General features: G+C 61.5%; 52 protein-coding genes. 30 read left to right on the top strand and 22 right to left on the bottom strand.

What is annotated here, in order from left to right; genetic code table 11:
• Positions 1–374 precede the first annotated feature (374 nt).
• From A11A3_RS13410 to A11A3_RS13400, 3 genes are all read left to right on the top strand, one after another.
• The gene (locus tag A11A3_RS13410; protein ID WP_008929854.1) at positions 375–1,523 is read left to right on the top strand and encodes a zinc-binding dehydrogenase; all 1,149 of its coding nucleotides are present in this window, start codon (positions 375–377) and stop codon (positions 1,521–1,523) included.
• Positions 1,524–1,659: 136 nt separating this feature from the next.
• The gene (locus A11A3_RS13405) at positions 1,660–2,694 is read left to right on the top strand and encodes an inorganic phosphate transporter (RefSeq protein WP_008929853.1); all 1,035 of its coding nucleotides are present in this window, start codon (positions 1,660–1,662) and stop codon (positions 2,692–2,694) included.
• Entirely contained in the window at positions 2,691–3,308 is a 618-nt protein-coding gene (locus A11A3_RS13400) for a DUF47 domain-containing protein (RefSeq protein ID WP_008929852.1), read from the top strand. The genes A11A3_RS13405 and A11A3_RS13400 overlap by 4 nt, the downstream gene beginning before the upstream one ends.
• Before the next feature lie 8 nt (positions 3,309–3,316).
• Here the strand turns inward: A11A3_RS13400 and A11A3_RS13395 are convergent, their stop codons facing one another.
• Positions 3,317–4,678: a dicarboxylate/amino acid:cation symporter gene (locus A11A3_RS13395; protein ID WP_008929851.1), complete on the bottom strand. Its 1,362-nt coding sequence runs from the start codon at positions 4,676–4,678 to the stop codon at positions 3,317–3,319.
• 289 nt (positions 4,679–4,967) lie between these two features.
• Complete coding sequence (locus A11A3_RS13390; RefSeq protein ID WP_008929850.1) at positions 4,968–6,053, bottom strand: aldo/keto reductase; 1,086 nt, start codon at positions 6,051–6,053, stop codon at positions 4,968–4,970.
• A gap of 478 nt (positions 6,054–6,531) precedes the next feature.
• On the opposite strand from A11A3_RS13390, the gene A11A3_RS13385 reads away from it, so the two are divergent.
• Complete coding sequence (locus A11A3_RS13385; RefSeq protein ID WP_008929849.1) at positions 6,532–7,584, top strand: NAD(P)-dependent alcohol dehydrogenase; 1,053 nt, start codon at positions 6,532–6,534, stop codon at positions 7,582–7,584.
• Positions 7,585–7,644: 60 nt separating this feature from the next.
• Here the strand turns inward: A11A3_RS13385 and A11A3_RS13380 are convergent, their stop codons facing one another.
• The 3 genes from A11A3_RS13380 to A11A3_RS13370 form a co-directional block, all read right to left on the bottom strand.
• The gene (locus A11A3_RS13380) at positions 7,645–8,016 is read right to left on the bottom strand and encodes a DUF6164 family protein (protein ID WP_008929848.1); all 372 of its coding nucleotides are present in this window, start codon (positions 8,014–8,016) and stop codon (positions 7,645–7,647) included.
• Positions 8,017–8,303: 287 nt separating this feature from the next.
• Positions 8,304–8,477: a hypothetical protein gene (locus A11A3_RS17955; protein ID WP_193353580.1), complete on the bottom strand. Its 174-nt coding sequence runs from the start codon at positions 8,475–8,477 to the stop codon at positions 8,304–8,306.
• Between the two features lie 135 nt (positions 8,478–8,612).
• Positions 8,613–9,593: an SDR family NAD(P)-dependent oxidoreductase gene (locus A11A3_RS13370; RefSeq protein ID WP_008929846.1), complete on the bottom strand. Its 981-nt coding sequence runs from the start codon at positions 9,591–9,593 to the stop codon at positions 8,613–8,615.
• 108 nt (positions 9,594–9,701) lie between these two features.
• Here A11A3_RS13370 and A11A3_RS13365 point away from each other — a divergent pair, with 108 nt between their 5' ends.
• The 4 genes from A11A3_RS13365 (at position 9,702) to A11A3_RS13350 (ending at position 13,316) form a co-directional block, all read left to right on the top strand.
• Entirely contained in the window at positions 9,702–10,340 is a 639-nt protein-coding gene (locus A11A3_RS13365) for a TetR/AcrR family transcriptional regulator (protein WP_040297208.1), read from the top strand.
• 104 nt (positions 10,341–10,444) lie between these two features.
• Positions 10,445–12,490, top strand: a complete 2,046-nt coding sequence (locus A11A3_RS13360) for a TonB-dependent copper receptor (protein WP_157375707.1) — start codon at positions 10,445–10,447, stop codon at positions 12,488–12,490.
• A 326-nt stretch (positions 12,491–12,816) separates the two neighbouring features.
• A complete protein-coding gene (locus A11A3_RS13355; protein WP_008929843.1) occupies positions 12,817–13,065 on the top strand; it encodes a hypothetical protein in 249 nt (82 codons plus the stop codon).
• Entirely contained in the window at positions 13,062–13,316 is a 255-nt protein-coding gene (locus tag A11A3_RS13350) for a hypothetical protein (RefSeq protein ID WP_008929842.1), read from the top strand. Before A11A3_RS13355 ends, A11A3_RS13350 begins: the two co-directional genes overlap by 4 nt.
• Positions 13,317–13,325: 9 nt before the next feature.
• Here the strand turns inward: A11A3_RS13350 and A11A3_RS13345 are convergent, their stop codons facing one another.
• Together A11A3_RS13345 and A11A3_RS13340 are read right to left on the bottom strand one after the other, a co-directional pair.
• On the bottom strand, positions 13,326–14,081 hold the full coding sequence (locus tag A11A3_RS13345) for an SDR family NAD(P)-dependent oxidoreductase (protein WP_008929841.1): 756 nt from the start codon (positions 14,079–14,081) through the stop codon (positions 13,326–13,328).
• Positions 14,082–14,131: 50 nt separating this feature from the next.
• Entirely contained in the window at positions 14,132–14,977 is an 846-nt protein-coding gene (locus tag A11A3_RS13340; protein ID WP_008929840.1) for a GIY-YIG nuclease family protein, read from the bottom strand.
• A 99-nt stretch (positions 14,978–15,076) separates the two neighbouring features.
• Here A11A3_RS13340 and A11A3_RS13335 point away from each other — a divergent pair, with 99 nt between their 5' ends.
• Entirely contained in the window at positions 15,077–15,439 is a 363-nt protein-coding gene (locus tag A11A3_RS13335; protein WP_008929839.1) for a SpoIIAA family protein, read from the top strand.
• Positions 15,440–15,472: 33 nt separating this feature from the next.
• On the opposite strand, the gene A11A3_RS13330 is transcribed toward A11A3_RS13335, so the two are convergent.
• The gene (locus tag A11A3_RS13330) at positions 15,473–16,375 is read right to left on the bottom strand and encodes a metal-dependent hydrolase (protein ID WP_008929838.1); all 903 of its coding nucleotides are present in this window, start codon (positions 16,373–16,375) and stop codon (positions 15,473–15,475) included.
• Positions 16,376–16,497: 122 nt separating this feature from the next.
• Between A11A3_RS13330 and A11A3_RS13325 the strand changes: the two genes are divergently transcribed.
• Both A11A3_RS13325 and yghU read left to right on the top strand, forming a co-directional pair.
• A complete protein-coding gene (locus tag A11A3_RS13325) occupies positions 16,498–17,574 on the top strand; it encodes an AraC family transcriptional regulator (protein ID WP_157375705.1) in 1,077 nt (358 codons plus the stop codon).
• Positions 17,575–18,198: 624 nt separating this feature from the next.
• On the top strand, positions 18,199–19,071 hold the full coding sequence (yghU, locus tag A11A3_RS13320; RefSeq protein WP_008929836.1) for a glutathione-dependent disulfide-bond oxidoreductase: 873 nt from the start codon (positions 18,199–18,201) through the stop codon (positions 19,069–19,071).
• On the opposite strand, the gene A11A3_RS13315 is transcribed toward yghU, so the two are convergent.
• The 4 genes from A11A3_RS13315 to A11A3_RS13300 form a co-directional block, all read right to left on the bottom strand.
• Positions 19,072–19,677 (bottom strand): hypothetical protein, encoded by a 606-nt coding sequence (locus A11A3_RS13315; RefSeq protein ID WP_008929835.1) that lies wholly within the window; start codon positions 19,675–19,677, stop codon positions 19,072–19,074.
• A 67-nt stretch (positions 19,678–19,744) separates the two neighbouring features.
• Positions 19,745–20,350, bottom strand: coding sequence for a 1-acyl-sn-glycerol-3-phosphate acyltransferase (locus A11A3_RS13310; RefSeq protein WP_008929834.1), 606 nt, complete (start codon positions 20,348–20,350; stop codon positions 19,745–19,747).
• Positions 20,351–20,410: 60 nt separating this feature from the next.
• Complete coding sequence (locus A11A3_RS13305) at positions 20,411–21,871, bottom strand: protein adenylyltransferase SelO (protein ID WP_008929833.1); 1,461 nt, start codon at positions 21,869–21,871, stop codon at positions 20,411–20,413.
• A gap of 177 nt (positions 21,872–22,048) precedes the next feature.
• On the bottom strand, positions 22,049–23,062 hold the full coding sequence (locus A11A3_RS13300) for a putative solute-binding protein (protein WP_008929832.1): 1,014 nt from the start codon (positions 23,060–23,062) through the stop codon (positions 22,049–22,051).
• 202 nt (positions 23,063–23,264) lie between these two features.
• Here A11A3_RS13300 and A11A3_RS13295 point away from each other — a divergent pair, with 202 nt between their 5' ends.
• Positions 23,265–24,290 (top strand): AraC family transcriptional regulator, encoded by a 1,026-nt coding sequence (locus tag A11A3_RS13295; protein WP_008929831.1) that lies wholly within the window; start codon positions 23,265–23,267, stop codon positions 24,288–24,290.
• On the opposite strand, the gene A11A3_RS13290 is transcribed toward A11A3_RS13295, so the two are convergent.
• The gene (locus tag A11A3_RS13290) at positions 24,291–25,487 is read right to left on the bottom strand and encodes a tyrosine-type recombinase/integrase (protein WP_008929830.1); all 1,197 of its coding nucleotides are present in this window, start codon (positions 25,485–25,487) and stop codon (positions 24,291–24,293) included.
• A gap of 238 nt (positions 25,488–25,725) precedes the next feature.
• On the opposite strand from A11A3_RS13290, the gene A11A3_RS13285 reads away from it, so the two are divergent.
• Together A11A3_RS13285 and A11A3_RS13280 are read left to right on the top strand one after the other, a co-directional pair.
• A complete protein-coding gene (locus A11A3_RS13285) occupies positions 25,726–27,102 on the top strand; it encodes a cytochrome ubiquinol oxidase subunit I (RefSeq protein WP_008929829.1) in 1,377 nt (458 codons plus the stop codon).
• The gene (locus A11A3_RS13280) at positions 27,099–28,100 is read left to right on the top strand and encodes a cytochrome d ubiquinol oxidase subunit II (RefSeq protein WP_237738866.1); all 1,002 of its coding nucleotides are present in this window, start codon (positions 27,099–27,101) and stop codon (positions 28,098–28,100) included. The genes A11A3_RS13285 and A11A3_RS13280 overlap by 4 nt, the downstream gene beginning before the upstream one ends.
• On the opposite strand, the gene A11A3_RS13275 is transcribed toward A11A3_RS13280, so the two are convergent.
• Together A11A3_RS13275 and A11A3_RS13270 are read right to left on the bottom strand one after the other, a co-directional pair.
• Positions 28,091–31,237, bottom strand: coding sequence for an HD domain-containing phosphohydrolase (locus A11A3_RS13275; protein ID WP_008929827.1), 3,147 nt, complete (start codon positions 31,235–31,237; stop codon positions 28,091–28,093). The genes A11A3_RS13280 and A11A3_RS13275 overlap by 10 nt on opposite strands.
• A gap of 112 nt (positions 31,238–31,349) precedes the next feature.
• Entirely contained in the window at positions 31,350–32,285 is a 936-nt protein-coding gene (locus A11A3_RS13270) for a sterol desaturase family protein (protein WP_008929826.1), read from the bottom strand.
• A gap of 370 nt (positions 32,286–32,655) precedes the next feature.
• On the opposite strand from A11A3_RS13270, the gene A11A3_RS13265 reads away from it, so the two are divergent.
• Positions 32,656–33,846, top strand: a complete 1,191-nt coding sequence (locus tag A11A3_RS13265) for a GGDEF domain-containing protein (protein WP_008929825.1) — start codon at positions 32,656–32,658, stop codon at positions 33,844–33,846.
• On the opposite strand, the gene A11A3_RS13260 is transcribed toward A11A3_RS13265, so the two are convergent.
• Entirely contained in the window at positions 33,816–34,733 is a 918-nt protein-coding gene (locus tag A11A3_RS13260) for a haloalkane dehalogenase (RefSeq protein WP_008929824.1), read from the bottom strand. The two genes, A11A3_RS13265 and A11A3_RS13260, sit on opposite strands and share 31 nt — an antisense overlap.
• Positions 34,734–34,773: 40 nt before the next feature.
• Positions 34,774–35,619, bottom strand: a complete 846-nt coding sequence (locus A11A3_RS13255) for an arylamine N-acetyltransferase family protein (protein WP_193353579.1) — start codon at positions 35,617–35,619, stop codon at positions 34,774–34,776.
• Between the two features lie 141 nt (positions 35,620–35,760).
• On the opposite strand from A11A3_RS13255, the gene A11A3_RS13250 reads away from it, so the two are divergent.
• The 4 genes from A11A3_RS13250 (at position 35,761) to A11A3_RS13235 (ending at position 38,692) form a co-directional block, all read left to right on the top strand.
• Positions 35,761–36,300 carry a GNAT family N-acetyltransferase gene (locus A11A3_RS13250; protein WP_008929822.1) on the top strand — a complete coding sequence of 180 codons (540 nt, stop codon included), beginning with the start codon at positions 35,761–35,763 and terminating at the stop codon, positions 36,298–36,300.
• A 90-nt stretch (positions 36,301–36,390) separates the two neighbouring features.
• On the top strand, positions 36,391–37,176 hold the full coding sequence (locus A11A3_RS13245) for a DODA-type extradiol aromatic ring-opening family dioxygenase (RefSeq protein ID WP_008929821.1): 786 nt from the start codon (positions 36,391–36,393) through the stop codon (positions 37,174–37,176).
• 94 nt (positions 37,177–37,270) lie between these two features.
• A complete protein-coding gene (locus A11A3_RS13240; RefSeq protein ID WP_008929820.1) occupies positions 37,271–37,555 on the top strand; it encodes a hypothetical protein in 285 nt (94 codons plus the stop codon).
• Between the two features lie 231 nt (positions 37,556–37,786).
• Complete coding sequence (locus A11A3_RS13235) at positions 37,787–38,692, top strand: recombination-associated protein RdgC (protein WP_008929819.1); 906 nt, start codon at positions 37,787–37,789, stop codon at positions 38,690–38,692.
• Between the two features lie 7 nt (positions 38,693–38,699).
• Here A11A3_RS13235 and rloA3 read toward each other — a convergent pair whose 3' ends face one another.
• Entirely contained in the window at positions 38,700–39,275 is a 576-nt protein-coding gene (rloA3, locus tag A11A3_RS13230; RefSeq protein ID WP_008929818.1) for a retropepsin-like aspartic peptidase RloA3, read from the bottom strand.
• A 278-nt stretch (positions 39,276–39,553) separates the two neighbouring features.
• Between rloA3 and A11A3_RS13225 the strand changes: the two genes are divergently transcribed.
• The 7 genes from A11A3_RS13225 to A11A3_RS13195 all read left to right on the top strand — a co-directional run bounded on the left by A11A3_RS13225 (position 39,554) and on the right by A11A3_RS13195 (position 45,747).
• Positions 39,554–41,029, top strand: a complete 1,476-nt coding sequence (locus A11A3_RS13225) for a flavin-containing monooxygenase (protein ID WP_008929817.1) — start codon at positions 39,554–39,556, stop codon at positions 41,027–41,029.
• A gap of 104 nt (positions 41,030–41,133) precedes the next feature.
• Positions 41,134–41,847 (top strand): esterase/lipase family protein, encoded by a 714-nt coding sequence (locus A11A3_RS13220; protein WP_008929816.1) that lies wholly within the window; start codon positions 41,134–41,136, stop codon positions 41,845–41,847.
• The gene (locus A11A3_RS13215) at positions 41,840–42,070 is read left to right on the top strand and encodes a DUF1653 domain-containing protein (RefSeq protein ID WP_008929815.1); all 231 of its coding nucleotides are present in this window, start codon (positions 41,840–41,842) and stop codon (positions 42,068–42,070) included. Before A11A3_RS13220 ends, A11A3_RS13215 begins: the two co-directional genes overlap by 8 nt.
• Before the next feature lie 56 nt (positions 42,071–42,126).
• Positions 42,127–43,509, top strand: coding sequence for a DEAD/DEAH box helicase (locus A11A3_RS13210; protein WP_008929814.1), 1,383 nt, complete (start codon positions 42,127–42,129; stop codon positions 43,507–43,509).
• 295 nt (positions 43,510–43,804) lie between these two features.
• On the top strand, positions 43,805–44,437 hold the full coding sequence (locus A11A3_RS13205; RefSeq protein WP_008929813.1) for a paraquat-inducible protein A: 633 nt from the start codon (positions 43,805–43,807) through the stop codon (positions 44,435–44,437).
• On the top strand, positions 44,421–44,918 hold the full coding sequence (locus tag A11A3_RS13200) for a paraquat-inducible protein A (protein ID WP_008929812.1): 498 nt from the start codon (positions 44,421–44,423) through the stop codon (positions 44,916–44,918). The genes A11A3_RS13205 and A11A3_RS13200 overlap by 17 nt, the downstream gene beginning before the upstream one ends.
• Complete coding sequence (locus tag A11A3_RS13195; RefSeq protein WP_008929811.1) at positions 44,905–45,747, top strand: PqiB family protein; 843 nt, start codon at positions 44,905–44,907, stop codon at positions 45,745–45,747. Before A11A3_RS13200 ends, A11A3_RS13195 begins: the two co-directional genes overlap by 14 nt.
• A 116-nt stretch (positions 45,748–45,863) precedes the next feature.
• Here A11A3_RS13195 and A11A3_RS13190 read toward each other — a convergent pair whose 3' ends face one another.
• The 3 genes from A11A3_RS13190 to A11A3_RS13180 form a co-directional block, all read right to left on the bottom strand.
• Entirely contained in the window at positions 45,864–46,616 is a 753-nt protein-coding gene (locus A11A3_RS13190) for an SDR family oxidoreductase (protein ID WP_008929810.1), read from the bottom strand.
• Between the two features lie 167 nt (positions 46,617–46,783).
• Positions 46,784–47,461, bottom strand: coding sequence for a histidine phosphatase family protein (locus tag A11A3_RS13185; RefSeq protein WP_008929809.1), 678 nt, complete (start codon positions 47,459–47,461; stop codon positions 46,784–46,786).
• A complete protein-coding gene (locus A11A3_RS13180; RefSeq protein WP_008929808.1) occupies positions 47,461–48,288 on the bottom strand; it encodes an SDR family oxidoreductase in 828 nt (275 codons plus the stop codon). The genes A11A3_RS13185 and A11A3_RS13180 overlap by 1 nt, the downstream gene beginning before the upstream one ends.
• A gap of 108 nt (positions 48,289–48,396) precedes the next feature.
• On the opposite strand from A11A3_RS13180, the gene A11A3_RS13175 reads away from it, so the two are divergent.
• Positions 48,397–49,323 (top strand): LysR family transcriptional regulator, encoded by a 927-nt coding sequence (locus A11A3_RS13175; protein WP_008929807.1) that lies wholly within the window; start codon positions 48,397–48,399, stop codon positions 49,321–49,323.
• A gap of 123 nt (positions 49,324–49,446) precedes the next feature.
• On the opposite strand, the gene A11A3_RS13170 is transcribed toward A11A3_RS13175, so the two are convergent.
• Positions 49,447–49,920, bottom strand: coding sequence for a winged helix-turn-helix transcriptional regulator (locus A11A3_RS13170; protein ID WP_008929806.1), 474 nt, complete (start codon positions 49,918–49,920; stop codon positions 49,447–49,449).
• Positions 49,921–50,017: 97 nt separating this feature from the next.
• On the opposite strand from A11A3_RS13170, the gene A11A3_RS13165 reads away from it, so the two are divergent.
• The 3 genes from A11A3_RS13165 to A11A3_RS13155 all read left to right on the top strand — a co-directional run.
• Positions 50,018–50,743 carry an SDR family oxidoreductase gene (locus A11A3_RS13165; RefSeq protein ID WP_008929805.1) on the top strand — a complete coding sequence of 242 codons (726 nt, stop codon included), beginning with the start codon at positions 50,018–50,020 and terminating at the stop codon, positions 50,741–50,743.
• Positions 50,744–50,860: 117 nt separating this feature from the next.
• Positions 50,861–51,451: a 2-hydroxychromene-2-carboxylate isomerase gene (locus A11A3_RS13160; RefSeq protein WP_008929804.1), complete on the top strand. Its 591-nt coding sequence runs from the start codon at positions 50,861–50,863 to the stop codon at positions 51,449–51,451.
• A gap of 244 nt (positions 51,452–51,695) precedes the next feature.
• On the top strand, positions 51,696–52,502 hold an 807-nt coding region (locus A11A3_RS13155; protein ID WP_008929803.1), incomplete at its 3' end, for a hypothetical protein.

Raw genomic sequence — 52,502 nt, 5'->3', positions numbered from 1 at the left:
GTGCCCCATCAACCATTAAATCCGTATACCCTTTATTTCCTTGATTGACGAGGTTGGCATGAGATCGGGGCGGCCATTTGCAGGGGTAGCGTAAAAATCCTCGCGGATTGTGGGCGCGGGGGAGGGTGGACTTAGTCATTGCCGGACCGGCGATCCGTATGGTGCTGAACCGTGCCGGAGGAACAGATACACGATCTACATGCATCAGGCAATCGCCGGCCGGGTTTTTGGCTTGTCTGTTGCCTCCCGTCCCGCTGACGCGCCATCCATCCAGGCCAACAAGCAACCCAATTGGCACCACTCGACCTGTTATGCTTCGCCAGAATCGCGACATTATTAGCTTCAAGTCAGCCCGCCTACCCAGAGGAAATGCGATGAAAGCGGTTGTATGTCACCACGGAGACTTTCAGGTTCAGGACGTGGCCGAGCCGGAACCCGGCAAGGGCCAGATACTCCTGAACGTGCTGCGTTGCGGGATCTGCGGATCGGATCTGCACGCTCGCCATCACGCCGATGAGTTGGCGCAAGCCACCGAGCGTGTCGGTTATCCGCACATCATGCGCAGCCATGAGCACGTGGTGCTGGGCCATGAGTTCGTCGGTGAAATTGCCGATTACGGGCCCAAAACCCACAAACGCTGGAAGGCGGGCCGGCGTGTGGTGGCCATGCCCATGCGTCGTACCAACGGTGTGGCCCACCTGACCGGGCTGTCCACCCAGGCACCGGGCGCCTATGCCGAGCGGGTGCTGGTGGAGGAGTCACTGGCGTTCCCGGTGACCAACGGCATTTCCGATGACCATGCGGCGCTGACCGAACCCATGGCTGTGTCGCTGCATGCGGTGAATCGCTCTGGGGTGGGGCGCCGGGATACCGCCATCGTGATTGGTTGCGGGCCCATTGGGCTGGGGGTAATCGCCATGCTCAAGGCCAAGGGCGTGCGTCATATCGTTGCCAGTGATTTTTCGCCCACCCGGCGCAAGCTGGCTAGCGCCATGGGCGCCCATGTGGTGGTGGACCCGTCCCAGGGCAGCCCCTACGAGGGGCTGGAAAAGCGCGGCTTTATCGTTAATGCCCCGCAGCTGTTCGATATGGCGCTGGATGGCATGGGCATGCTGCGCATGACGCCGCTGCCCTGGGAGCCGCTGTGGCGGGCGGCGGAGGTGGCCGGCGTCACCAACCCGAAACGACCGGTGATCTTCGAGTGTGTGGGGGTGCCGGGCATGATCGACAGCATCATTGCCGAGGCGCCGCTGCGCTCGTGCATCGTGGTGGCCGGCGTCTGCATGAAGCAGGACCAGTTTTTCCCGGTGAATGCCATCAACAAGGAAATCGACCTGCGCTTTGCGCTGGGTTACATGCCCATCGAATTCCGCGATGCGCTACATATGATTGCCGAGGGCAAGGTCAATGTGGCGCCGATGATTACCGGCACCGTCGGGCTGGCGGGGGTGGATGAGGCCTTTACGGCGCTGGGCAACCCGGAGAAGCATGCCAAGATCCTGATTGATCCGGGCAAGATGTAGGGCCTGTATTGGCCACACCATGTACTGAGCATGGGGCGCCCTTGTTGATCTCAGATCGGGATTTTCGGTGTATGGTTGATCTGTGGCAGCCGGGTACTGCCGTATTGCCCATCATAATAACCAATGAGTGACGAGCATGGATTTATCGACAAGCCTGCTGGTACTGGTGGTCGTGCTGGTGGCGCTTTTCGATTTTACCAACGGCTTCCACGATGCCGCCGATATGGTGGCCACGGCCATTGCCTCGCGGGCCATGAAGCCGGCAGTGGCCATTGCACTGGTGACGGCGTTCACGTTCGTGGCGCCGTTTACCGTAGGGCTTGCGGTGGCGGATACCGTGGGCACCTTTGTGGATGTGAGCGCCGCTTCCACGATCGAAGGGCAAACCCTGGTGATTGCAGCGCTGCTGGCGGCAGTGACCTATAACCTGGTCACCTGGCGTCTGGGTTACCCGTCTTCCTCGTCCAATTCCCTGGCCGGTGGCCTGGTCGGGGCCGGGCTGTATTGTGTTGGCGGCAACCATATCAACTGGGGCGTGGCTGCCCTGCAGCAGGGTCAGGTTGAGGGCATCATGAAGGTGATGGCTGGCCTGTTTGTGTCGCCTTTTTTTGGCTTTCTGATCGGCTTTCTGGTCATGAAGCTGTTCTTCCGGTTGCTGCGGCGGGCCACCCGGCGAGTCGGCCGTCTGTTTGTGCTCTCCCAGTATCTCAGTGTGGCCTGGCTGGGTTTCTCGCATGGGGCCAATGATGCCCAGAAGGGCATGGCGATTATCGGCATGATGTTGCTAGCCAGTGGTGCTACCCGGGATTTCAGCATTCCCGTGTGGGCCATCTTTCTGTGTGCCACTTCCATTACCGTTGGCACCATGTTTGGTGGCTGGCGCATTATCAAGACGTTGGGCTTCGGGCTGTTCCGCGTTCGCGTGGTTCACTCCGTGGCCAATCAACTTGGCTCGGCTCTGGTAAACAGTATTGCCACGTTAAGTGGTGCCCCCACCTCGACCACCCAGGTGGTGACGGCGACGTTACTGGGTAACGGTGCCGCAGAAAAACCGCAGCATGTCAGGTGGAAAACCGCTCAGGGTATCGTGGCGGGCTGGTTCATGAATGTGCCTGTCTCACTGTTGCTGGGCTGGGGTTACTGTTTTGTCTTTCTCAGGATCTGGGGATGATCATGGGTTTTATCCGCAAGTTCGTCATGCCAAGGGAGATGGATCTGGCCGCCGCATTGCAGGAGCAGACCTCCGCCACCCGCAAGCTTGTCCATGACCTGCATGCCGCTTACATCCTGCATGATGAAAAGGCCGCCAACCTGATCAAAAGTGATGCTGGCGAAACCCGCCAGATCAAGGACAAGAACATGAAGGAGCTGCTGGATGTCTTTATCGCGCCTTATGACAAGGAATCGATATTTCGCATCATCACGCAGTTGGACTGGATTGCCCTGAGCGTAAAGCACTTTGTCGTCGAGATGGATGCTTACCACAACAGGGTGGAGCTGGGTGAATACCAGGATCTGTTTGAACTGCTTGTAGAAATGGCCACCCTGCTGGAGAACGGTTTCCGGCAATTATCCGGCAAGATGTTGCCGGTCATTGCGCCCATTCATGACAAGTATGATCTTCTGGTGGAGCGCCGTGCCCAGCACATGGCCAGGCTGCTGGACCGCGATGACGTCAGGCTTATCATGATTCACCGGGATGTGCTCAGTCAGTTGAAGGAAATCGCCAAGCGGATGCAGGTGACGGCAAACACGTTGGAGGACATGGCCATCAAGGTCATGTAATGGCCGGCTCAACTTGCCGGCTGGCTGGTGGCCACAGTCTCTTGCGGCATCCATTTATCCAGTAACCTGGCCGCTACCAGATCACCGGTGACATTGATGGCGGTACGGCTCATGTCGAGGATACGATCCACGCCCATGATCAGCGCAATGCCCGAAGGCGGTACACCGATGGTGGCCAGGGTGGTGGCCAGTATCACGATGCCAACGCCCGGCGTACCCGGTGAACCGATAGAGGCGCCCACTGCCATGATCACCACCAGTGCCATGCCGCCAAGGCCGATATCGATGTTGAAGACCTGGGCGAGGAAGACCGCGGCAATGGCCTGATAAAGCGCGGTGCCATTCATGTTGATGGTGGCGCCCAGGGGGATAACGAACTGGGAAATGGCCGGGCGCACCTGCAATTTGTCTTCAGCCGTCTTGATCGACAACGGCATGACCGCCGCCGAGCTGGAGGTGGAAAAGGCCAGCAGCACCACTTCCCGCACCGCGCCCAGAAAACCCCTCGGTAACAGCTTGCCAAACAGTGATACCAGCGCCAGGTAACCGGCCAGCAACAGCAGCAGCCCGGCCAGCACTGTCAGTACATAGACCGCCATGCCCAGCAGGGCATCCAGGCCAGTCTGGCTGGTCAGCCTGGCCATCAGGCCAAACACCGCTATTGGAGCGAGCAGCATGGCCCAACGCACCACGGTCATGCACACCTGCTGCAGGGAGCCCAGCAGTTCCAGCATGGGTGTGGCTTCTTTCTTGCTCATGGAAATCAGCGCCACGCCCACCATCACGGCAAAAATCACCACCTGCAGCATTTGCCCCTCGACCATGGATTGCAGCGGGTTGCCGGGTAACAGCCCCAGCAGCTTGTCGGGGATGGCGGAGAAGCTGGGGCCATCGAGCGGTGTGATGTCTGCGGGCAAGCCGGCGGCCTGGACCTGCAACTGGTCCGGTGACAGGAACCGGCCGGGCTGGATCAGGTTGGCGATCCACAGCCCGATGGCTGCCGCCGCCGCCGTGGTTGCCACGAAATAGCCCACCACTACCAGGCCCATGCGTCGCAGTTGTTCCAGATTCTCACCGGCGGCGAGGCCGCGGATGATGGACGCAAACACCAGCGGAATGACCACCATCTGTATCACAGCCAGAAACAACTGACCGGGGAAGGCCAGCCAGTTGCCGATCACCACCCCGGTATCCGGCCTGACCCAGCCCACGGAGGGGCCCAGTGCCATGCCGGTGACAATGCCGGCAACCATGGCCAGCAGCACCTTGAGCCACAACCGCCCCTGAACCAGATTGGTCAGACTGCTGCTGAGCTGCTTGAGGGACCGGGACGGCCCCGGTACCGCAAAGAGGCGGGATTTCCCGGCCATGGTATCTCTCCGTGACAGCATCAAACCCGCCGGGCCATCAGCGCCTGCGGGCCATGTTGAAAGCCATAATGCTAGCTGGCTCTCAACCGGCAATCCTTGAACTGGATCTAGGGAACCGTTGAAAGCCCCTTATCGGCTCAGCGAGATTTGAAGCGCGCAGCTGTTGTGTCTGACCAGAAGGCAGGCCGAGATAGAGATTGGCCAGGAAAAAGAAAAGGCGGCCATTGCCAGGGCCCTTACGGCCGGAGCGCCGCTGGCGACGCTCCGGCAATAAACGTTGAGGCGCGATTTAGTCTTTCATATGGCTGCGGTACGAACCCTGACGCTCCAGCATCCAGCCGGGGTATTCCGCCGGCAGTTGGCTGACCTGGTCCAGCGCAGCCAGTTCGTCGGCGGCGAAACGTACCTGGGCGGCCTGGATGTTGTCTTGCAATTGGTCGACCCGTTTGGCGCCGACAATGACGCTGCTCACGGCTCGCTGGTGCAGTAACCAGGCGAGGGCGGTCTGCGCCACGGTGACCGGCTTGCCGTTGACGGTTTTGCCGGCGGCGATTTCGCGCAGGGTGGCGATTACCTGGCTGCCGCGTTCGCGGTCCACCGGCGGGAAGTCGAACTTGGCGCGGCGGTTTTCTTGCGAAACGTTGGGGCCCTCGTATTTGCCGGAGAGGTAACCACCTGCCAGTGGGCTCCATACCATCAGGCCGATGTTTTCGGATTCCAGCATGGGGATCACTTCCCGTTCCAGGTCACGGCCCACCAGAGTGTAGTAGGCCTGCAGGGAAAGGATCGGGCACAGCTGACGGGCACGGCTGATGCCCACGGCTTTCATGACCTGCCAGGCAGCCCAGTTCGACAGACCCACGTAGCGCACATGGCCGTGCTGAACCAGCGTGTCGAGAGCGTGCAGGGTTTCTTCGATGGGGGTGGCCGGGTCGAAGCCGTGGATCTGGTAGAGGTCGATATAGTCGGTCTGCAGGCGCTCCAGGCTGGCCTTGCACTGGCTCATGATGTGCCCCCGGGAGGCGCCGCGGGCGTTGGGGCTGTCGCCCATGGGGCCGAGAACCTTGGTGGCCAGCACCACGTCTTCCCGGGCGACGCCCAGGTTTTTCAGTGCCTGACCGGTGATCTTTTCACTGGCGCCGCCGCCATAGACGTTGGCGGTGTCGATGAAGTTGATGCCCGCGTCCAGGGCGGTCTTTACCAGCTCATCGGCCTGCCCTTGCTGCAGCTGGCCGATCAGGCCCCACATGTCGTCGCCGCCGCCGAAGGTCATGGTGCCCAGGCACAGCTCAGACACAAACAGGCCCGAATGGCCGAGCGTACGCAGGCGCAGGGGAGCATCCTGGCCGGAGGGGGAAGTCTCTGATGTCGTCATGCGGATCACCTCCAGTAATGGAAGATCCTGCCGGAGCAGGAAGGTGGGTTCATGCTACGGGGAAACGCGCGTAATCGGATTGGAGAAAACTCTCGGACGATTGCACGATTCTGCAAAACCGGTTGCTGCCCGGGGGATGGGTAAACGCCTGCCACTCGTCAGCGTCGCAGGCAGCAGATACCGTTCGCCTCACCCACTCTGCACCTGGCTGGCGATCCTGTCGATCCGCAATGCTCAGAGCACGGTCTTGAGGTTGGGTTGATGCAGTTCATGCGTGGCTGGCGACGCTCCTGCGGATTGATCGGCCTCCAGCAGCGGTTGGTGGGCGAGAACATGCCAATCTTGCAGGATCAGGCAAGCAACCAACAGGATCGAACACCCGGCAGGCGCGCATGGGCTTTAACATGGACACTATTGCCGCGATGTTCATCGCGTTCCCTGTTTCATATCGGTTCAATCCAATCTGCAAGGAGTCCCCATGAAGACGGTCGGTTATGCGGCGTATTCATCCGATGCGCACATGAAGCCCTTCCATTTCGAACGCCGGGCCCTGCGGGCCAACGATGTGGCCATCGAGATTCTTTACAGCGGTGTCTGCCATTCAGACCTGCATACCGTGAACGGTGACTGGGGGCCACAGCCCTACCCGCTGGTGCCGGGGCACGAAATCATCGGCCGGGTGGTGGACGTGGGCCCGGATGTGACCCGCTACCAGGTGGGCGATAACGTGGGTGTAGGCTGCATGGTCGACAGCTGTCAGGAATGCGACCAGTGCCACCACAGTGAAGAACAGTACTGCCGCCACGGCATGACGCCCACCTACGGCGCGCCGGATCGCATCAGCGGCGAGACCACCCAGGGTGGCTACTCCAAGCATATCGTGGTGCGCGAGGAGTTCGTGCTGCGTGTGCCCGACGGCCTGGATCTGTCACTGGCGGCGCCGATTCTGTGTGCCGGCATTACCACCTTCTCTCCCCTGCGCACCTGGAAGGTGGGCAAGGGCAGTCGGGTGGGCGTCATCGGCCTGGGCGGTCTGGGCCATATGGCCGTCAAGCTGGCGGTGGCCATGGGTGCCGAGGTAACGGTGCTGAGCCGTTCAAAACGCAAAGAGGAAGAAGCCCGCGCCATTGGTGCCAAGGGTATCCTCGCCTCCACCGACGAGACCGCCATGGCCCGGGCAAAAGCGTCCATGGACCTGATTATCGATACGGTGCCGGTGAAGCACGATGTGACGCCCTATGCGCCGCTGCTGGACGTGGATGGCACCCTGGTGATTGTCGGTCAGGTGGGGCCCATGAGCGAGTTCATGTCGGTGCCCATGATCATGGGCCGTCGTCGGGTGGCCGGGTCACTGATCGGGGGTATCAAGGAAACCCAGGAAGTACTGGATTTCTGCGCCGAGCACAATATTCACCCGATCTGCGAGATCATCCGCCCGGACCAGATCAATGACGCCTACGACGTGATGAGCAAGGGCGATATTGCCCACCGTTACGTGATGGATATGTCTGCCCTGTCCATGGAGGCCTGATCTGCCGGTTTCTTTTGTCTGGGCAAGGCGGATGGCGTCAGTGATGTCTGCTGTGAAACGTCAGCCGCCTTTCCCCAACGCCAGGAATGGCGCCAGCGTGACCAGTAACAGCACCAGCACTGCAATCAATACGCCCAGGGCGCGCAGGGGCTGGTGGCGCAACCGCTGCCATAGCGTCGGTGCGGTGCCATCACGGCGGGCCTGCTCAAACGCTTCCCTTTGCTGACGGGCCCGTTGCTGTTGGTAGTCCTCCATCAGGGCCCTGGCCCGCTCCCGGTCCTCGGGATTATTAAGCCAGATACCCCCGGAAGAAATGCCCCACAAGCTGGGGGTGGTTTCGTAGAAGGGGATCTGGTGCTGCTCCAGCAGGTGGCGAACGTCCTCGGCCTCGTCATCGGGGACCTGGCGAAGATTGAGCAATAAGGTGGTCATGGCATGCCGCGAGTGGGTGAGTGGGGCACGACGGTGCCGTTGGCAAGCAGTGTAACGGATACGGGCGGGGCCGGGACAACGGGGACAGCAACAAAGCAGAAGGGCCGGTCTGACCGGCCCTTGCTGAATCAAAGCTTCTTGAGCTTCTTCTTCAGTTTTTTCAGGGTGCTTTCCTGCTTGGAGATCTTGGCCTTGCTGTTCTTGATGGCTTTTTTCAGCTTTTTGCGCTTGGACATGATAGCAGCTTCCTTGTGTTCGGATTTGTCGTCGCGAGAGGAGTTCCTCGGCTAGTCGCCGGACTGCTTTTCCTGCTCCTTGATAAAGCCACGAATAAAACGACGCACTTCACGGGCGGCGCTGGTGTCGAGCTCTTCGCACAGTGACACGAAGCGGGCACGCTCTTCATCGTTGATCCGGACGATCAGCTGGCTATTCTTCTTTTTCGCTTTGGTCTTCGACATATCGATAACCACATCAAGAAAACAGGGCAGCATGATCGCCGGTTTATGCGCGGCACTCAAACACCGTAATGGCTATCTAATAGATAGTCAATGTATATACATTTTATCGGGCGCTTGCGGCCCTCGGGCCCGGTGTCAGCGTTTGTGGCGCTGCCGGGCCGGCGCTTCGGCGCTGTTGGCCGCACGTCCGGCGCGCACCTTGCTTGATACGTAATTGGCCGGCGGCGCCTCGTAAAGGCTCTGGTAGCTCACATTGACGATGGATTCGGAGGTCTTGGGCAGCAGGTAGTACATGGCCAGGGCGCCCTTGCCGAACACCCCCAGCTTGCGTTTGTTCTGGGTGATGATCACATCCAGCATCCAGTTCACCGCGGTTTCCGGCGACATCACCGGCATGTACTTGTAGATCTTGGTCGGTGCAATCATCGGTGTGCGCACCAGCGGATAATTCAGTGAGGAGAAACGCACGCCGGTGTGAGCGAATTCGTTGGCGGCCACCCAGGTCCAGCCTTCCAGGGCCCACTTGGAGGCCAGGTAGGCGGAGAAGCGAGCCGGGTTGGCCTGCACGCCTACGGTGGAGACATTAATGATGTGCCCCTCGTTGCGGGCTTCCATACCGGGCAGCAGGTTCATGGCCAGTCGAATGGAGGCCAGGTAATTCAGTTGCAGGGTACGCTCGTAATCATGGAAGCGCTGGTAGGTGAACTTGATGGAGCGGCGAATGGAGCGCCCGGCATTATTGATAAGAATGTCCACCCGACCATGTTCCTCCAGCGCCTGCTCGCAAATGCGGTCGCACTGTTCCAGGTCGCTGAGATCGCCAGGGTAGATAAAGGCCCGGCCGCCCCGTTGGCGGATGGCCGTGGCAATGGTATCGAGTTTGTCGCGGTTGCGTGCCACCAGCAGCACGGTGGCGCCGGCGTCGGCCAGACGGCCGGCCACCTGTTCGCCGATGCCGGAACTGGCCCCGGTAAGCAGGATCACCTTGCCGTTCACCCGCTGATGCAACGCGCCGCCGGGGCGCAGCAGGCTTTTCATGTTCCAGCGCCAGTGGTCTTTCAGCCGGTCAAAATAGGGGCGGACTTTCGGGGCTCGGAATTTCACCTCGTTGGACATGATGCGCTCACCATTTCGTGTCGTTTTCGGGTCGATACTGCAGTTATTCTAATCCGAGCTTATACTCGGAAATACTCGGGTTTACGGGGCGGGGAGTGATACGGCGTCATGCGCACGGAACGATGGCAACCCTCTGATTTTGTAGCGAAAAAGCAGCCAAAGCAGGCCCGCTCCAGGGCCTCGGTGGCGGCCATGGTGGGCGCCTGTGCTCGGATTCTGGAAGAGCGAGGCTATGCCGGGCTCAGTACCAATGCCATCGCCGAGGTGGCCGGCGTCAGTATCGGTTCGTTGTATGAATACTTCCCCGGCAAGGAGGCCATCGTGGCACGGCTGGCCGAAGAGCTGCTGGCGGAAACCACTGCCATGCTCCACCAGCGCCTGGCACTTACCGATAACCGCAACGACCTGCCGGTGGCCATGCGCCATTTCCTTGGCGCGCTCTACAGCCTGATGCACAAACATCGCCGCCTGCTGCGGGTGCTGGTCTTCCAGGTGCCCTACATGCAGCAGCTGCCGGCGACCCGTCAGTTGCAACAGGAGCTGCAACAGGTTCTGCAAACCGGTCTGCAGAAAACCCGCCAGCATTATCAGCAGACGGTGGCACCGACCACGCTCTACCTGATGGCCACCTCCACCGCCGGCACCCTGCTGCACCTGGTGCTGATGGCACCGGCCAGGATGGAGCATGGCCCGGTACTGGATGCGCTTGCGCAAAGACTGGCGACCTGGGTGCTGGATAGCGAATAGCCGCATTCCTCTGGCAGAGAGCTGTGCGACAAAATACCGCATCGTCATGGCAATACGGTCCCATTACGCTCTGCGCCTTACTGTTTGGGAGTGTGGAGTGGAGGATGATGGGGAGATTGAGCGAGCGCCTGTTGTTGGTGGGCCTGGGGCTGGGTTTGTTGAGTGCGGCGGGTGCGCAGGCACAGAGCGCTGACAATCGGCTGGCGCCGGTGGTCATTACCAGTGTGGCGCCGCAGGCGGGGCCGGTAACCGAGACCAACCCCAAAACCCCGCGACAGCCGGTGCCGGCCAGTGATGCGGCGGACTACCTGAAAACCATTCCCGGCTTTTCAGCCATTCGCAGTGGGGGCAGTAATGGCGACCCGGTGCTGCGGGGGCAGTTCGGTTCACGGATCAATCTGCTGGTGGATGGCGGCGAAATGATTGGTGCCTGTCCCAACCGCATGGATGCGCCCAGCTCCTATATCGCTCCAGAAAATTTTGATCGGCTGACGGTGATCAAGGGGCCGCAAAGCGTGCAGTGGGGGCCGGTCGGCTCAGCGGGTACGGTGCTTTTCGAGCGTGACCCGGAGTATTTCAGCCAGCCGGATGTCATGGTCGATGCCCAGCTGCTGGGCGGCAGTTACGGACGCAGTGACCAGAGACTCGACGCCACCCTGGGCAACCGGTTGGGGTATCTGCGCCTGGCCGGCAATCACTCTCGTTCCGGTGATTATGAGGATGGTAACGGCGATACCGTGCCGTCGCGCTGGGACAAATGGAATACGGATATGGCGGTGGGCTGGACGCCCGATGCTGACAGTGTCATTGAGCTGACCGCCGGCACCGGCGACGGTGAGGCGCGCTATGCCGGGCGCGGCATGGATGGCAGCCAGTTCAAGCGCGAGAGTCTGGGACTGCGTGTCGACTTCCGTAATTTGGGTGATGTGCTTGACCGCATGGAAGGGCGTGTCTATTACAACTACGCCGATCATGTGATGGATAACTACAGTCTGCGTACCCCTTCCGGTACTGGCATGATGGCCGGTCCCATGGCCGCCGACGTGGACCGACGTACCCTGGGCGGGCGTTTCAAGTTGACCTGGCAAGGCGTCCACTGGCAGGCCCTGGCCGGTGTCGATGCGCAAACCAGCGAACACCGGGAGCGCAGTGCCATGGGGGTGGATGCCTATCTGAATGAACCCTGGGCCCGCGACGCGGAATTTCAGCAGTACGGTTTTTTCACGGAGTTGCGCCATGATTTGGGCGAGCAGGACCGGCTGATAGCCGGCGTGCGTGTGGATGCCAATCAGGCCAGGGATTACCGCGATACCCTGGGCCACGGCATGATGGCCATGCCCAATCCTACCCGCCGCGATACCCGCAACGACACCCTGCCCAGTGGCTTCGTGCGTTATGAACGAAACCTCAGTGCCCACAGCAATTACTATGTGGGCATTGGTCATGTGGCCCGCTTTCCGGATTACTGGGAGCTGTTCTCCCCGGATCAGGGGCCCGAGGGCAGTGCCAATGCCTTTGCCGGTATCGAACCGGAAAAGACCACCCAGCTGGATATCGGCAGCCAGTACCGCAAGGGCCGTCTGGAAATCTGGACCTCGGCCTATGCCGGCCAGGTCAATGACTACATCCTGTTTGATTATCAGAGCAGCATGATGGGGTATACCACTCGGGCCGAAAATATTGATGCCGTCATCGCCGGCGCCGAACTGGGTGGACGTTATCGCTTTACGCCGCAATGGAGCGGCGATGCCTCGCTGGCCTATGCCTGGGGGGAGAACCGCGATGACCATCAAGCGCTGCCACAAATGCCGCCTCTGGAGGCCCGGTTCACCGCAACCTACGAGCGCGGCGCCTGGAGTGCTGCCGCGTTGTGGCGGGTAGTTGCCGCCCAGCACCGTACGGCGGTGGACAAGGGCAATGTGGTGGGGCGTGATCTGGGTGACAGTGCCGGTTTTGCGGTGGTGTCTGTCAACGGTGCCTACCGTCTCAATGAGCAGTTCACGGTCAGTGCCGGCGTCGATAATCTGTTTGACCGGGCCTACGCCGAGCACCTCAATCTGGCCGGTAATGCCGGCTTTGGTTTCCCGTCGGATACCCGGATCAATGAGCCGGGGCGGCTGCTCTGGGCCAAGCTGGACTGGCGTTATTAATGCCGGCAGCCAGCTGAAAAGCCCCGCATTAGCGTAATGCTGTTCACTTAAGCTTTTAAGTCCCTCTCCCCTTGCGGGAGAGGGGTTGGGGAGAGGGGGACGTGACAGCCAGATCAATGGTAAGTCATTGAAATTTGCCCGCACCCTCTCCCTGTCCCTCTCCCGCAAGGGGAGAGGGGACCTGCCTGAAAGGGTTGAGCCAGATTTGCACCGCTTAAGTGAACAGCATTACCGCATTAGCGGGGTTTTTTATGATGATTCCGGGTTCGCCAAGGCCATTCCATGAGACAATAACGCCATCGCCAATGCCGAAGGGGATAACGCCCATGGCACAGGATCAGGACAAGGACTCGCAGCGTCGGTTGCAGTTCTCCAGCAACCGGGGTGGCGCCCGTCACCGGGTGCGGTATGTGGAAAGCTCCGCGCCGCCGGCGGGCGAATGCCGCCTGTGTGTGGGCTCCCTGGCGGACACGCCGTTGACGGTACGATTGCGGCCGATCAGAGAGGTCCGGCCCTTGCCCATGCAGGTGCCCGGCCGGCTGCCAGACAACGATGCACAGCAGGAGTCACCATGAAGGAAATGGAAGATGCGGAAGATGCCTTTGCCCAGCAGGCGTTGACGCAAGCAGTGGAAAACCAGATTGCCGAAGGGCATCCCCGCGAAGCCGGGCTGGTCATGCTGGCCCTGACTTCCCGGGGGCTGGACCATGACCAGGCACTGGAGAAGATGGCCGATGTGCTGGCCAGTCATGTGGCGGCCATGCAGGACGATGTGCCCTTCGATGTGAACGCCTACGCCCGCGACCTGCTGGCCCTGCAGGAATAAGCGCCAGGGCTACCAGGGAATATCCTGACCGTCCCAGGCAATAAAACGCCCGTGATCCGCGTCGCTGGCCTGGTCGATCAGGGTGGCCAGTTGGCGGGCGGCTCGCTCCGGCGAGAACAGTTTTTCCGGCGGTACATTGCGCTGGAAGGGTTTCGACAGCGGCGTATCCGTGGTGCCCGGGTGCAGCAACAGCACGCACAGGTCGGGGTAGCGCCGTCGACTTTCGATGGCGAGGGTCGTCAGCAACTGGTTCTGGGCCGCCTTGCTGGCCCGGTAGCTGTACCAGCCGCCCAGATGATTGTCCGCGATGCTGCCCACCCGGGCAGAAAGACTGGCAAAGACCGTTCGGCGATCACGGGGCATGGTGGGCAGCAGGTACCTGGCCAGCAGAATCGGCGCCAGGCTGTTGAGCGAAAAGGCCCGCATCAGCCGCTCGGCGCTGACATCCTCCAGCCGTTTTTCCGGGCGCAGATTGCCGTTGCTGTCATGCAGTACGCCGGCACAGTTAATGATCTGTTCCGGTTTGAGCTGCCGCTCTGACAGTTGCGCGGCCAGATCCCGAAGCGCCTTTTCATCCGTAATATCCACATCAAGACAAGACAAGGGGCCCTGCCCATGCAGCTCGGCCAGCGCCGGGCTGGTGCTGGCATGGCGTGACACGGCCACCACCGGCTGGTCGGCTGCCAGCCAGTGCCGGGTCAGCGCCAGGCCAATGCCGGAACTGGCGCCGGTGATCAGGCGAACGGTGGAAGTGTTGGATGTCATGAGGGCAGTATGAGGGCGCCACGCTAACAGGCCGTGAAGGCCGGGGCGATTCAGGGCGCGATCACATAGTGCGTCACGCCCCGGTTGAGAAAGTGCAGCAGCATGCGGTAGCTGTCCAGGTCAAAGCAGGTGTCCGCATTCGCGGCATTCGTGGTCAGATCCGCCGCTTGTGGTGGACGCGGCAGGGTCGCCAGGTGACACCACTGATGAATCAAGTGAAAGTCGTCACCGTCGGCGCCGCTTTCATGAATCACCAGGGTGCCGTGGTAGGGCCAGGCGCGGATCTGGTGAGCCTGCAGGGCGTCCATGAGCCGTTGATTGTGATCCCCGGCACTTTCCTTGCCGCAGCAGGCCCCCCGACAGCGGCCCAGTTGAAAGGAAAAACAGGGGCCGTTGCCGCCTTCCAGGCCGCAACGGCGTGGGCAGAGCTGGTGGCTTTTGACCCAGTGCTCCAGTGCCTTTTGGGCCTGGCGGGGGCTGCGGTAGAGTCCGTAGCAATCCTGTTGCCAAAGCGGTTGTTGCTCGGCGGGCCGATAGAGTGCGGGGGTGAGAAAGCCGTCGCTACCGGTGTTCAGCGTCCAGGTGTGCAGTTGCCGATAGCGCCGCTGGCGACGGTTGAAAATCGGCTGTCGTTGTTTGATCTCGCGGTTTTCCAGTAGCAGGGCGCCCAGCTCGCCGGCGGTGACCGTATGCTCGATACGGCTGGTCAGGCTGCACATGCGCCGTGCTCGCGAGGCCTTGTTGGCTGAGCTGAAATGGCTGCGTACCCGCTGACGGATGTTGATGCTCTTGCCGATGTAGAGCAGCTCGTCCCGGGCGCCGAAAAACCGGTAGACGCCGGGGGATTCCGGCAAGGGCGCGATCAGATCACTGGCAGTGGCGTGGTCAACGGTCATGATGCAATCATGGCAAACGGGTTTTCATACCCGCGTGAAGGGCGGGCCGGCGACGGCATATCCGTCTCGAAACAGACAGCACGCAAGGAGGCATGAACGATGAAGGTGGAATACGACGAGGCCCGTAATGTGGCGCGGTTGTTTCCCGAGGGCACGTTGAGCCGGGAAGATTTCCAGGCCGCGGCCGCCACCATTGATCCGCATATAGAAGAGCACGCCGGCCTGGCCGGTCTGGTGATTGCCACCGAATCGTTTCCCGGCTGGGACTCACTGGGCGCGCTGGTGGCCCATCTGCGTTTTGTTCACGAGCATCACCGGCAGATCGCCCGGGTGGCGCTGGCGACCGATTCCGCGGTGGGAGAGATTGCCGACAAGGTGGGCGCACACTTCGTTTCCGCGCAGGTGCGCCACTTCCCGTTTGCCGATCTGGCTGCGGCCACGGACTGGGCAGCGGGGCGATAATCGCCCCGTCCGGTCCGGGCCTGTTGCGCGTTGTTAGGCCCAGTCACCCAGCCATTTTTTCTTGGCCTTTTCCACCAGATCCCGGGCGTCATGGTTCCAGGGGTGGAAGTTGGGGCTGTAGAACTTGAAGTAGGACGGCAGCAGTTTGCGGAACACGCCGGGCTTGCCCCACATGTAATTCACCGCGCCCAGCCAGGATTTCACATTGCCCAGCTGGCCGTCTTCCTTCATCAGCTGCACCAGGTGAATGGAGCTGAACAGCGGGAACATGATGCTCACCAGCATCATCTCCGTAACGCGCTTGAACTCGCTGCCACCAATGGCCTTGTAGACATCAAAGGCCACCGCCTTGTGCTCGGATTCCTCGATGGCGTGCCAGGCCCAGATCGGCGCCATGCGCGGGTCCATCTGGTCGAGGGCGTCATACTTGAGCAGGAATTCCTCGGCCATGAGCGCGGTGAAGTGCTCCACGGCCACGGTGTGCGCCAGCTGGCGTTCCGGGCTCAGGTTCTTGCGCATCCAGTTCATGAAACCCTGGATTTCCCGGTCCAGCCGGGCCAGGTCCACGCCGCGTTCCTGCAGGAAGCCGTTCATCAGGTCGTGCTCGCGGGAGTGGTGGGCCTCCTGGCCGATAAAGCCTTTCACCGCCTTTTTCAGTTCCGGGTCGGTGATGCGGTCCTGGTAGTGGCGTACCGAATCGATGAAGAAACGCTCGCCGGCCGGGAAGCTGGCGGACAGGGCGGCCAGCAGCAGGGTCTTCACCGGGTCATTGTCCCACCAGTAACGGGGCAGGCTGTCGCCGCTGTCGGCAAAGTCGAACTTCGGACGGCGGACCTTGGGGATCATGCCCTTGGGTGTTTTGGCCACGGCGCGCAGGGTGCCGGCCAGGCGTTTGCCGGTTTTTTCCTTGCGGGTCAGGGGAACCACAGCATTCATGTCAGTGCTCCTGTCTCAAGCCCTGGAGCGGGCTTTTCACTCAATATGGCCCATACGGTACTGGTGAATGCCCGGGCAGCGTGAGATTCTGCACGGACATTGTACTTATCATTGGTGGCCAGATGACGGCTAACACCTTGTTAACGCTGACAGAGGAACAGCTGGCGACCCTGCCGGCCTGGGTGCGCCAGCGCAACCGTGCCTCCACTTACCCGCGCGCCTTTCTGGAAGCGGCCACCGCCCATGGTGTGGCCCGCGAAGAACTGCTGGCGCTGGCGGGGGTGTCAGCGCAGCTGGTGGATGACCCCGCCGGCAAGGTGTCCTTGCAGGATGTCTGGCGTATTGGCGCGGCGGCCCTGGTGCTCACCGGTGACGAGTCGCTGGGCTTTGCCACCGGCGATCGCATGCCGCTCACCGCCCACGGCAACCTGGGTTATGCGTTGCTGTGCGCCGGTACACCCCGGGAAGCCATCGGTATTCTCGAGCGTTTCTGGCACCTGCGCGGGCGCGGCGCGCTGTTCTCGGTGGAGGAGCGCGATGACGGTGTCTTTCTGGAACTGGTGCCGGAATTTGCGGTACCGGCCCGGCTCACCCAGATGATGTTCAGCTCCATGCTCACCAGTGTCTATCGCGGCATGGAATTCCTGCTGCCGGACATGCCGGTGACCGTGTCGATCTGGTTGCGGGGGCGTCAGCCGGTGGGGTTTGAGCGCTGGCAGCCGCGTCTGCCCGAGGTGCGTTTCAATATGCCGCGGGCGGGGATTTCCCTGCTGGGGGACATTGGCGTGCTGGACCAGCCGCTGCCCACCGCCAACCCGGAGGCCCTGCGCTCGGCGTTGCTGCAGTGTGAGCGCGAAAGTGCGCTTGTCGATGACGCCGACAACACGTTGCGCCGCACCCGTGCCGCCCTGGTGCCCGGGCTGGCGGGCTATCCCTCCCCGGAGCAGCTGGCCGAGGCTCTGCACCTGACACCGCGCACCCTGCGCCGGCGTTTGCAGGAGCAGGGGTACAGCTACCAGCAGTTGCTGGAAGAGGCGCGCCGGCGTGACAGCTGCCAGCTGTTGCAGGACTCGGAGCTGGAAATTCGTCGCATCGGCGAGACTCTGGGCTACCTCAACCCGGCCAACTTCACCCGGGCCTTCAAGGGCTGGACCGGCCTGTCGCCGCGGGAATGGCGCCGCCGGCATCTGGCGCAGTAATCCTCTTACCGGAAACCCCTTGTTACGGTTCCGTTGTTCTCCGGCTATCGACATACCCGTGCGTATGTCGGACCGTCGTAACCCGCATGGGCGGTGTCGCATTCTGTCTTGTGGCGATTTGTCGATCCGTGCCAGTTTCACCAACACCTAAAAAAATATTACGCGGAGAGCAATCAATGACCTTTTCTGTAATGCGCGCTTTGCCGTGCGCGGGCTGGTTTATCCGGGCCGGCTGAGCGGTGCGCCATTCACAGGCGGATGATTGGCCCTGTGCAGAATCAGGCAAGAATCCACCGGGAAAACGCAACACGCTGCCTCTGTCAGCGGTTAGGCTGTTATTTGGCACTACCGAAATGGCACCTGTTGAGCCCCAAAAGCCACAAATCTAGGCATGAGGTGCGACGTTTGGTGACTCCAAATGAGCAGCGAATAACGACGAGTGGCGGGTTTTGGGGCTCAACCCGAAGGGCTGATCCCTTTTTCCGCCCAGCAGCGCCATCCGCTATTTATGTAGAATGACTACACGGCATATCGGCTGTCACTACTGGACGAAAAAATGCATTCAGCAGGAGCCGTCCCGGTAGTGTGAACAGGCCCTAACATCCCCAACCAAGGAGTGCTGTGATGTCGGATGATACCTATACCCCGCCGAAAGTCTGGACCTGGGATCAGGCCAGCGGCGGCGCCTTTTCCAATATCAATCGCCCCATTGCCGGCCCCACCCATGACAAGACCCTGCCGGTGGGCGAGCATCCCCTGCAGTTGTATTCCCTGGCCACGCCCAATGGGGTGAAGGTCACCATCATGCTTGAGGAATTGCTGGCGCTGGGTATCAAGGAGGCGGAATACGATGCCTGGCTGATTCGCATCAACGAGGGTGACCAGTTCGGCAGCGGTTTCGTGGAAGTGAATCCCAACTCCAAGATCCCGGCGATGATGGATCACAGCATGGAGCCGCCGCTGCGGCTGTTCGAGTCCGGCAGCATTCTGCTCTACCTGGCGGACCGGTTCGGGCAGTTTATTCCCGAGGATGTGGCCGGCCGGGCGGAGTGTCTCAACTGGCTGTTCTGGCAGATGGGCAGTGCCCCCATGCTGGGCGGCGGCTTTGGCCACTTCTATGCCTACGCGCCGGAGAAATACGAATACCCGATCAACCGCTACGCCATGGAAGTGAAACGGCAGCTGGATGTACTGGACCGGCAGCTGGCCGAGCGGCCCTATATTGCCGGTGACCAATACACCATCGCCGACATGGCCATCTGGCCCTGGTACGGCGCACTGGTGACCAACAAGGTGTATGAGGCGGCGGAGTTCCTGCAGACCCACAGCTACGAAAACGTCATGCGCTGGACCCACCAGATCGCCGAGCGCCCGGCGGTGAAACGCGGGCGCATGGTCAACCGGGCCTGGGGTGACCCGGCCAGCCAGTTGCATGAACGTCACCAGGCCAGCGACTTCGAGCAGCGCACCGCCGACAAGCTGACCAACGACGACTGATCAGGGGGCCAGCGTCAGCCCCTGCAACAGCGCCGTCAGCCGTTGCCAGGCGTCGTCCTGGCTGAAGGGCGGCTGACGGGGCGGGTCGTAAACCTGCGGGTTGCTGCCCTGCACCACCAGATCAATGGCATAGCAGGTGCCGTTGTGAACGGCGCGCCAGGCACGAAAATGCTGGTAGTGGTTCATGGCCGCATCGCCGCCATCAAAGGTGGTAAAGGCGATGTTGGCCAGGGAGGTTGAATCGATGCTGGCGGGGCGCACGTTGTCGCCCGGTCGGGTACAGGCGGCCAGTGCCTGCGGTGCCCGGCTGACGCCCAGATGCAGTTCGCCGGCACGTATCTCATCGGAGCCTGTCAGCCTCAGGGTCAGTAGTGTCTGGCCCTTGTCATCCGGTCGGTCCAGCCGCCAACCGGCGGTGCCGAAATAGCCGTTGCCGGGATCTGTCAGGTGGGCCTGGTCGGTGTCATAGGCCAGGCTCACGCCGTACTCCTCGCTGTCAAAGACCTTGCCGGTGCTGGACTCCTGGGGCGATGACCGGGCCGCTTTATCGCAGCCGGTCAGGATGCTCATCACGATAATCACGGTCAGGGATATTGCAGGTTTCATGGTGACTCCTGTGACGGCAGGGTGTCTGCCATCAGGCTATCAGCCTGGCCCGGGGTGGTGCTTCAGGTTACTGGCGTTGGTCCCAGATCGCCTTGACCGGGGCGGACAGCTTGTCCGGGTGGCAGGGCGTGACGCTGGCAAAGCATTCATAGAGACGTTGCAGATCCTGTTCCAGGTCGCCGGTGGGGTGCAGTACCAGCGGGAACATCACCTGTTTTTTCCGGTAGTCCGCCACCGCCGCCACAATCGGCACACCGGCCTGGTGGGCCATGTGGTAAAAACCGGTTTTCCATTGGCTTGCCTGGGTGCGGGTGCCCTCCGGCGCCACTACCACATAGAAGCTGTCGTGCTGGTCGAACTGCTCCACGGTCTGCTCCACCACGCCCGCCGAGCGGGAGCGGTCAATGGCAATGGCACCGAGTTTGCGCAGTAACCAGCCCAGCGGCCCCTTGAACAGGTCGTCCTTGATCATGATGTGGGCATCCAGATCAATGGCCACCTTGGTGGTCAGTCCCAGAGCGCCGTCCCAGTTGGAGGTGTGCGGCCCGCCGGCGATGACGGCCTTGTCCACCTCCGGGAAGGGCGTCACGGTCCAGCCGGCGCGCCGCAGCAGAAACTGGCTGAGGCGCTGGCCATTGGTGGTCGGGACAGGGAAGGTATCGTGGCGGGCCATCTGGCATCCTTTCGCAAAATGACGGTTTCAGCATACGACAGCGCTGCGCAAAAGTCCGGTTCAGGTGCCGCAAAAGGTCTGGCATACCTGTTCCCCCGGGGCCGGCGGCTGGCGATAGGGATCTTGCCCATCGCGGTCCTGGTAAGGGTCGCGCAGGGCATCCAGCAGGGCCCGGGCCGGGGCCAGGTCCTGATGGTCGCTGGCGGCCTGCAAGGCCCGCTCGACCTGATGGTTACGGGGAATCACCGCCGGGTTGTGATGGCGCATCAGGCACAGGGATGACGCCAGCGGTTTGGGGTTGCGTGCCAGCCGCGCCTGCCAGCGCTGGTGCCAGTCGATGAAGGCATCGTCACTATACAGATCGCCCGGCGGTCGGGTCTCGCGGATCAGGTCGCGGAAGGTATTGGTGTGGTCCGCCCGTTGCTGTTTCATCCAGGCCAGCAGTTCACTGATCAGGGCCGTGTCATCTTTTTCTGCGCCGAACAGGCCCAGCTTGCTACGCATCATGGCTAGCCATTTTTCACTGTAGCGCTCACTGAAGCCCTTGATGCGGTCGGTGGCGATTTCGATGGCCCGGTCGGTGTTGTCATCGATGCCCACCAGCAGGGTTTCTGCAAAGCGGCCCAGGTTCCACTGGGTGATCATGGGCTGGTTGCTGAAGGCATAGCGGCCCTGATGATCAATGGAGCTGAATACCGTGTCCTGGTCGTAGTGGTCCATGAAGGCACAGGGGCCGTAGTCGATGGTCTCGCCACTCAAGGTCACGTTGTCGGTGTTCATGACACCGTGGATAAAGCCCACGCGCATCCACTGCACCACCAGGTCGATCTGTTTTTCCATCACCGCGTCCAGCAGCGCCAGGGGGCGGTTGTCCGCCTCCAGCAAATGCGGGTAGTGGCGCTCCAGGGTGTAGTCCACCAGGGTTGTCAGCAGGGCCGGGTCCTGCTGCCCGGCGGCATACTGGAAGGTGCCCACGCGCAGATGGGACGCGGCGGTGCGGGTGAGCACGGCACCGGGCAGGGCATCCTCGCGGTAGACCGGCTCACCGGTGGCGACCACGGCCAGGCTGCGGGTGGTGGGGATATGGAGCGCATGCATGGCTTCGCTGATCAGGTATTCGCGCAACATGGGCCCCACCGCCGCGCGGCCATCGCCACCCCGGGAAAAACGGGTACGGCCGGCGCCCTTGAGCTGAATATCAATGCGTCGCTGGTCCGGAGTCTGCTGTTCGCCAAGCAGAATGGCGCGGCCGTCACCGAGCATGGCCAGGTGACCGAACTGGTGGCCGGCGTAGGCCTGGGCGATGGGGTCACTGCCCGGCGGCAGGGCATTACCGCTGAAAAAGGCGGCGCCGTCCGCCCCGGCCAGGGCGTCGCTGTCCAGTCCCAGGCTGTCGGCCAGAGCCTGGTTGAACAGCATCATTTGCGGGGCCGGTGCCGGCTGCGGCTGGCTGCGTGAATACAGCACCTCCGGGAGCCGGGTGTAGCTGTTGTCAAAGCGGAAGCCGAACGAGCCTGCCATGGGCGTCTCCGTGATGCTCGAGTCTGTCGTCTGTGGGGGTGTGGCAGGGAAGGATGACATCTGTGGCAGGGCGATGTCATGCGCGGCGGCGCAAGGAAGCATTACCGTCGCAGGGCACGACAGCAAAAAAGGCGAGCGGTCGACAGGAGTTTCGCCGCTCGCAAAGCAAGAAGCCGGTTACTCGGTGGGGTTCACGCACTCGGCGCGGGACGGTTCCACCTTGCAGCGAATCTTGCGCAGCAACGTCATCATGTCCTTGTTGTAGACCCCTTGCTGGGTCAGGTCGATGCGGGCTTCACGCATCATTTCGTCATAGCGCAGCTTGTCTGCTTGCGGAATGTTGATCCACCACTTGGAATCCACCGCCTGGTTGGCGTTATCGATCAGGCGCATGGCACGGTCGAACTGGCCGGCCATGAAACTGCGCGAATGCGCGGCAAAGCCCGGCGGGAAACGATCGCTGCGCAGGATCAGCTGGGAGCTGAGCTGGCCGAGCACGTATTTGAGAATGCCGCCATCCGGTTGCATCCCCTTGTAGAGTTCCAGGGCCGAGTAGGCGAACACCGGCGCAAAGCAGATATCCACGGAGCCGTTGTTGAAGCGGGTGGAGAAGTTGGTGATGTCGGACATCACCGGCGACATGCCGACCCGGGAGGCCATGTTGGCTTCCGCCACGTCGTACTCCAGCACGGCGATGGACTTGCCGGACATTTCCCCGACCGTGTCGATGCTTCTGTCCTTGAGGAACAGGTAGGCCGCGCCCATGGGCACCACGCCGGCGAACTCGTAGGGGCCGGATTGCAGGTGCTTGTTGATCTGCGGATTCTCGCTGGCCAGTACGGAAATCACCGTCTGCATGGCCTTGTAGGAGGGGATGGCACCGATGGAATCCATGCTGCCGGTGAAGCTGTTGAACTGGCGGCCGCGAATACCGGTGAGCAGGGCGCCATCACACTGGTTGGCCTTGAGATCTTCCGCGGCAATCTTTTCGTCGGTGTAGGGCTTGAGCTTCAGGTCCACGCCCCAGCTCAGGGCGGCGGCTTTCAGGTCTTTCATGATGCCGTAGAAGTCACCGTTGGCACCGATGATGTCGAACACACACAGCGAGCGTTGTACCGAAGCCTGTGCCTGATTGGCGGTGAGAAGAAGCATCAGGGCCAGTGTTGTTATAAGGGGTCTTGCGTAGCGCATGGCAGCCTCCTGGGTTATGACAACAGTATGCGTAATATTTCTTTGTGCTTTGTTGCTTTCTTGTCGTATTACCGTTTTTTGTCAGGGAGTTAGGGCCAATCATGCTAGATGCGGGGGTGGCACTGGGGTAGGTTTTGTGTGGACAAAAGGGGGTCATCTTTCGCCATGGCCCGACAACACAAAACCGGGAATCGGCTATCTCATGAACGGGCTGCAGGGTTCGGCATTATCAGTCACCTATGTGCGTCAGCTGGCGGACCAGCTGCAGGACATGCAGGTGGATGTGGCCGGCTGGTTGAATGGCCATGGGTTCTCCCTGCAGGACCTGGAGCATGCCGAGAAATTGATGAGCTGGGAGCTGTTCTGCCCGTTGCTGGAACAGGCCCTGGCGCTCACCGGTGAGCCGGCGCTGGGCCTGTTGTTCGGTCAGCGGTTGCGGGTCAACAGCCACGGCATTGTCGGCTATGCGGCCATGAACAGCAGCTCGGTGCGCGAAGTGCTGCAGGTGGTCAGCCGTTTTCTGCCGCTGCGTATTGGCCTGGTGACCATGCGTCTGGTGGAACAGGGCCGCTATCTGGATCTGCGCATTGAAGAAAGTCGTCCACTGGGTGCCCTGCAACCCCAGGTGGTGGGCGCCATTGTGGCGGCCCTGAAAAACGGGATTGATTTTATTTCCCTGGGGCGTTGCCAGCTTGCCCGTGTGAAATTTGTCTCGCCGCCGCTTGCGGCGGGTGCCGACACCTTGCTGGATTGCCCGGTCAGCTATCGACAGCCCTGGAGTGGCCTGTCGATGCTGGTCGAGCAGGCGGATCAACCGCTGAGCAACGGCGATCCGGAAGCCTTTCGTCAGGCATGCCAGCTGTGCGAGCGGGAAATGGGCAGGATGCGCTCGCAAACCTCCGTGCGCGCCCAGGTACGTGCCTTGATGCTCAGTCGCCAGCCGGCGTTTCCATCGTTACCGGAAACCGCCGCGGCCCTGCACATGACCACGCGTACCCTGCATCGACGGCTGCAGGAAGAGCAGGTGACCTTTCAGGAAATACTGGATGGGATGCGCCGTGGGCTGGCCATGGAATACCTGCGACAGCGCGATATCACCATCAAGGAGCTGGGCTATACGCTGGGTTACCACGATACCGCCAATTTCCGCCGGGCCTTCAAACGCTGGACCGGCCTCTCGCCGCTGCAGTTTCGTCAGGCTTCCCCCGGCCGTCTGCCAGGGCCCTGATCAGCCCCGCCGCGTGACCTTGCCTATCACTGTATTGTCCAGATAGTCCGCCCATGCCTGTAGCATCTCGCGGCGTTTTTCCAGGTAGGCACTGCGATCGGTCTGTTCATCACCGCTCTGGTTGATCAGCTGCGCCTGGATCTGTTCGGCCTGGTAGCCCAGCTCGCCCAGGGCGGTGGCTGCCAGGGTGCGCAGGTTGTCGCTGGAAACCGGGTTGCTGCGGGTGACTTTCTTCAGGGCACCGGTAAGCGTGCTGCTGCCCAGGTGCTTGCGCCGGTCACGGCTGCCGGGGAAGACATATTCCTGGCGCCCGGTGAGTGGCTCCATCTCGCGCAGCAGTTCCACTGCCTGGCGGGGTAGCGGCACGGTGATGGTCTTGTAACCGCTTTCGCTGTCGGTGCTTTTGCGGCGGATGCGCCATTCGCCGGCGTCCAGGTCCATGTCGGACCAGCGGGCGTTGACGATTTCATTGGGACGCGCCAGCAGCCACACCGTCAGCTTGAGAGCGGCGGTGGTGGTGGTGCGACTCCACTGGCCCAGCACCCCGGTGGCCAGGTTGGTGAGCTGCTCGCGGGTACTGACCATGAATTCCGGCTCGGTGCCGGAACCGGTCAGGCGCCGGCGCAGGGCGCTGGTTTGCTGGTAACCGGCCACGCCGGTGTCGCGGGCATGCTGGTAGACGCGTCGGGCAATGCCCAGCACCCGTTTGCCCTTTTCCAGGTGGCCTTCGGCGCCCAGCGCATTGGCCAGGGATTTAAGATCTTCCGGGGTCACTTCGCTGACCACCCGTTTGCCGATGCTGGAGATCAGGTAGTTTTCCAGCTGCCGTTTGGTGCGCCGGAATTGTTCTTCTGACACTTCCAGCCGGTAGACCCGTTCCAGCCAGTCACGGGCCACCGATTCAAAGGTTTCCACCGAGGGCGAGAATACTTCGCGCTTTTCGCAACGGCTGATGGGGTCGATACCGTCGGCGATCAGCTCCCGGGCTTCATCACGCAGTTCCCGGGCCCAGGTCAGCGAAACCTCCGGAAAGGGGCCCAGGGTGATGACCTTGTCGCGGCCGTCAAAGCGGTAGCTGAATTTCCAGGTGCGGATGCCATCGCTTTCCACCAGCAGGAAGAGGCCCTTGTCGTCATTGAGTTTGTAGTTCTTTTTCAGCGGTTCGGCGTTACGGACGTCCGCGTTTGTCAGGGCCATTGTTGCCGGATTCCTTGTCACGATGGTGATTAGACGGTGAATAGCCTTATAAAGTACCCCGCCGCGCAGGGCGCATCAAATGGGCTTTTGTTGCCGGCGAGGCTGCCCAGGTGCGACATATTGCCCTAGGCAATTTGCCCAAGGGCAATATGTCATATTCGGTGGGTTAATCCGGCGTGCTAGCCTCGGTCTCGCCTTTGGCACCGTGTTCGTCACCACCACCGGGGAGTTGTTCGCCGTGGAATTCGATCCTTTCCTGCTGGCGCGGCTGCAGTTTGCCGCCAACATCAGTTTTCATATTCTCTTTCCCACCATCACCATCGGACTGTGCTGGGTGCTGTTGTACTTTCGGGTGCGCTTTACCCTGTCCGGTGACAAGGCCTGGGAATATGCCTATTTCTTCTGGGTAAAGATTTTTGCGCTGAGCTTTGCCCTGGGGGTGGTGTCCGGCATTACCATGAGCTTCCAGTTCGGCACCAACTGGCCGGGCTTCATGGAGCGGGCCGGCAATATCGCCGGGCCGTTGCTGGGCTATGAGGTACTGACGGCCTTTTTCCTGGAGGCGTCTTTCCTGGGCATCATGCTGTTCGGCAAGGACCGGGTGTCCAACCGCGTACACCTGATGGCCTGTTCGCTGGTGGCCCTGGGGACCACCGCCTCGGCATTCTGGATTCTCAGCCTCAATTCCTGGATGCAGACCCCGGCCGGTTATCGGCTGGAAGACGGTGTCTTCTTCGTGGACAACTGGCTGGCGGTGATCTTCAACCCGTCGTTCCCCTACCGCTTTGCGCACATGCTCAACGCCTCACTGTTGACCGCGGCCTTCCTGATCATGGGCGTCAGCGCCTGGCGGGCCATCAAGCAGGTGGATGGCCCGGCTACCTGGAAAGTGATGCGCACCGGTGCGCTGATGGCAGCGGTGCTGGCGCCGCTGCAGGTGCTGATCGGTGACATGCACGGCCTCAATACGCTCAAGTACCAGCCGGAAAAGATCGCCGCGGTGGAAGGCGTGTGGCACACCGAAAAGGGCGCCCCCCTGACCCTGTTCGGCTTTCCGGATGAGGAACAGCAGACCACCCATATGGCCATCAAGGTGCCGAAAATGGCGAGTCTGATCCTGACCCATGAGTGGGACGGGGAGCTCAAGGGGCTCAACGAATTCCAGGGCCGGCATCCGCCGGTGGCACCGGTGTTCTGGTCGTTTCGTATCATGGTGGCGGTGGGCATGTTGATGGTGCTGATGGGCTGGTGGGCCAGCTGGCGGTTGTTGCGCACCCGCATTGAGCGCTATGAAAACCATCGCTGGTTGTTGCGGGCCATGTCGGCGATGACCTTTGCCGGCTGGGTGGCGGTGCTGTCTGGCTGGTATGTGACCGAAATCGGCCGTCAGCCCTGGGTGGTCCATGGTCTGTTGTCCAGCGCCGAGGTGGTGGCCGACCACAGCAGCGCCACTCTCACCGGTACGCTGTTCGGTTATGTGTTGCTGTATGTCTTTCTGCTGGTGTCCTACATCGGTGCGCTGCGTTATCTGGCCACCAAACCGGCCCGCTCGCTGTCGCTGATGCCGCAGCACCGGGCCATGCAGCAGGCCCGTGCCGACCAGGGAGGTGCATGATGGATCTGGGTTACTGGTTGCCGTTGTTCTTTGCCGCCGCCATGGGGCTGGCGATGCTCATCTATGTGTTGCTGGATGGCTATGACCTGGGTATCGGCATGCTGTTGCCGTTTGCCACCGAGCGGGAAAAAGACACCATGATCGCCGCCATCGGCCCGTTCTGGGATGCCAATGAAACCTGGATCGTGCTGGGCGTGGGCATTTTGCTGATTGCTTTCCCGCAGGCCCATTCGCTGGTGCTTACCAGCCTTTATCTGCCGGTGACCCTGATGTTGATGGGGCTGATCCTGCGTGGCGTGGCGTTCGATTTTCGCGTCAAGGCCGGTGATGCTCATCGCGACAAGTGGAACCGCCTGTTTGCACTGGGTTCGCTGATTGCCTCCGCCTGTCAGGGCTGGATGCTGGGCGCCTTTGTCACCGGCCTCAAGGGCGATGCCAACAGTTACCTGTTTTCGGCGCTGATTGCGGTGGCGTTGCCGTCGCTTTACATCGTGCTGGGGGCAGCCTGGTTGCTGATCAAGACCGAGGGCGAGCTGTTCGACAAGGCCGCCGGTTGGGGGCGCCTGGCGGTGTGGCCCATGGGCATGGGTCTGGTGCTGGTGTCGGTGGCCACGCCGCTGGCCAACCCGGCCATTGCCGCCAAGTGGTTCACCCTGCCCAACGCCATCGGCCTGGCGCCGATTCCGTTACTCACGGCACTGACCTGGGCGGGCCTGGTGTGGGTGTTCCACAGTCAGCAGATGCTGCGTCATGGTTATGGCTGGCTGGCGTTTCTGGCGCTGGTGATCGTCTGTGTGCTGGCCAGCTTTGGTCTTGGCTACAGCCTGTTCCCGGATATCGTGGTGGGCCGGTTGACGATCTGGGAGGCAGCCTCGGCCACCGAGTCGTTGTTGTTTACCTTCTGGGGGGCCGCCATCGCCCTGCCGGCGATCCTGATCTACACCGTGTTCATTTACCGGGTGTTCCGTGGCAAGGCCACGGATCTGAGTTACGAATAGCCCGGTGACGACGGCAGATAGGCGTCCAGATCCTGCACGTCTATCTGCGACTCGCTGAGATAGTGCTGGGCATAGCGCAGGCATACCCCGCTGCGCAGAAACAGCGCAAATACCTGGCCGTCGATATGCCCGTCGGCCACCATGGCCTTCATGATCGCCAGGGATTCGCTGAGCGTCTTGGCATCCTTGTAGGGGCGGTCGGCGGCGGTCAGCGCCTCGAACACATCGGCCACCGCCAGAATGCGGTCGGGAATTTCCAGTTGCTCGGCGGTTAGCTGGCGCGGATAGCCCTTGCCGTCCAGCCGCTCGTGGTGGGTGGAGGCATACTGCGGCACCTTGGCCAGGTCCTCCGGGAACGGCAGGCTGTCGAGCATGCGGATGGTGTTGATGATGTGCTCGTTGATCTTGAAGCGGTCCTCGGGGGTCAGGGTGCCGCGTTCGATGGTCAGGTTGTAGACCTCGCCCAGATTCGCTCGCCACTCGGGCGCTTGCATGCGAATGCCCAGACGGGGGTCGTATTCCGTGGTGTGTTCATGGGCCAGCAGGTGCTCGGGTTTATCCTGCAGCAGGGTTTCCGTGACCGGCAGCTCGGTGGTGGAGGGCCCCAGTTGCCGGCTTTGCAGCGGTGACAGACCCAGGCGGTCATCAAAATGGCGCTGCCAGGTGTGGGCGCCTATCTCCCGTACCCGATTCTTGTCCGCCTCGCTCATGGTTTCGCTGCCCTGATTGGCGGCGGCGATAAAGGCAAAATCTTCCTGCAATTGCTGCTGGCGCTGCTGCCAGCGTTGCCGGAGTTCGTCTTGCTGGTGCGGGTTGGCCTGACAGGCGGTCAGGTAGTCGATCTGGGCATCGCGCCACAGCACCTCAAAGCGGGTGCGAATTTCATGGATGCGGTTGTAGATGGTTTCCAGTTTGGCGCCCTTGTCGACGATGTGCTCCGGGGTGGTGATCTTGCCGCAATCATGCAGCCAGGCGGCGATGCGGAATTCCCGACGCTTCTTGTCGTCATCCAGGCTGAAATCCCGGAACGGGCCGTCGCTGCTCAGCGACGCCGCATCGCCGAGCATCATGCCAAGAATCGGAACCCGGGCGCAGTGGGTGCCGGTGTAGGGCGACTTGCCATCGATGGCCTCGGCGATCAGTTCGATAAAGGCTTCCATCAGCGCTTCCAGCTGTTTCTCGTGCTGACCGATGGCCTGGGCCATCTGGTACAGGGAGTCCGCCAGTTTCTCGGTTTCCGTGATCCGTGTAGGCACCCGGCTTACCCGGTCATAACGGCGCTCGCGCACATGGTGGCTCTGCGCTTCCAGCTGTTTGATGGGCCGCACAATGGGGTTGGCGAACAACCAGGCAAAGGGCAGCAGAATAATCATGCACAGGGCGGTGATGCCGGCGGCCAGCAGGGCGTTATCGGCGGCGGCACCGGTGATCATGGGCTGGCTGATAACGGCGGCAAAATTCATGGCGCCGCGCTCGCCCAGCGAACGGGTGTAGAAAAAGTGCTGCACGTCGTCCTGGTTGAACTGCCCCAGGTTGCCCTCGCGGGTATCCGGGTTCAGCAGTGGTGGATAGGGCAGGGTGGCGGTGAGCCGGTTGAGGCTTTGCGGGTCCAGCAGCCACTTTTGTGCCAGTTGCTGGCGGGCGTCAGCCGGTATTCGGGCGATGGCACGATTGAGCAGGGCCAGCAGCGCCGGCTGATCATCATGAACCATCAGGCTCAGGCTGCCCTGGCTATCGGGCAGGCCGATAGTGTCGCTCTGGCTGATCTGCAGAGCCTGCAGGAAAAACTGGTGACGGCAGTATTGCAGCACAATGGTGTTATCCACCACCGCATCCGCATCGCCACGGACCACGGCCTTCATGGCATCCAGGGTGGAGGCGTATTCGCGCAGTTTGATGGTCGGGTAGCTGTCACGGATGGCCGGGATGATCGACCAGTTTTCGCCCACCGCCAGTGTCTTGCCCTGTAACTGCGACAGACTGGTGTAAGGGTCCTGGTCCGCGCGGCTGGCGAGGGCAAAGGGCAGTTGTATCAGTGGCTCGGTGAGTTGCCCACGCTGGCGGTTGTCGCGGCTGGGAAGCACCGGTTGCAACAGATCGATCTTGCCCTGCTGGAACAGCGCCATCAGGCCGGTCCAGTTTTCCCCATTGATGAAGCGGAACTGCAACCCGGTCATCTGCGAAATCAGTTTCAGGGTGTCAATGGTATAGCCGCTGGGCTGGCCGGCAATGGCAAAGTCCAGCGGCGGCCAGTCCAGTTCGTTGGAGACCCGCAGGGGGCCCAGTTTGCTGACCAGGGCCTGCTCGTCGTCGCTTAGCGTGAGTGGTGTGACGCTGGGTAGCGGGCCGGCCTGATGCCTGGGCTGGTTGCTGGCCAGCAGGGCGCCATTATTGTCGTAGAGATAAAGCTCGGTGCCGTTGGCCACCGGCATGTTGACCAGGGTGCGGGTGAACGAAGAGAGCGCCACATCCAGGCCCAGCACCGCGTCGCCGCCGGGCAAGCGTAATGAATAGGTCTTGCCGGACAGATTGTTGTTGAACAGGTAGACCGGTGTCTTGAAAACCCGCTTGCTGTTGGCGCCGCGATACCAGGGGCGGGTGCGCGGATCGTAGGCGGCAAACACATCTCGCTGACGCAGGGTGACGAGTTTGTCATTGAGGTAACGATAGCTCTGCTGTCGGGCGTCCTGGCGCTGGCGAATGGACATGATCACCCAGCGCTCATCGGCATGGGCCTTGAGGCGCTCGCGGGCCTGCGGGTCCGCCTCCAGATTGATCAGCTCGAAGAAGTCACCATTGTCATGGCCGATATAAAGCGCATAGAAAGCCGGGTTCAGTGCCAGCACGTCGGCGAACCAGCGGGCGGTATTGCGATTGATCTGGCCGGTGTCGGTAATCAGGGGCAGCTGGCGGGTGAGGGTGCGGGCCACATCACTGGCACGCAGATCCAGTTTTTCCAGTTCGCTGGCGGCCTGTTCGGCGGTGGCCTGGTATTGGGCCTTGGCGGTTTCCAGTGCCTGCTGGTAGTTGAAATAGTACTGCAGGCCAATGGCCACACAGGCGGTCAGCACGGTGGCAAAAACAAAAATGGAAACCACCCCCAGCCGAATGCTGTAGGTCCACTGTTTGCGGGCCATGGATCCCCTCCCTGGTCTCCGTTTCAGAATCTCCCCCCAGCATAGAACAGTTTGGCGGCCATGATTACTGGGGTTGTGTAAGCGGTACAGGGAAGGGATGGATGGTGAGACGCTATCGGTTCCCGGTGATCATGTCTGACGGTTTCTCGATCCGCTGAATACCGGCCTGGCGGCGCTTCAGGCGGCGCCAGCGGAAGGGGATCAGCAGTTGTTTGCCGTAGTGATGCAACGGGAAATGCCGCTCATTGACCAGGCCGATATGCTCGGGCATGTCACGGTCTCGGGGATAGTAGAACGTGCCGAACAGGTGGTCCCAGAGCATGATGACAGCAAAGTTCTTGGCCTCATCGTAGCGGGACGAGTGATGCCAGCGATGCACCTCGTTGGTGCCGATCAGGTAGTTGAGCCAACCGTGTTTCAGATCCATGTTCAGATGGGTAATGGTGGCCAGCACGCTGCCGATCACGGCGGTGGCCACCAGTGCCTGTTCGCTGATGCCGGTGAGCAACACAAAAAACAGCGGCACGAAACGGCGGAACATGGCATCCAGCGGATGGGCCCGGTAGGCGTTCATGAAGGTCACCCGGTGAGCGCAGTGGTGCACGGAATGAAAACGCCAGAGAAACGGAATTTCGTGGGCCATGCGGTGGGTGATGTAAAAGAACAGATCCAGCAGCATGATGCCCACCAGTACCTGTAGCCACAGCGGCGCGTTGCTCAGGCCGTAGTGCGGGTCCAGCCAGCCCAGTTGTATCAGCAGGCTGGAGGAGCCCAGTGCAAACACCGCGCTGAGCACGGCATTTTGCAGGCTGTTGATGACCATCAACACGCCATTGGAGACCAGATCGGTGGTCAGCTCGCCGTTTTCCAGCGGCTTTTTCACCTTGGGCATCAGTGTCTGGGCCAGCAGGCTGATGCCGTAGAACGGCAACAGGAACCACAGCATCAGGGTGTGGCTGTCATAGCCGAGCGCCACCACGGCAATAATGGACAGGCCGAGAAAGAACAGCGTAAAGCCCCGGGAGACAATCCAGTGAAGGGTTTTCATGATGATGCCTTTTCGTTGTTATTCGACGGGCGTGAAGAGAGCGAACATTAAGCTGGCCCGGACAGGGATCAATCAGCGTAATGACCTAGGGGCCTGCGGGCTTTTGCAAAAGCGGCCAGGCCCACCGGGTATCGGAAAGGAAAAAAGTGCTTGGCTGATAAGAGGTTGAAGAAAAGCTCGCGGTCAATTGCCGGTCCTTCGGCGGGTGTGACCTAAGAGGAAAGACCCAGATTTGCCAATTGTGGCCACGAATGTGATCTGGCGCACATTTCCCGACTGACGGGCTTTCCCGCCGTGTCAGCGTAGCAGGCAAGATGCCATGGCCGTTCTATCCCGTGTGATAATCAAACAAGAAACAGGGGCGGCAGATATGAATAATAAACGTTCCTTCTGGGTAACCATTGCGCGACTGCTGGAGTGGAATGACCGGGACAAGGCATTGCTGCTGGCGGCCCTGATGGCGCCGATGATGGGCAGTTATCTGGCCTGGTTGTATGTCACGGCGCACTTTACCGATTTCGGGCATACCTTCTTTTCCGTGCCGGGCGTGGTTCTGGCGCAACAGATATTCCTGGGCAATGTGCTTGGCTGGGTGCTGTTGCTGATCTGGGGTGGCCTGCTGCGCTGGCGTGACCGTGATTGCGCCATTTACCCGACGGTGACCATTCAGTTTTTCGGCTTCGGCTTTGTGGCGCTGGGTTATGTGATCGGCCTGTACAATCCGATGCTGGGACTGGTGCTGGTGGGCGGTCCGCTGACCGGTTTTGCCCTGTTCGGCATTCCCCGTGTTGCAATCAATTTTACGCTTTGCCTGTTGTTGTTATTCGTTATCGTGTCGCTGAGCATCTCCGGCAAGATCGAATACGCGCCACTGTTCAAGGCCGATCCGGTCACCAAGCATTACCAGTCCAGTTACTGGATCCTCAGCGTGGTGGGGGCATCGGTTCCCTTTGTGACGACCATGTTCGTGTTCACGTTGGTGCTGCTGGGGCGTTTGCAGTTCCGCGAGGCGCAGATGCATGCCCGCGCGGTAACCGATGCGCTTACCGGCCTGTCCAACCGTCGTGCCCTGTTCGAACAACTGGAATACGAAATGGCCCGCGCCCGCCGCACCGGTAACGCCCTGTCGGTGTGCCTGCTGGACCTGGACTACTTCAAGAAAATCAACGACAGCCATGGTCATGCCGCCGGTGATGCGGTGCTCTGTGCGGTGGCGGACCTGTTGCGGGAAAACCTGCGCGATACCGACCGTATCGGGCGTATTGGCGGCGAGGAATTTCTGCTGGTGTTGCCGGATACCGACCGGGCCGGCGCCCGCTCGGTGATCGAGCGGTGCCAGCAGAGTTTTCGGGCCCACCGGGTGGCGGTGGCCGGCCTGTCGGCGCCATTGCGCTTTAGCGCCAGCTTCGGCATTGCCTGCCTGGAGCCGGACGACGAGCTGGAAGAGACGGTGCTGGTGGCGCGGGCGGATGAGGCCCTGTACCTGGCCAAGCACCAGGGCCGTGATTGCATCGCGTTCTGGGAGGCGGCTCAGTCCTCGCCGCTGCCGGAAGGCGCCTGATCCAGCCCGGCGAGCAGGGCATTGATGGCATTGGCAAAGGCCACGGGGGAGTCTTCCTGCAGAAAGTGGCCGCCGGTGAGTGTCTGGTGCGGCTGGCCGGCGGCGCCCGGAATGCGTTCCTGCATGTAGCGATCCCCGCCCCGGGTGATCGGGTCGCCGTTGCTGAACGTCGTCAGGAACGGTTTTCGCCACTGCTCCAGTACCTGCCAGGCACGACGATTGGCGTCACTGGCCGGGTCGTCCGGTGTCACCGGTACCAGCTTGGGAAACATGCGCGCCCCGGCCTTGTAGGCCTTGCCCGGGAATGGCGCGTCATAGGCCCGGCGTTCGTCCGGCCCCAGGGTGCGGAAGGTGCCGCTGTTGATGATGCGGGCAATCGGGAACCAGGGGCTGTAGAGGGCAAAATTCTTCCACAGCTGAAACGCTCGGGGCACGGGCTGGTCACCGGTGGGGAGCATGCCGTTACCGACCACGATGGCGCGAAAGCGCGCGTCATTCTCCGCCGCCAGGCGCAGTCCCAGCAGTGAGCCCCAGTCCTGACAGACCAGCGTGATGTCGGTGAGATCCAGCTGATCGAGCAGGCTTTGCAGCCAGTCCATGTGGCTCTGATAATTGTAGGCGTTCCTGTCCGCCGGCTTGTCGGATTTGCCGAAGCCGATCAGATCCGGCGCGATCACCCGATGCCCGGCCGCCGCACACACTGGAATCATGTGCCGGTACAGGTACGACCAGGACGGCTCGCCATGCAGCATCAGTACCGGCTTGCCATCACGGGGCCCCTCATCCACGTAATGCATGCGCAGACCGTTGACGTCCACGTAGTGTGGCTCAAACGGATAGTCCAGCAGGCGGGAAAAGCGAGACTCGGGGGTGCGTAGAACTTTCATGGTGGATCCCGTTGTTAACGACGTTGGCGATGTAATGACGTTACCCGTTGCGCTTCAGGATGACCTGCTCATATCGGGCCAATAGCTTGGCCAGACGTTGCTGTAGTGGATCTTCCAGGCCGGCCAGATCGATGGCGAAGGTCTTGCTAAGCACGTCCAGCAATGGCCCATCATCCAGTATCTGCTGCTCACTGCGGCCATCCGCGTAGCGCAGGGTGAATTGCCGGTTGAGCAGGGTGTAGCGGCGGTCGGGCAGGGCGCGCACGGCGATCAGGTTATTGACGAACTTGGAGGCCGGATGACAGGCCACGTACCAGTTGGCCATTTCGAAATCCACCGGCCACTGTTCGGTCAGATCAAAGCGGTAAAGCAGCTGCCATTCGCTGCCCAGTAATACCTGCACGGAGAAATGGTCGCCATGTTCCTGCACCCGGAACGACTCCAGGTTGGTGGGCTGGGCGCCCCGCTCGTCAAAGCGCAGCGGGGCGGTGGGGGTCAGCCCGCCAAAGCCCACATCCACCAGGTAGTCGCCGTCCGGCAGGGTGACCAGTAGCAGCATGTGCGAACGTGGTGGTTGAAAGCCCGGTGGCTGGTTCCAGTACACCCGCCCGGTGAGGCCCCGCACCTCAAAGCCGATCTGCTGGAGTATCGCCATGAAAAACAGGTTGTGCTCAAAGCAGTAGCCGCCGCGTCCGCCATCCACCAGCTTGTCTGCCAGTGCCAGGCTGTCCAGCGGCACCGGCAGACCGAGGAACGGATTGAGATTCTCGAAGGCAATATGCTCGAGGTGGTGGCGTTGCAACTGTGCCAGGCAATCCAGGCTCACCTCAGGGCTGGCGTCGTAACCAATGCGGTTCAGGTAGGCATCCAGGGGGAGGGCGTTCATGTCGGTATCCACAAAGTGATATGCCTTGAGAGTGTAGCAGAGGCTGCAGACGCACAGCGCGATACTGGTATGCTTGGAGCATTCAGGGGAGACATCCATGCAGCCAGGGATTCTGATAAACCCCTTCAGGGAGACTGATTGATGACGCTGGTGGCGGAATCCGGCAGCCTCGGCTTTGCCCCGCTCACCGAAGAAGACCTGCCGGCACTGCATCGCTGGCTGGCGCAGCCCCATGTGGTGCAATGGTGGGGGCCGCCCCGTTCTCTGGAAGAAACCCTGCGTGACTACAACCCGGCCAGCCGTTGTGCCGGCGGCCCGGCTTATTTTCTGATTGAGCTGGACGGTCAGGCCATGGGCTTTATTCAACGTTATGCCCCGGTGGAGCATCACCACGAAGGCTGGTGGCAGCAGATTCAGGACCCGGGCGTGCGCGGCGTGGATGTGTTCCTGGCCCGCCCGGAATGGCTGGGGCGCGGGCTGGGTACGCGGGTGCTGCGCAGCTTTAGCGCTCTGCTGTTTCGCGACCCGGCGGTAACCGCAGTGATCGCCGACCCGGCCCCGGACAACCTCTGTGCGGTGCGCTGTTTTATTCGCGCCGGTTTTTTAGGGCGTCGCATTGTGGTGACACCGGATGGCCCGGCGCTGCTGATGGAACTGACCCGCAGTAACTGGGGGGATTGATCAGAAAACCCCATGGGATGGCGCGACTGGCTGGATGGGTTCGCCCATGCCTTGAGCTTATGCTGGGTCCATCAATCGCGGGAGTCTTCCATGGCAACGGTTTATCTCACCCACGGCGGTGGCCCCCTGCCCTTGCTGGGCGATCCGGGGCACCGGGCACTGGTGGCCTCTCTCAGGGAGCTGGCCTCGGCGCTACCTCGGCCACGGGCTATCGTGCTGGTCAGTGCCCACTGGGAAACGGCGCAACCGTGTCTGACCGGCGCCGCCAACCCCTCACTGATGTATGACTATTACGGCTTTCCGGAGCCGGCCTATTCCCTGCGCTATCCGGCCAGCGGTGAGCCCGTACTGGCCGAACGGCTGGCCTCGGCGTTGACCGATGCCGGCATGCCGACCACGGTGGACCCGCAACGCGGCTTTGACCATGGCATGTTCGTGCCCTTGACCCTGCTCTACCCGGACGCGTCGGTACCGGTGGTGCAACTGTCGCTGATGCACAGCCTGGACCCGGCCGCGCACCTGGCCATGGGCCGGGCGCTGGCGCCGCTGTTGGGCGATGACGTGATGCTGATTGGCTCCGGTTCGTCGTTTCACAATATGCCGGTGCTGATGGGGCGGGGCGACGAGGCGGGGCTGCAGGCCAATCGGCAGTTTGAGCAATGGCTGGCCAGTACCTGCACGGACCCGACCCTGTCGGCCGCGCAGCGTGAAGCGGCCCTGGTCGACTGGCGACGGGCCCCCGGGGGCGCTGTCAGCCACCCCAGGGAAGAGCACCTGATGCCGTTGATGGTCTGTGCCGGTGCCGCCGGGCGTCCGGCGGACAGGATTTTCCAGGGCGCCATGGGGGCGGTACAGGTCAGCTCCCTGTTGTGGTAGCCCGACCGCTGGTCGGCATGGCTTGACGCTGGCCGTGGCACAGGGCCACTCTGAAAACGTCTTTTCAGCGCACATCCGTGCAGGAGGAGTGGCCATGCAATCCGGTAAATCATTGATCGCGGCCATCAAGTCCAAGCTTGATGAACTGGAAGAGGAACTGGACGGCCTGGAAATGCGCGCCGCCAGTGAAGAAGGCGATGTGGAGGTGGAGGCCGAACGTCACCGCCTGTCGCTGGAGGAGCTGTTGATGGACGTGCAGCAACGGCTCGATGAGGTCCGTGAACTGGCCGGCTCGGATGGTCTGGTCATGGAAGATGCCTGGCAACAGATGGAGCCGGAGCTGGAATCCCTGGGGCGCCGGCTGTACGCCGGTAACTAGGCCCTTTTCTGATCTGCGGTGCTGATCAGGCACCGCTGTCTGCCGGTTGTCGCTATCGGGCGCCCCGCCTGGTAGCGTTCTCTCCCTATTGTTCAATCCCTGCCCGATTCAGCCAAACCAGGGCTTGAGCGGCTGACGGCATTTCGCTACCGTTGCCGGCCCGACGCGGCATATGCCGCCCCCCGATTTTCGCCATGGCCCGCCGGCCGTGGCCTGCCTGTGGAATGCATTATGTGGATCAGAAACCTGGCGGTGTTTGTTGGTGACGAGGCTTTCGGCTGGTCCGTGGCCGAGCTGGAAGAGGCGCTGGACAACCATCGCTGCCAGCCCTGTGGCTCCCAGACCCAGCGCACCGATGGCTTTGTGCCGCCGCTCAAGGGCCAGGACCCGATGGCCTATGAAGTGGATGGCTTTATCTACTGCATGCATCAGGAAACCGCCCGCCTGTTGCCGGGCCCGGTGATCAAGGAAGTGCTGGACGAAAAAGTGGAGCTGATCCAGCAGGAAGAAGGCCGCAAGGTGGGCCGCAAGGAGAAGGCCGAGCTCAAGGAACAGATCACCTTCGAACTGATGCCGCGCGCCTTTACCCGCTCACGGCGCACCGGCGTGCTGATCGATACCCGGCGGCGGCGCATCCTGGTGGACAGCGCCTCGGCCCCGCGCGCCGAGGAAGTGGTGGCCAGCCTGCGCAAGGCACTGGGTACCCTGCCGGTCACCTACCCGGCCCCCAAGGCGGCGCCCTACACCAGTTTCAGCAACTGGCTGCGCAAGCCGTCACTGCTGCCGGAGGGCTATACCCTGGGAGACCGTTGTGAGCTCAAGGGCACCAAGGACGAGGGCGCCGCAGTACGCTTCACCGCCGTGGATCTGGGCCAGGAGGAAATTCTCGCCCACCTGGATACCGGCATGGTGGCGGTACGGGTGAATCTGGCCTGGCAGGACGCCATGGAGCTGGATGTGAACGACAAGCTGGAGATCAAGCGCATCCGGCCGCTGGACCAGCTAAAGGAAAATATCGATGCCCTGGAGGCGGACGATGCGGTGGCAGAACTGCAGGCGCAGATGACGCTGCAGGGCACCGTCTTGCGCGATGCCCTGGACAGCCTTTACGAGTACTTTGAAATCGGGGCGCAATAAGCCGCCCTTATTCGGCGTCGGGTTCCTCGTCGCGAATGTCCTCGTCATCCTGCTCTTCGTGCATGCGCACCTCTGAATCCTTGGTACAGGTGGGCGGGTGCTCGAAGGTCTGGGTCACGTCGATGACGCCCAGATGCTGCAGGGTGCGACGGCCGATCAGCATCGGGTAGATCATGTCGCTGCGGTCCTGCAGGGTGAACTGCTCGCGGTGAATGGTATTGGCCACGCAGATATTCATCATCACCACCGGGCGGTGGTCCACACCGCCGGCACCGCGTACCAGAACCCGGCGGTAGCGGGGGCGTTCGAAGGTCTTTTCCACTTCCTTGCCGGTGGCCTTGTCCACCACATCCACGGTGAAACGCACCCAGTGGTGGCCGTCCTTCTTGAAGATCTCGATGTTTTTGGCATGCAGGGAAGAGGTCAGCGCGCCACTGTCGAGCTTGGCCTTCACCTCCACGCCCCAGGGTTCCAGGTTGACCTTCTCCACCCAGCCGAATACCGGTTTGGCGTCATCGGCAGAAACGGTGGCGGCCAGTGCCATCAACAGGGCGGCCAGCAACATACGTACCTGTAATACCATGAATGAACTCCTTGCTAAGCGCAGTCAGGGCCGGCCCCGGTGGCCGGCGGTTCTGGGCGGTTATGACCCGGCCTGCGGCGGGCCGGTTCCATCCTGTTACGCCGATTTACATTCTGCGCATCCTGCAAGCCTACCCGAAGTGCGGTTGTGCGCCAGTCATGTTGCTGCTGTGCAGCCATTGGTAACCGTTGTTTACCGGGCGCATCATGGGGCTGGGCATGGCGCTAAGCTGCCAGAGAAAATCTGAACAATGTGCGTGTACCAGGGAGGGCAGACCGATGAGCAACACCAACGACAGTGGCCACCGCTATGATGTCATCATCGTCGGTAGCGGGTTTTCCGGCGTCAATATGGGCATTGCCCTCAAGCATGCCGGCATCGACAACTTCATCATCCTGGAGCAGGCCGATGATGTGGGCGGCACCTGGCGCGACAATGTCTACCCGGGTTGTGCCTGCGACGTGCCGTCGCACCTGTATTCCTATTCCTTCGAGCCCAACCCGGACTGGAGCACCGCCTATTCCAGCTCCGACGAGATCGAGGGCTACATCCACCATTGCGTGGACAAGTACGGCCTGCGCCCGCACCTGAAATTCGGTGAGGAAATCGTCGCCGGGACGTTCGATGCCAGCGCCGGCCAGTGGCGGTTGCGCAATGCCGACGGGCAGCATTACAGCGCACGGCTGGTGGTGTCCGCCGTGGGTGGGCTGGTCAACCCCAGCGAGCCGAACCTGCCCGGTCGCGAGCTGTACACCGGCAAGGTCATGCACACCGCCCGCTGGGATCGCAATTTTGATGTGCGTGGCAAACGCATCGCGGTGGTGGGAACCGGCGCCAGCGCCATCCAGGTGGTGCCGGCCATCCAGCCGGACGTGGAAGAGCTGGTGCTGTTTCAGCGCACGGCGCCCTGGATCGTGCCCAAGGTGGACCCGTCCATCAGCGAAGGCGCCAAAAAACTGTTTCACCGTTTCCCATTGGTACAGAAAGGCCTGCGCGGCGGCATCCTGGCGCTTACCGAACTGGTGTTCGCGCCCATGGTGATCCTGGATTCGCCGCTGCAGAAACTGCTGGAAGCCGCCGCCCGCAGTAACCTGAAAAAGGTCAAGGACCCGGCCCTGCGGGAAAAGCTCACCCCCACCTTTCACATCGGCTGCAAGCGGGTGCTGTTCTCCAGTGATTATTACCCGGCGGTGCAGCAGGACAATGTGCAGGTGATCACCGATGGCATTGCCTCCTTTACCGAAACCGGCCTCAAGACCGACAAGGGGGAGACCTTCGATGTGGATGCGGTGGTGCTGGCCACCGGCTTCCGGGTGGATATCACCAACCCGCCGTTCGAGATTCACGGTCTCGATGATGTGACCCTGGCGGACCTGTGGTCCCGGCCCGGTGGCAAGGCCTACAAGGGCGTGGCCATCAACGGCATTCCCAATTTCTTCATGATGCTGGGGCCCAACACCGGGCCGGGGCATACCTCGGTGCTGATCTACACCGAGGCCCAGGCGGACTACATCACCCAGGCGGTGAAAACCGTGCTCGACCAGGGGCTGGGCTATGTGAACGTCAAGCGGCCGGTGCTGGATCACTGGCACGAGAAGCTGCAACACCGCATGCGCTATACCTCCTGGACCTCCGGCTGCCAGAGCTGGTACCTGGATGAACACGGTGAAAACCATACCCTGTTCCCGGGCCTGGCCACCGAGTACGCGCTGGGTATGCGCCACTTCAAGCTGGAGGAATACGAGGTCGGTTAACCCCCGGCCCGCATTGGCAGCATGACGGCGAGTGCGGGCATTTCAGTCCTTGATCATGGTGGGGGGGCGGTTATGCTGCGGACAAACCACGCAGGAAATCTGTCATGGATAAATCCCTTTCCGCGCCGTCGCTGTCCCTGTTACTGGGGGAGAGTCGGGCGGCGCTCAGCTACGGTCGCTACCTGCTGCGCGGCCTCGATCATCGTACCCTGCCCCGCGGCGAGGGCCAGCCGGTCCTGGTGCTGCCCGGCTTCGGGGCCAGTGATGTGACCACTCGCCCGCTGCGTCGGGCGCTGGCCAAACTCAACTACACCAGCTACGGCTGGGCCCAGGGCACTAACCTGGGCATGAATCGCCAGCGCAAGGAACTGCTGGTCAGCCAGCTGCATGCGGTGGCGGCCCGGCATGGCCAGCCCGTGGCCCTGGTGGGCTGGAGCCTGGGTGGCGTATTCGCCCGTGAGCTGGCCCGGGCCTGGCCGGACAAGGTCAGCCAGGTGTTCACCCTGGGCAGCCCCATCAATGGCGACCCCAGTGCCAACAATGTGTCGTCGCTGTTTGCCCTGTTCAATCCCTGCCGGCCTGGCCCGGACCTGGACGCCTTCCGCGAGCGCATTCAGGCGCCGCCGGTGCCCTGCACCGCCATCTATACCCGCGAAGACGGCATTGTCTCCTGGCAGTGCAGTCTGGAAGAAGAGGCGGACAACACCGAGAACGTGGAAGTGAGCGGCACCCACGTGGGCCTGCCCTGGAATCCCCAGGTGCTGGCGGCCATTGCCGAACGACTGGCCCGGGGTAACCGGAGCGGCGACCATGAGTGAATTGCTGCCGGGCCGCTACCGACACTTCAAGGGCAACGAATACCAGGTCATCGGCACCGCCACCCATTCGGAAACCGGTGACACCCTGGTGGTCTACCGGCCGCTCTATGGCGACCGGGCCCTGTGGGTGCGGCCGCTGGCCATGTTCACCGAAAGCGTGGAGCGCGACGGCAAGACCCAGCCGCGCTTTGCCCGCATCGGCCCCATGGCGACGGAAAATTAACTCGCAGTGCGGATAACCGGTACAATGCCCGCCTTGATAGCGGAGTGCCTAGACCTATGTCCTCGTTTGCCGATCTGAACCTGCATGAGCGCCTGATTCGGGCCCTCGACGAGCTGGATATCACCACCCCCACGCCGGTGCAGACCGCCGCCATTCCGGACGCCCTGGCCGGCCACGACCTGCGCGTGGTAGCCCGCACCGGCAGCGGCAAGACCGCGGCCTTCCTGCTGCCGTTGCTGCACCAGCTGATGCAGCACTCACGCCCGCGCACCGATACCCGCGCCCTGATTCTGCTGCCCACCCGTGAGCTGGCCCAGCAGACCCTCAAGCAGGTGGAAGCGCTGGCGCGCTATACCTTCATCAAGGCGGAGCTGGTTACCGGCGGCGAGGACTTCAAGGTGCAGGCGGCCAGAATGCGCAAGAACCCGGAAATCCTGATTGGCACGCCGGGGCGCCTGATCGAGCATCTGGAAGCCGGCAACCTGCGCCTGCAGGACCTGGAAGTGCTGATTCTGGATGAGTCCGATCGCATGCTCGACATGGGCTTTGGCGACGATGTGCTGCGCCTGGCCGGCGAGTGCCGGGAGGCCCGCCAGACCCTGCTGTTCTCTGCCACCGGTGGCGGCAACGCCATGCAGAAAATGGTGGAATCGGTGCTGCGCCAGCCCAAATCCCTGATCCTGGATTCCGTGCGTGACCTCAACGAAGCCGTGGTCCAGCAGATCATCACCGCCGACAACGTGGCCCACAAGGAGCGCCTGGTGCAGTGGCTGCTGGCCCATGAGCCCTTCAACAAGGCGGTGATCTTCACTAATACCCGTGAACAGGCGGATCGCCTGGGCGGTATTCTGCGCACCAACGCCCTGACGGTTTTTACCCTGCACGGCGACAAGGATCAGAAAGACCGCAAGCTGGCCATGGACCGCCTCAAGAGCGGCGGCGTGCGGGTGCTGGTGGCCACCGATGTGGCGGCCCGCGGTATCCATGTGGACGGCCTGGATCTGGTGATCAATTTCGATATGCCTCGCAGCGGTGACGAGTACGTACACCGCATCGGACGTACCGGCCGAGTCGGTGGTGAGGGCACCGCCATTTCCCTGATCGCGGCCCACGAATGGAACCTGATGGCCAGCATTCAGCGTTACCTGCGGCAGAATTTCGAGTATCGCCTGATCGATGCCCTGCGCGGCGACTTCCTGGGGCCCAAGAACCTCAAGTCCAACGGCAAGGCCGCCGGCAGCAAAAAGAAAAAAATGAAGAAAAAGGCCGATGCCAAAAAGGGCATCAAGAAGCCCGCCGGCAAGAAACCGCTGAAGAAAAAGGCCGCCGGTGCCGCGCAAAAAGCCCCCACGGGCCGCAGCAACAAACCCGCCGCGCCGGATACCCAGGGCGGTTACGCCACCGTCAAACGCAAAAAGAACCCCGGCCCGCTGGACTGATAAAGCCGGCGCCGTTTTTGACGGGGTTCATCCAGGTCGTATGTTTTTGTGGGAGCGTGCTTGCACGCGAAGCCTTGACGTCAGCATGCTCCCTTCGCGTGCAAGCACGCTCCCACAGTGACCCCGAGCTCCAGTGAACAGTATACGGGCCTGTCCTGTGACGGCTCCCCTTGCGAAGGGGGGCAGCCGGGTGCGTTCAAAGACGGGTTTTTAAAACCCGGTAAAATTGCCAATATTCTCAACGTCGCGTTTCTCCATTACGGTCTATGCTGGACTGATACCCATGGAGAGGCCCGTGCCCACGCAAACGCAAAAAAGCGCAACCCTGCTGGCGTGCCCGGATTGCGGCACGCAACTGCCCCGGCCGGCCATGTCGGCGCGGGGCAGTTGGCGTTGTCCGCGCTGTGATTGCCAGCTCAGCGGTGCCTGGTCACTCAAGCCGGAGCCGCTACTGGCGCTGACACTGGCCTCGGCGGTGCTGTGGGTGCCGGCCCTGACCCAGCCCTTGCTAAAGCTGGACAAGCTGGGCCTGGATCGCCATGCCAGCCTGCTCGATAGCGTGGTGGCACTGATGCACGGCCTGTATCTGCCCGCCGGATTGCTGTTGCTGTTTACCCTGATCATCATGCCGCTGATCAATCTGCTGTCCGCCGGGCGGCTGCTGTGGGCGGCGCACCGCCAGCAACCCATGCCGGCCCGCCCCTGGATGACCCTGTACCGGCACAGCCGTGAGTGGGCCATGACCGATATCTTTCTGCTCGGCATCCTGATTGCCATGACCAAGCTGGGCGATCTGGCCACGGTGACGCCGGGGCCCGGCCTGTTCTGTCTGGTGGTGGCGGTGGTGCTGCGCCTGATCGTCGAGACCCTGGCACAGCCGGAACAACTGCAGCGCCAGCTGGAGGCTCAACATGCGCCCGGCCCGTGAACGTCTCACCGCCTGGGCGTTGCTGATCGCCGCCGCCCTGTGGCTGTTGCCCGCCAACCTGTTGCCGATCATGGCCGTCACCCAGGCTGGCCGCAGTCATGCCAGCACCATCGCCGGTGGCGTCTGGCAACTGTTCGAGGCAGGCATGCCCGGCATTGCCCTGATTGTGTTTGTGGCCAGCCTGTTGGTGCCGATTTTCAAGGTGCTGGTGCTGGCGGTGATCTACTGGCGGGCCGAGCGGGAAGACAACCCGCTGGCCAGCACCCGGGCCTACCGGCTGGTCTACTGGATCGGGCGCTGGTCCATGCTGGATGTCTTCGTGGTGGCGATGCTGGCAGCACTGGTGCGCTTTGACCGGCTGGCCCAGGTGCAACCGGCGCCGGGCATCCTGGCATTTGCCGTGGCCGTGGTGCTGACCATGCTGTCCGCCCATGCCTTTACTCCCCGACAACTGTGGAAGGCCGAACATGGAAACTCCTGAAGTGAAGCATTCACGCTGGCCCTCACCGATCTGGCTGGTGCCCTTGCTGAGCCTGCTGGTGGCCGGCTGGTTGCTGTACGACCAGTTGCTGCAGCGTGATGTGCAGATTGTCATCCGTTTTGACAACGGCGCCGGCATCAAGCCCGGGGTGGAGTTGCGTTATCGGGGGGTGCCGGTGGGCAGCGTTGATGAAATCGTGCTTGATGACGACCTCAAGCATGTGAAGGTCCACGCCAGCCTCAACCGGGATGCGGAAAAACTGGCCCGGGAGAACAGCCGTTTCTGGATCGTCAAACCGCAGCTGGGCATCGCCGGCGCCCGTAACCTGGATACCCTGGTGTCCGGCAAATACATTGCGGTGAAGCCCGGCGATGGCGAGCCGAAAAAGACATTCAAGGGGCTGGAGGCGCCCCCGGAGCAGCAACCGGATACCGGCCTCAAGCTGACCCTGGTGGCAGACCGGGTGGGCTCGCTCAAAGAGGGCCGGCACATCTACTATCGGGATCTGCAGGTGGGCACCATCGGTGAGAGCCACATCAGTGACGATGGCCGCTTTGTGGAAATCGAAGCCATTGTGCAGCGCCAGTATGCCAAGCTGGTGCGCAGCAACAGTGAGTTCTGGAACAGCTCCGGCCTGACCGTGGACATCGGCTTGTTCAAGGGGGCGGAAGTGCAGGCCAGCTCCCTGGAAAACCTGCTGCGCGGTGGCGTCAGTTTTGCCACCCCGCCGGAACCCGGGCCGCTGGCCAAGGCCGGGCAGCGCTTCAGCCTGCATCGCCATGCCGAGGACGACTGGCTGGAGTGGGCACCGGTGATGAAATGGAAATAGCCGGCTGACCGCCGACGGCAGCAAACATTTTCCGAAGTGGGGGTGTAGGAGCGTGCCTGCACGCGAAGGGCCTCATTCGCGACCCGGCACGCTCCCACTCACGATACTGGTCGGCCCTACATCATCTTGCCGACCACTTTCAGGGGCAGGTGCCGCATGGCAAAGCCCATCACCGTCCAGGGCCAGGGCGGCACCGATGCCTTGGCCGGCTCCTTCTCGATGGCTTTGACCAGCGCCTTGCAGCCGGTTTCCGTATCGACCATGAAGGGCGTGTTCTTCACTTTCTCGTTGATTTCCGAACGGATGAAGCCCGGGTAGATGATGCTCACCTGGATCGGTGAGTCCATCAGCTCCACCTGCAGGCCTTCCGCCAGTGCGGCCACGCCGGCCTTGGTGGCCGCGTAGGTGGTGAGGTTTTTCTTCATGCCACGCATGGCGCTGATGGAGGAAATCATCACCAGGTGGCCGGCGTTCTGGGCGCGAAAAATTTCCATGGCCGCTTCGCACTGGGCCAGCGCCGCCACAAAGTTGGTTTCCGCCGTCTGCCGGTTGGCATAGAAATACCCGGTGCCCAGCGGTTGGCCCTTGCCCAGGCCGGCGTTGACGATAATGCGATCAATGCCATTCATTTCCGTGCGGAAGGCATCGAATACCGCGAATACCTGATCGTAGTCGTTCACGTCCAGCGGCTTGATCAGCACCTGGATGTCCGGGTGTTTGTCTTCCAGTTCCTTTTTCAGCGCCTCCAGTTTTTCCACTCGGCGGGCACACAGGGCCAGGTTGCGGCCCATGGCAGCAAACAGGCGGGCCATGCCCTCACCCAGGCCGGAACTGGCACCGGTAATCAGAATGTTTTGGCGTGTCGGCATGGTTATCCCCTTGCGTGTATGGATTATGACCACAGAGATCACAGCGTCTAAACAACAGGCCCGGATTGACGCTTCCAAATCCTTCAAGACTGAAAAGGAAAGAAAAGCGTTCGGGTGGAGAGATTCTCCTCTTTGTGTTCTCTGTGCTCTCTGTGGTGAAAAATGTTCTAGCGATACGTGACCTGCTCGCTCGGCAGATGCAGGTGCTCGTTGATCGAGACTAGCCGCAGCTTGCCGGCATTCACAAGCAGGCGGGTCACACTGGTGTTGATCAGGTTGCGGTTGTAGGTGATCAGTGCCTCGTCATCCAGCGCCATCAGATGCTGGATGATCACACTGATGGCGCCGCCGGAGGTGAATACCAGGGCGCTGTCGCCGCTACTCAGGGTGTTGCCCAGGGAGTAGGTGCTTGCCAGCACCCGTTCGCGAAAGGCAGGCCAGCTTTCCGGGTAGTCACCCTCGCCCCGCTGCCAGCGGCGCAGGGCCTGCTCGAAGCGCGCCTGGAACACCTTGCGCGGGTTGTCCTGCTGGCTGAGCCATTGGGCCAGGGCCGTGCGGTCGCTGGCCAGCGGCCAGTCCACGGCCAGCAGGGCTTCATGGTTGTATTCATTGAAACCGGTATCGGTGTGCCAGTCCCTGGGCAGGCCCAGCTCGGCCAGGGTCGCTTCGGCGGTTTCCCGGTGCCGGCGCATGGTGCCACAGATCGCCCGGGGCAGGCCCAGCTGCTGGTTCTGCAGGGCGCGACCGAGAATGCGGCTCTGTTCCCAGCCGGCCTCGGACAGCTGATCGTAATCGGCCTTGCCAAAACTGGCCTGGCCGTGGCGGATCAGATAGATCACTGGCATCAGGCGTTCTCGGCGTTTTCCAGTTTACGCTTCATGCGGTCGGCGCCCTTCAGCATGATGCGACCGAACACCGGCGGCAGAAAGCGCTTGAACCAGTAGGCCCGGCGGCCGCTCTTGTGTGGCAGCAGGAAGAACTGCCGGCGAGCCACCGCCTTTTTGATCATGTCGGCAATCTGCGCGGCGGTGAGCTCGTTGCTGGAGAGCAGCTTGTCCACGGTTTCGATCATGCCCGGCTCCGGCGTGCGCATGGATTCGTGCAGGTTGGTGCGGAAAAAGCCGGGGCACACCACCGTGGTGTGAATGCCATAGGGTGCCAGCTCGTAGCGCAGGGTTTCCGACAGGGCGATGACGCCGGCCTTGGTGACGTTGTAGCTGCCCATCACCGGCGCGTTGAGCAGGCCGGCCAGCGAGGCGATATTGACGATATGGCCCTGGCCCTGGCGTTTCATCAGCGGCACGAACACCTTGCAGCCGCGCACCACGCCTTTCACGTTGATATCGAAGATCCAGTCCCAGTCCGCCATGTCGCCCCGGTCGATGCGCGCGGCGGCGGCCACGCCGGCATTGTTGACCAGCACATCCAGCCCGCCCCAGTGCTGTTCCAGCCATTCACGGACATGGTTGAGACTGGCGGCATCACGCACATCCAGGTGAATGAATTCCAGCGTGCCGGGCAGGTCGGCCAGCGCCGCCAGGGTCTCTTTGCCCCGGGCTTCATTCACGTCGCCTATCAGTACCCGGGCGCCATCGCGCAGCCAGCTTTCCGCCATGGCACGCCCCAGCCCGGAGGCGCCGCCGGTGATCAATACCCGTTGTGATGCCGTCATAGTGAAATCATTCATGCCGTTGGTGAATGGAATAAGCCCATTGACCGATGCTAGGGAGGGCGTTTCAATAAATCCAATGAATCATCACAATAATTCCGGATTAGTCTGATGCATGTTTCGCGCTTCGACCTCAACCTGTTCGTGGTATTTGACGCCATCTACACCGAAGGCTCGCTGACCCGGGCCGCCCGCGTGCTCAACCTGACCCAGCCGGCGGTGAGCCATGCCCTGGGGCGTCTGCGTGATCGCCTGGACGACCCGCTGTTCGTGCGTCAAGGCGCACGCATGGTGCCCACGGTACGTGCCCGCGCCATGATCAGCCCGGTGCGACATGCCCTGGGCGGGTTTCAGCGCTGCCTGAGCGAAGAGGGCGGTTTTGATGCCAGTGAGGCGGAGCGCACCTTCGTGCTGGGCCTGCGTGACGGGCTGGAAGGGCGCCTGCTGCCGGCGCTGATGAGTCAGTTCATGGACGAGGCGCCGGGCATTCGCCTGCAGTCACTGACCGTGAGCCGCCGGCAGATGGCCACCGAACTGGCCAGCGGCCGTCTCGACCTGGCCTGTGACGTGATGCTGGCGCTGCCGGAAGCCATCGAACACCAGGCCGTGCTCAGCGGGCCGCTGGTGGTGATGATGCGTGAATCCCACCCGCTGGCGGCGGGGCTGGATCTGCCCGCCTACCTGGCCGCCCAGCATGTGCTGGTGTCGTCCCGACGGGAAGGGCCCGGGCTGGAGGATTTCGGCCTGGCCCGACAGGGCTATCGACGGCACATCCGCTTGCGCTGCCAGCATTACCAGGCGGCCATCAGCACCGTGCAGCAAACCGACCTGCTGCTGACCATGCCGGCCACCCTGGCCGGCCAGCTGGATCGCCAGGGGCTGATCCTCAAGGCGTTCCCCGGTGATCTGCCGGGGCTGGAAATGCACCTGTACTGGCACCGGGACCAAAGCGCCGATCCGGGCCACAGCTGGCTGCGCCAGCGGGTGTTGGCGCTATTGAAAGAGCAGCAAAAGCAATTAATAGTGAATAATGAATAGTTAATAACGCGCGCGAGCGCGTTTCAGGTTTTCAACCACAGAGGCCGCGCCCAGACGTCTGAGCGCGGCCTCTGTGGTTACGAACACCAGGGGTCTTGTTCGCGCGTTATTCATTATTAACTATTAATTATTAATTAGAATTTCCCCCGCCCAATACGGGTTTTCCTCCACGCGAATGTCCCGGGCCGCCACGGTTTCACCACAGTGGCCGCATTGCAGCTGCGCCGCCAGCGGCTCACCGCACTGACGGTGGATGCGCACCAGCGGCGGGCCTTCTTCACCGGCCAGGTAGGTATCGCCCCACTGGGCCAGATGCACGATCACCGGATACAGATCCCGCCCTCTGGCGGTGAGCCGGTATTCCTCCCGGCGCGGGCGTTCCTGGTAGGCCACCTTGTCGAGAATGCCGCCCTCTTGCAGCTTGCGAAGGCGGTCACTGAGCACATGGCGGGTGACGCCCAGCCGTTCCTGAAACTGCTCGAACCGGCGCACGCCCAGAAAGCAGTCGCGCAGCACCAGCAGTGTCCAGCGGTCGCCGACGATGGCCAGGGTGCGGGCCAGGGAACAGGGCTGTTGATCAATGTCTTGCCAGCGCATGAAAACCTCCGAAGTGGTGCCATCATGATACCCGCTTGACGGGTTCCCAAAAAGAACCCACTATTTAGTTCCAAAATAGAACTGACTGGAGAGAGCCATGAGCGCGCCTGTTGTTCTGGTGATCGGTGCCGGGGATGCCACCGGCGGTGCCATTGCCAAGCGCTTTGCCCGCGAGGGGTTTGTCGCCTGCGTAACACGGCGCCGCGAAGCGGCCCTGGCGCCACTGGTGCAAGACATCGAAGACGCCGGCGGCCGGGCCCGGGCCTTCGGCTGTGATGCCCGTGACGAGGCGCAGATGGTGTCGCTGTTCGATACCATCGAAAACGAGGTGGGGCCCATCGAGGTGGTGGTGTTCAACATCGGCGCCAATGTGTTGTTCCCGATCCGGGAAACCACCGCCCGGGTCTACCGCAAGGTCTGGGAAATGGCTGCCTTCGCGGGCTTTCTCACCGGCCGGGAAGCGGCACGGGTGATGGTGCCGCGCGGCAAAGGCACCATCATCTTCACCGGTGCCACCGCCTCCCTGCGTGGCGGCCGGGGCTTCTCCGCCTTTGCCGGCGCCAAGTTCGCCCTGCGGGCGCTGGCCCAGAGCCTGGCCCGGGAGCTGGGGCCCGAGGGCATCCATGTGGCGCATCCGATCATCGACGGCGCCATCGACACCGCCTTCATCCGCGACAACTTTCCGGCCATGTACGCCAAAAAAGAGCAGGACGGCATCCTCAACCCGGCCCATATCGCCGACACCTACTGGATGCTCCACCAACAACCCCGCGACGCCTGGACCCACGAAATCGACCTGCGCCCGTGGATGGAAACGTTTTAAGCAACGCGACACCTCGAAATAGAACCCGCCGTAGGAGCGACGCTTGAGTCGCGAATTCCACCGCTGGCTTCGCGACTCAAGCGTCGCTCCTACGAGACAACTTGAAAGGAAAAACCCATGACCCCAAAAATCGAATTCCTCTTCGACGTGGGCAGCCCCACTGCCTACCTGGCCTGGAGCCAGCTACCCGCCCTGAGCGAGCGCACCGGTGCCGAACTGGTCTACATCCCTGTCCTGCTGGGCGGTATCTTCAAGGCCACCGGCAACCACCCGCCCGGCGCCGTGCCCGCCAAAGGCATGTACATGATGCGCGACCTGGCCCGCTATTCCGCGCGCTACCAGGTGCCGCTGACCATGAACCCCCACTTCCCGGTGAACACCATCACCCCCATGCGCATCATCACCGCTGCCATCGGCACCCCGGAACAGGATGCCGTGATCACCGCCCTTTACAACGCCATGTGGCGCGAGCCCTGCAAACTGTCCGAGCCGGAAGAAATCACCCGCGTGCTCACCGACGCCGGCCTGGATGCACAGGCCTGGCTGGAAAAGGCCGCCAGTGATGAAGTGAAAGAACAGCTCAAGGCCAATACCGAAGCGGCGGTGAAGCGCGGTGTGTTCGGAGCGCCGACGATGTTCGTGGGCAATGAGATGTTCTTCGGCCAGGATCGCCTGGATTTTGTGGAAGAGGCGGTGAAAGGGAATTGATAGTTGATAATGGATAATTGATAACGAAAACCGCAGTCACGGTGATGCTGGACGCTAGAAGGCTGAATCCCGCTCCGGGTTTGGCCTTTTAGCTATCAATTCTCAACTATCAATTATCAAATGCCTTCCCTGCGCGTTTCCATGTTGGCCAGGATTGTGTAGATTCGGAGCTGAATAAGAAATAACAACCGGTCAAACAGGATAGTATGACCTTAAATTTAGAATCGAGGGGAAAGGAGAGGAAATGCTATCTCTCGCTCAAGGTGAAAAAGCATTAGATGATTTGATTGAAAGTTTGAATGATGATTCGGATTTAAATGAGGCTCAGACAAGATTTCATATTATTGATAGGATTCTCTTTGAATGCTTTGGCTGGTGCCGAGAAAGCGAGATAGAGATCGAGAATTCCGAGGATAAAAAGTTTACTGACTATGAGCTGGGAAAGCCTCGGCGGTTCGCTATTCTGGAAGCCAAAAGAGAAGGTTTGCACTTTGAGATTCCAGCTGGAGTCTCTAAAAAATTAGTTACTGATGTTAGATCGCTGGCTCGATTGAGTGCTGATACAGAAAAGGCGATAAATCAGGTTCATTTTTACTGTTCTCAGCGGGGGACCCCTGTCGCAATTTTATCTAACGGAAAGCAGCTTGTTGCCTTTTTGGCATCTAGGCAAGACGGAGTATCTTTTCTTGATGGGAAGGCTCTTGTTTTTGAAAGTCTAGAGGTTCTCAAGGGGAATTTTAATTTAGCATGGCAGCTTCTTTCCGCGGATGGAATAAAAGAAAAAAGAATAAATAGGTTTTTGGTTTCAGGCGAAACTCAGCTTCCTAACAAGCTTTCCTCTCGCCTCGTTGGTTACCCAAAGGCAAGGTATAAAAGCGATATACAAACCACATTGCGATCGCTGTCAGATCTGTTTCTTCAAGACATTGTCTATGATCCGGAAGTTGAGCATAGTTTTTTCAGTGAATGCTATTGTGAAAGTGGTGCTCTATCAAAATATGCCCTTCTGAGTAAGGGTATTCTTGAGGGAGGGTGTTCAAAACTCTGTGTC

The organism is Alcanivorax hongdengensis A-11-3, assembly GCF_000300995.1.
In the GTDB taxonomy this organism is placed as follows: Bacteria; Pseudomonadota; Gammaproteobacteria; order Pseudomonadales; family Alcanivoracaceae; genus Alcanivorax; species Alcanivorax hongdengensis.
This window is presented reverse-complemented; position numbering and strand designations above follow the sequence as displayed.

What these genes read in the sequence shown, in the direction of transcription:
- A11A3_RS13410 (WP_008929854.1), top strand. Translation starts at nt 375, where the DNA reads ATGAAAGCGGTTGTATGTCACCACGGAGACTTTCAGGTTCAGGACGTG.
- A11A3_RS13405 (WP_008929853.1), top strand. Translation starts at nt 1,660, where the DNA reads ATGGATTTATCGACAAGCCTGCTGGTACTGGTGGTCGTGCTGGTGGCG.
- A11A3_RS13400 (WP_008929852.1), top strand. Translation starts at nt 2,691, where the DNA reads ATGATCATGGGTTTTATCCGCAAGTTCGTCATGCCAAGGGAGATGGAT.
- A11A3_RS13395 (WP_008929851.1), bottom strand. Translation starts at nt 4,678, where the DNA reads ATGGCCGGGAAATCCCGCCTCTTTGCGGTACCGGGGCCGTCCCGGTCC.
- A11A3_RS13390 (WP_008929850.1), bottom strand. Translation starts at nt 6,053, where the DNA reads ATGACGACATCAGAGACTTCCCCCTCCGGCCAGGATGCTCCCCTGCGC.
- A11A3_RS13385 (WP_008929849.1), top strand. Translation starts at nt 6,532, where the DNA reads ATGAAGACGGTCGGTTATGCGGCGTATTCATCCGATGCGCACATGAAG.
- A11A3_RS13380 (WP_008929848.1), bottom strand. Translation starts at nt 8,016, where the DNA reads ATGACCACCTTATTGCTCAATCTTCGCCAGGTCCCCGATGACGAGGCC.
- A11A3_RS17955 (WP_193353580.1), bottom strand. Translation starts at nt 8,477, where the DNA reads ATGTCGAAGACCAAAGCGAAAAAGAAGAATAGCCAGCTGATCGTCCGG.
- A11A3_RS13370 (WP_008929846.1), bottom strand. Translation starts at nt 9,593, where the DNA reads ATGTCCAACGAGGTGAAATTCCGAGCCCCGAAAGTCCGCCCCTATTTT.
- A11A3_RS13365 (WP_040297208.1), top strand. Translation starts at nt 9,702, where the DNA reads ATGCGCACGGAACGATGGCAACCCTCTGATTTTGTAGCGAAAAAGCAG.
- A11A3_RS13360 (WP_157375707.1), top strand. Translation starts at nt 10,445, where the DNA reads ATGATGGGGAGATTGAGCGAGCGCCTGTTGTTGGTGGGCCTGGGGCTG.
- A11A3_RS13355 (WP_008929843.1), top strand. Translation starts at nt 12,817, where the DNA reads ATGGCACAGGATCAGGACAAGGACTCGCAGCGTCGGTTGCAGTTCTCC.
- A11A3_RS13350 (WP_008929842.1), top strand. Translation starts at nt 13,062, where the DNA reads ATGAAGGAAATGGAAGATGCGGAAGATGCCTTTGCCCAGCAGGCGTTG.
- A11A3_RS13345 (WP_008929841.1), bottom strand. Translation starts at nt 14,081, where the DNA reads ATGACATCCAACACTTCCACCGTTCGCCTGATCACCGGCGCCAGTTCC.
- A11A3_RS13340 (WP_008929840.1), bottom strand. Translation starts at nt 14,977, where the DNA reads ATGACCGTTGACCACGCCACTGCCAGTGATCTGATCGCGCCCTTGCCG.
- A11A3_RS13335 (WP_008929839.1), top strand. Translation starts at nt 15,077, where the DNA reads ATGAAGGTGGAATACGACGAGGCCCGTAATGTGGCGCGGTTGTTTCCC.
- A11A3_RS13330 (WP_008929838.1), bottom strand. Translation starts at nt 16,375, where the DNA reads ATGAATGCTGTGGTTCCCCTGACCCGCAAGGAAAAAACCGGCAAACGC.
- A11A3_RS13325 (WP_157375705.1), top strand. Translation starts at nt 16,498, where the DNA reads ATGACGGCTAACACCTTGTTAACGCTGACAGAGGAACAGCTGGCGACC.
- yghU (WP_008929836.1), top strand. Translation starts at nt 18,199, where the DNA reads ATGTCGGATGATACCTATACCCCGCCGAAAGTCTGGACCTGGGATCAG.
- A11A3_RS13315 (WP_008929835.1), bottom strand. Translation starts at nt 19,677, where the DNA reads ATGAAACCTGCAATATCCCTGACCGTGATTATCGTGATGAGCATCCTG.
- A11A3_RS13310 (WP_008929834.1), bottom strand. Translation starts at nt 20,350, where the DNA reads ATGGCCCGCCACGATACCTTCCCTGTCCCGACCACCAATGGCCAGCGC.
- A11A3_RS13305 (WP_008929833.1), bottom strand. Translation starts at nt 21,871, where the DNA reads ATGGCAGGCTCGTTCGGCTTCCGCTTTGACAACAGCTACACCCGGCTC.
- A11A3_RS13300 (WP_008929832.1), bottom strand. Translation starts at nt 23,062, where the DNA reads ATGCGCTACGCAAGACCCCTTATAACAACACTGGCCCTGATGCTTCTT.
- A11A3_RS13295 (WP_008929831.1), top strand. Translation starts at nt 23,265, where the DNA reads ATGAACGGGCTGCAGGGTTCGGCATTATCAGTCACCTATGTGCGTCAG.
- A11A3_RS13290 (WP_008929830.1), bottom strand. Translation starts at nt 25,487, where the DNA reads ATGGCCCTGACAAACGCGGACGTCCGTAACGCCGAACCGCTGAAAAAG.
- A11A3_RS13280 (WP_237738866.1), top strand. Translation starts at nt 27,099, where the DNA reads ATGATGGATCTGGGTTACTGGTTGCCGTTGTTCTTTGCCGCCGCCATG.
- A11A3_RS13275 (WP_008929827.1), bottom strand. Translation starts at nt 31,237, where the DNA reads ATGGCCCGCAAACAGTGGACCTACAGCATTCGGCTGGGGGTGGTTTCC.
- A11A3_RS13270 (WP_008929826.1), bottom strand. Translation starts at nt 32,285, where the DNA reads ATGAAAACCCTTCACTGGATTGTCTCCCGGGGCTTTACGCTGTTCTTT.
- A11A3_RS13265 (WP_008929825.1), top strand. Translation starts at nt 32,656, where the DNA reads ATGAATAATAAACGTTCCTTCTGGGTAACCATTGCGCGACTGCTGGAG.
- A11A3_RS13260 (WP_008929824.1), bottom strand. Translation starts at nt 34,733, where the DNA reads ATGAAAGTTCTACGCACCCCCGAGTCTCGCTTTTCCCGCCTGCTGGAC.
- A11A3_RS13255 (WP_193353579.1), bottom strand. Translation starts at nt 35,619, where the DNA reads ATGAACGCCCTCCCCCTGGATGCCTACCTGAACCGCATTGGTTACGAC.
- A11A3_RS13250 (WP_008929822.1), top strand. Translation starts at nt 35,761, where the DNA reads ATGACGCTGGTGGCGGAATCCGGCAGCCTCGGCTTTGCCCCGCTCACC.
- A11A3_RS13245 (WP_008929821.1), top strand. Translation starts at nt 36,391, where the DNA reads ATGGCAACGGTTTATCTCACCCACGGCGGTGGCCCCCTGCCCTTGCTG.
- A11A3_RS13240 (WP_008929820.1), top strand. Translation starts at nt 37,271, where the DNA reads ATGCAATCCGGTAAATCATTGATCGCGGCCATCAAGTCCAAGCTTGAT.
- A11A3_RS13235 (WP_008929819.1), top strand. Translation starts at nt 37,787, where the DNA reads ATGTGGATCAGAAACCTGGCGGTGTTTGTTGGTGACGAGGCTTTCGGC.
- rloA3 (WP_008929818.1), bottom strand. Translation starts at nt 39,275, where the DNA reads ATGGTATTACAGGTACGTATGTTGCTGGCCGCCCTGTTGATGGCACTG.
- A11A3_RS13225 (WP_008929817.1), top strand. Translation starts at nt 39,554, where the DNA reads ATGAGCAACACCAACGACAGTGGCCACCGCTATGATGTCATCATCGTC.
- A11A3_RS13220 (WP_008929816.1), top strand. Translation starts at nt 41,134, where the DNA reads ATGGATAAATCCCTTTCCGCGCCGTCGCTGTCCCTGTTACTGGGGGAG.
- A11A3_RS13215 (WP_008929815.1), top strand. Translation starts at nt 41,840, where the DNA reads ATGAGTGAATTGCTGCCGGGCCGCTACCGACACTTCAAGGGCAACGAA.
- A11A3_RS13210 (WP_008929814.1), top strand. Translation starts at nt 42,127, where the DNA reads ATGTCCTCGTTTGCCGATCTGAACCTGCATGAGCGCCTGATTCGGGCC.
- A11A3_RS13200 (WP_008929812.1), top strand. Translation starts at nt 44,421, where the DNA reads ATGCGCCCGGCCCGTGAACGTCTCACCGCCTGGGCGTTGCTGATCGCC.
- A11A3_RS13195 (WP_008929811.1), top strand. Translation starts at nt 44,905, where the DNA reads ATGGAAACTCCTGAAGTGAAGCATTCACGCTGGCCCTCACCGATCTGG.
- A11A3_RS13190 (WP_008929810.1), bottom strand. Translation starts at nt 46,616, where the DNA reads ATGCCGACACGCCAAAACATTCTGATTACCGGTGCCAGTTCCGGCCTG.
- A11A3_RS13185 (WP_008929809.1), bottom strand. Translation starts at nt 47,461, where the DNA reads ATGCCAGTGATCTATCTGATCCGCCACGGCCAGGCCAGTTTTGGCAAG.
- A11A3_RS13180 (WP_008929808.1), bottom strand. Translation starts at nt 48,288, where the DNA reads ATGACGGCATCACAACGGGTATTGATCACCGGCGGCGCCTCCGGGCTG.
- A11A3_RS13175 (WP_008929807.1), top strand. Translation starts at nt 48,397, where the DNA reads ATGCATGTTTCGCGCTTCGACCTCAACCTGTTCGTGGTATTTGACGCC.
- A11A3_RS13170 (WP_008929806.1), bottom strand. Translation starts at nt 49,920, where the DNA reads ATGCGCTGGCAAGACATTGATCAACAGCCCTGTTCCCTGGCCCGCACC.
- A11A3_RS13165 (WP_008929805.1), top strand. Translation starts at nt 50,018, where the DNA reads ATGAGCGCGCCTGTTGTTCTGGTGATCGGTGCCGGGGATGCCACCGGC.
- A11A3_RS13160 (WP_008929804.1), top strand. Translation starts at nt 50,861, where the DNA reads ATGACCCCAAAAATCGAATTCCTCTTCGACGTGGGCAGCCCCACTGCC.